This is a genomic window from uncultured Turicimonas sp., from assembly GCF_902477955.1.
Lineage (GTDB): Bacteria > Pseudomonadota > Gammaproteobacteria > Burkholderiales > Burkholderiaceae_F > Turicimonas.
Genome location: NZ_CABSJB010000017.1, coordinates 1 through 57,671, shown reverse-complemented (window position 1 = coordinate 57,671; position 57,671 = coordinate 1). Strand labels below are relative to the sequence as shown.

The following is a 57,671-nucleotide window of genomic DNA, read 5'->3' as shown; positions in this document are numbered from 1 at the left end:
GTCATTAATAACGGTTTGAGGAGAGAAGCCTTTCTCAATGGCTGCCGAGTAAATAAACGGCTTGAAGGAAGAACCAGGCTGTCTCCAAGCTTGAGTGACGTGGTTGAACTTGTTCAGGTTAAAGTCATAGCCGCCGACCAAGGCTTGAATGGCTCCTGTAGTGTAGTTGGTGGCAATAAATGCGGCTTCAGCTTGAGGCAGTTGAGTGATTTCCCACTCATTGTTCTTGCCGGACTGAATGCGAACGACAGAACCTTTCTCAATCTTCAGGTCAGGTTTTGCTTTAGGCTGAAGAGAATTCTTAACGAAATCAAGGTTTTTGCCTTTAATCGTGATTTGCTTGCCGGAAGAGTTCTGTACGACAACTTCTGCCGAAGAGGCTTTTAATACCACGACGGCAGGCATGTCTGCTGCTACTAAAGCCTCCTGCAGAGCATTGTTAATGTTTTGCTGGGCTGTGGCAGGATTAGATAAGTCAACCTTATCTTCCGGTCCGCGGTAGCCGCGGGAACGGTCGTAGGCCTGAACGTGGCTTCTCAAAGATTGATAAGCATAATTCTGATCTTCGGAATTGATCGTCGTATAGACGTTTAAGCCGCGGGTGTAAGTTTCCTGCTGGAACACGTCGAACATCAAGGTTCTGACCAACTCTGCAACATATTCAGCATGCAAAGAAGAATTCATCTTGGTCGGCGTCAAAGAAGATTCGGCAAGTCTGGTCAAGCGCGTTTGAATTGGAGCATCAACTTCATGCTGATATTGATCCGGCGTGATGTAGCCTAAGTCTCTCATGCGCCCGAGAACGTAGTCTCTTCTGACTTTTGCTCTCTTCGGGCTGGCGAACGGATTGTATACGGACGGTGCAGCCGGAAGACCAGCCAAAGTTGCGGCTTCTCCGATAGACAGCTGCTGAATATTTTTGCCGTAATACGTACGGCCGGCGGCTGCAAAGCCGTAAGCACGGTTGCCGAGGAAGATCTGATTCATGTAGATCTGAAGAATCTGATCTTTGGTGAGGTTGGCTTCAATCTTGAAAGCCATGGCAACTTCATAAAGTTTTCTGACGTAGCTTCTTTCGCTGGATAAGAAGAAGTTTCTGGCAACCTGCATGGTAATGGTGGAGGCGCCTTGGCTCTTTTTCCCGGAAGCAAAGTTAGCTAAAGCGGCGCGGACGAACCCTTTCGGTTCAATACCGGCATGGTGATAAAAGCCGTCATCTTCAGCAGAAATCACGGCTTGCTTTACATGAGCCGGAATCTCATCGATGGTGACGAAGTCTCTTCTTTCTTCGCCGAACTCAGCAATGAGCTTCCCATCTGCCGTCCAGACTCTCATCGGGACTTTCGGTTTGTAGTCAACTACCGTATCGATTGGCGGCAGCTGAGAGTACACAAGCGCAAAAACAAACAGGGCCAGTCCGATTCCGGCTAACGCGAGAGCAAGAATCGTAGCGATCGAATACTTAATAAAGGCAAAAAAACTCGAACCCGTCTTTTTGCGGGCGGGAGCTTTTTTCGCAGCAGCTGCTTTGGCAGGAGCTTTCTTTGGCGGAGTCTTTTTAGAAGAGAACACTGCTGAAAATATCTTAAATAGTTAAAGAAAACCAGCAAACATTATAAAATCTAAACCTCCGTATGATTATCAAGACAGCCACAATTACAGGCTTATGCATAACAATTCTGTAAAAGCTTACAAATCTATTTTTCTCATTGGAATGATGGGAGCCGGGAAATCATCATTCGGCAAATACTGCAGCAAAGAGCTTGGCTATCAGTTCGTGGATTTAGATGAAGAGCTTGAGGGCAGAACCGGCGTAAAAATTCCCGAGATTTTTGCAAAAGAAGGAGAAGAGGGTTTCCGCCGGCGCGAAACCGAACTCCTCAGAGAATTTATCGAGAAAGAAGGCTTTGTCGTGGCAACCGGAGGCGGTGTGGTTACGCGGGATGAAAACCGGGAAATCTTAAAAAATGGAAATGCCTGTGTCGTGCATTTGACGGTGTCCCCGAGAATCTGCTTTTTTAGAACACGCAACTCAAGCCGTCCTTTGCTCCAAACGGAAAATCCGATGCAGACCATCGAAAACTTGATGCGGCAAAGAGACCCTCTTTATACCGAGGTCAGAGATTTCTCGCTCGATACGGATAAGCTCAGTTTTAATCAAATGTGCAAAGAGTTGCTGAAGGAATTAGGAAAGGAAAAATAAGGATGATTTCAATCGATGTGAGCGTCAGATCAGCTCCGTACAAGATCTACCTGGGAGAAAATAGTCTTCCTCAGCTTGCCCAAGAGCTAAAAAAAATTCATCCTTCTTCAGCTCTTATTGTGACCAATACAACGGTCGGCCCCCTCTATGGAGAAAAGGTACGCAAAATCTGCAGTGAAGAGGTCCGTACCGAGTACCTCGAATTACCCGATGGAGAAGCCTTTAAAAATTGGGATTCGGTTTTTATGGTGCTGACCAAGTTAGCGGAAATGGGCGCTGACAGAAAATCAGTCGTTATCGCTTTAGGCGGCGGAGTTGTCGGAGATCTGGCCGGTTTTGCCGCTTCCATTTATATGAGAGGAATCAAATTTATTCAGGTTCCGACAACCCTTTTGGCTCAGGTAGATTCTTCCGTAGGCGGTAAAACTGGGATGAACATGGCTGCCGGTAAAAATATGATCGGATCTTTCCATCAGCCCTCTGCCGTAATCGCTGACTCTTCCGTTCTGAAAACACTTCCTGCAAGAGAAGTAAGTGCCGGTATCGGCGAAATTATTAAGCACGGTATGCTTGCGGATGCAGATTACTTTGCCGATCTCGAAGCGAATATGGAATCTTTGATGGCGCTGGACTCGGAGAAAACTGCTGAAATTGTTGCCGGTTCCTGCAAGATTAAATCAGCCGTGGTGGCTGAAGACGAAAAAGAAGCGGGAAGGCGCGCTTGTCTGAATCTCGGACATACATTCGGTCACGCCATAGAAAAACTGACCGGCTACGGAACATGGCTCCACGGCGAGGCTGTCGGCTGCGGTCTTATGCTCGCCGCAAACTTAAGTCAAAAACTCGGCAATCTGACAGAAGAAGATGTCGAGCGCGTAAGAAAATTGCTGGAAAGAGCCAACTTGCCTGTTCGAATCGAAGGCCTGTCTGTCGATGAAGCTATTAAAGCGATGAAAGGCGATAAGAAGAGCACGGGCGGCGTCATCCATTTTGTCTTGCTTAATAAGCTCGGTGAGTCATACGTTTCTGAAGTTCCGGAAGAACTGGTTCGGGAAGTTCTCGTTGAAGGAGGATATGTGGCATGATTCATGAAAATCTAGTTTTAGCTCCGTACGCTTGCCATTCTTCGGAATCTAAGGGGCGCGTTTATGCGGAAAATCCAAGTAAAACGCGCACCGAATTTCAGCGTGATCACGACAGAATCATTCATTCGGCCTCTTTCAGAAGACTGGAGTACAAAACCCAGGTCTTTATCAATCATGAAGGGGATTTATTTAGAACTCGTCTTACGCACTCTATCGAAGTTGCACAGATTGCCCGTACCGCAGCTTCAAGACTTGCTTTGAACTGCGATCTGACGGGAGCTATCGCCTTAGCTCATGATTTAGGGCATACACCCTTCGGACACGCCGGTCAAACTGCATTGAATGAATGCATGCGAATGTTCGGAGGCTTTGAACATAATCTTCAGTCCTTGCGGATCGTCGACAAGCTTGAAGAGCAGTATCCTGCTTTTGACGGTCTGAATTTGACTTGGGAAACTCGCGAAGGCATTTTGAAGCACTGCAATATTCTCAATGCTATGCGCTTGGGCGACTTGGGTAAGAGATTCTTAGAAAAAACTCAGCCGAGCTTGGAGGCTCAGCTCGTTAATATCGCCGATGCGATAGCCTATAGTACGCATGATATGGATGACGGGTTGAGATGCGGACTGTTGACGCACAAAGAACTGTTTGAGAACGTTCCGATTTACAGAAAGTTTTTTGAAGAAGTTGAGAAACAATATCCCGGCCTCCCGATCAGAAGAAGCCAGAAAGAAGTTGTCAGACGAGTGATTGGTTACTTAGTCGATGACTTAGTGACTAACAGCTCCGAAAAGATCCAAGGAGAAACCTTGAAGTCCGTGCAGGACGTCAGAAATCTTCAATACCCTCTAATCGCTTTCTCTGATGAGGGAATTGCTCAGATGAAAGTCTTGAAGAGCTATCTGATGCAAGCCCTGTATAAGCATTATCAGGTTCTTCGAGTAATGAATAAGTCTTCTCGAGTCATTCAAAAACTCTTTGAGCAATTTACCTCTTATCCCGAACTGCTTCCTCCAAACTTTTATGAAAAAGCCATTAACGGGGGCGTCCAAAGGACCGTAGCCGATTACATTGCAGGAATGACCGACCGCTACGCTGTTAAGGAATATGAGAGAGTGTTTAATCCTTCCTACGAAGCATCAAATTAAACAAAAAGAAAAGGCTGATTGAAACGGTCAGCCTGATGAAGTTGGTGCCGGATGAAGATTAATCTCCCGCCTTGTCTTTGCCTAAACGAGTCCGTAAAGATGGAGCATCACGGAGCCGCCGATACCCCAGAAAAGAAAGGCACTTATCTTATTAAGGTAGAAAGAGAATTTCGGTCCCATCCATCTGTCGGATGCCATTGCAGCGCTGTAGCTGTAGCCGATATGAACCAACCAGCAGATACCGACAAAGAGCGCGATAAGAATGGTAATTTGCGGCAGGTACGCTTGCTTCGGATCAATAAACTGAGGCATCAATGAAAGCAGAAAAACAATCAACATAGGATTGGTCATCTGCAAAACCGCGGCGCTGGCAAGGATGTTCCAGTTTCTTGTCTTTTGTTCTGCCGGATCCAATGGTGTCCCGAGACGATCTTTGAGAGCAATGGTTGGAGCCTTCCAGCTCTTCCAGCCAAACCAAGCCATGAGGAGACACCCGGCAGTCTGCAGTCCGTAGAAAAGAACAGGACTGTTATTAATCACTGCGCCCATGCCGCTGGCGGCAATGACGGACATGACGGCTACGCCGATGGCATTGCCTGTCGGTGACATAAAGGCATTTTTTACGCCGTAATTGACGGCATTGTGTAGGGTGTATAAAACGCCCGCACCCGGAGTAACGCAGGTGATGAAAACAACAACTAAAAAAAGACCTAATGTGCTGAGGGACATGATTTTTCTTCTCTCCTTGTACGAAAAAAGTGTAGAAAAGAAAATTGCCGTTTCAAGCTTTCAGTGATTAAACTTTCTAAACACAGTGTTCAAACAGACTGACCGCAACCATGGCACATCATTTCGATCACAAAACTATCCGCCAGCTCCTGCTTTTTGCGGTGGTAGCCGAGAATCAAAGCGTAAGAAAAGCAGCGGCTAAGCTGAACTTATCGGTTCCTTCTTTGCTTAACCAACTCAATGAGTTAGAACAAAATCTGAATTTGAAATTTTTACGGCGTTCGCCGAGAGGAGTTTCGCTGACCGAAGAAGGCAAAGCCGCACTTCCTTCTATTGAGCGTTTTATAACGCAGGCCGAGCAGCTCTACTATTCCTTAAATCAAATGCGGGAAGATTCTTGCGGAATTTTGACGGTTGGTGCTAATGCGGAAGCGATGCTCTTCTGGGTACCGGACTTTAAAAAACAGGTCAAGGCAGACTTTCCGAAGATTGAGATTTTTACAAAAGAAGTCGACTCGCGCGATGTAGAAATTGAGGTTTCCGAAGGTTTAATTAGTTTCGGTATCGGTCTTTTTAAGGACTTGGATGATAAGCGGCTGAGGCTGATTCCATTACGCCGGGAGCGGCCGATTATTCTATTGCCCAAGGGGCATCGGCTAACGGCAAACCGAGAAATCTTCCTGAAAGATTTACGAAATGAGGAGTTTGTTTTTCATCGAAGAGAAGTGGCGTCTAAATATTTTGACGAACTGGTGCGTATATGCGAAAACATAGGCGGCTTTACACCTCGAATCTGCCATGAAGTGCAGTCTAGTTCTCGACAGATGGCCTATGTGAGCTGCGGGCAAGGTATTGCCATGTTAGGAGAATCTTTCAAAGACTGGATACCTAAGAATATTGTCGCTAGACCAATCGTTGATGCTCCGGCGCAAATTCAATTGTCGTTGGTCTGGAATCCCTTGATTCCTTCCTCTATTCGTGATCTGGTTCTAAACAAGTTAACTTCAAATCAGTGAGAAACACGGAGAGCCTTGGCGGATATATAAGCGGCAAAGATAATCCTACGCGGACGAGCTTCGAAAATTTGTGCACTACCGAGGAACAAATGCACTAGAAAAGTGCTTCTTGGTTGAAGAAAGTTAGCGGATATTTTTGTCCGTTCCTCTGGAAGACTCATGCTGGGCGCGCTTGACCAATACTTGGCATGATTTTTGCATACGGTTGAATAAATTCTTATGTCCGTTTTCTATTCCGCGAGGAGAAGTCAGTGATTAAAACCGCCGATGATGTAGAGGATGCATTTAAAGACGGGAAGTTTTCAATTTTCAATGTTCTTTGGTGCAGCTTCTTGAGCCAAGAGCATTGCGTTTCCGTTCCTGGCTCTGTTTTTGATGAAAATAAATGCGAAGACAGCCATGCTTTTGATGGAGCCTTTTTCTGGGCTTGGAAAGCTACTGAGGCCTGCGCCCCGCTTCGGATGCAAGCATCTAAAGAGCAAGAATGGATCCTTCAGCAGTTCACAATTTTTTGACAACGGCGGTCGTTTCTTAGAACCAGCATCGGGCTTATCTGGAAGGCCAACGGCACGATGTTGAAAGAATCATGTTTGTTGTAACGCTAGACGAATTTGGGATGAAGTTCTCCCAGTCAAAGTCTTCTAAACCAAACTTTCCGGCGCAGCTTTTAAAACTTATTTTGTATCCGTAATGCCGGAAGATTGGATTACAACTTATAGAAATGACCTTATTCAAACTGAACTAATAACCTTAAATCTCAATAAATTATGTCTAATACTTTAAAAGGAGTGCTGCTTGCTTCTTTTGCCGGCTGGTGCTGGGGAAGCATGGCAGTTTGTGCTCAATTCTTATTCGATTCCTGTGGATTTGTTTCTTCTGATTTAACTACGTTGCGATTATTTGGCTCTGGAATCTGCCTTTTACTTCTGTATGCGGCAACCACTAGAAAAAGTATCTTCTCGCCTTTCAGTGACTTGCGGAACCTCAGAGACGTAATTATTTACGGCTTAGGTGTCTTGTTGATTCAATGGACTTTTTTTAAGGCTATTTCCGTTAGTAATGCAGGGATAGCCGCTCTCATGGTCGGTTTTGGTCCGTTGTTCATTATCTTTTATTTTGTGCTGATGAAAGGAAGAAAACCATCCTTTAAAGAAATACTCTGTTTATTTTTGGCTTTAATTGGAATCTCTCTTCTGGTGACTAAAGGAAATTTTAGAATTTCCGATTTGTCGTGGGGAGGCTGCCTCTGGGGATTGGCCTCAGCAGCTTGCGGTGCCTTTTGTACCGTTCAACCCAAGAAGGCTATTGAAAGAGCAGGAGTTTCATTTGTTGTCGGCTGGGGAATGCTTATCGGAGGTTTGATTGCAATGTGCTTTACTCCGCTCTTTAATGACAATGTTCAATGGAATATCTCGTCATTCCTAGCTTATGCTCAGATTGTTCTTTTCGGAACGGTTGCCGCTTTCTGGTGTTATCTAAAAAGTACGGAATACGTTCTTCCATCTATTTCAGCAATTCTTGCTTCCTTCGAACCATTCTCGGCGGTTTTGCTTTCCGTTATCTTCTTGAACTCTTCCTTCAATGCTTATGAGTTAATTGGAGGTGCGGCTATTGTCGCGAATATGATTATCCTTTCCTGGCCGAAAAAAACAACAACTTCAAGCCAGACCAATCAATCCGTATCGGCGGAAAAAATATCAACGGCCAATGCACCTGAAAAAGAACTTCTCAGGAAGTCGGAACTATGTTAAGGCAAGCTCTTCTTGGGAGATTCTGTATCAGCTAATGATTCTGTGCCAGCAGCCGTCTCTTCAAGTATCGACTCAAAGCATGGAAAACTCGCTACAATTAAGTACTAAAATTAGTGACAGATTAAAGGAAGTTTCATGGCCCGATTAGCCAGACTCTCTCTCCCAAGCCAAGTTCATTATGTCCGCGTTTACGGTGCAGCGGACATTTCTTTGATGCCGATGCTTGAAGATTTGGATGCGATGCTGAGCTTATTTTCCAAGGTTGTATCTTTGCATCATGTGGATATGACAGGCTATGCCATCCTCCCTTCTCAAATAGACTTTCTAATTACGCCTAGAAATTCTGCAGAGGATGTGTCTAAGTTTACGCAAGCCTTCTGCCGTTTGTATTCGCGTTATTTCAATGATGCTTATCGCCGTTCGGGAGCGCTTTGGCATGGAAGATTCCGCTCTTGCGTGGTTCAAGGCAAGAACCGCTGTTTAAATGCACTGCTTTATATGGAGTGGCTGCCGGAGACAAAAGGTTATCAGGAAGCGGTTTTATACCCTTGGTCAAGCTACAGTCATCATGCCGGCCTGAGGAATGACTACTTTATGGCCCCCGGAAAAGAATATTGGGGTTTGGGCAATACTCCTTTTGAGCGTCAGAAAGCTTATAAAGTTTTATTCCCCGGAGGATATCCCAAGAGAGAAGGGGAAGATTTAGAAAAGCATCTGATCAGAGGATGGCCTTGGGCCGATCGGGAATTTCTATTAGAAAACCACGTTGAACCCAGCAGAATCTGGCCTGAAAGAGGCCGAGGAAGACCTCGAAAATCTGAAATTTCCGATTAATATGTCCCTATTTAAATAAGGTAGTCCTTACGGATTATAAATAAGAGGGACAGTTTAATAAAACTTTTGGCATTTAATGCTCCTAATTGGTTTACATTCGATTACGTTGATAAAAAACTCTCGAACAATTAGGAGCATCCCCATGACAAACATTCAGGAGATCCGTCAAAGGGCTGAGAAATTTGGACTGTATGAGTCTAAATTTGAACATGATGCCTGCGGACTCGGTTTTGTGGCTAGTGTTAAAGGAATACCAAGCCACGAAATTGTCCAACAGGCATTGATGATTCTTCAGAATTTGGATCACCGCGGTGCGGTCGGCGCCGACCCGCTGCTTGGCGACGGCGCAGGCATCTTGATTCAGATTCCTGACCAATTCTTCCGCACCGAAATGGCCAAGCAGAATATTCTGCTTCCTCAGCCCGGCGATTACGGCGTGGGTATGATTTTCCTTCCGCGAGAACATGCTTCCCGCAGAGCCTGTGAACAGGAAATCGAAAGAACCGTTAAAGCCGAAGGTCAAGTCCTTCTCGGATGGAGAGATGTTCCGGTTAACGAAAATATCGAACTCTCCGAAACCGTCCGCAAAGCTGCTCCCGTTATCCGACAAATCTTTATCGGCCGCGGCGCAGATGTCATGGTGCCGAATGCTCTCGAAAGAAAGCTCTACGTTATCCGCAAGCTCGCCGGCCATAAAATCCAAGCCTTAAACTTGAAGCACGGCAAGGAATTTTATGTTCCTTCCATGTCTACCAGAACTATCGTGTACAAAGGGCTGCTCCTTGCTCATCAAGTGGGCCTCTACTACAACGATTTGATGGATGCCAGACTGACCTCCGCGATTGCTTTGGTTCACCAACGCTTCTCCACTAACACCTTCCCGAGCTGGGAGTTGGCTCATCCCTACAGAATGGTAGCCCACAACGGTGAAATCAATACCGTCAAAGGCAATTTCAATTGGCTGCGTGCCCGTGAAAGAACCGTTGCTTCCAATGTATTAGGCGATGACGTCAAGAAACTTCTTCCGATTATTTACGAAGGTCAGAGTGATACGGCATGCTTAGACAACATGCTTGAACTTCTTGTCATGAGCGGTTATCCGCTGGCCCAAGCCGTGATGATGACAATCCCGGAAGCTTGGGAACAAGCTTCCCAAATGAAGCCGGGCCAGAAAGATTTTTATGAATACTATGCCGCCATGCTCGAGCCTTGGGACGGTCCCGCCGCTATCTGTTTTACCGACGGTGTAAGAATCGGTGCCACCTTAGACAGAAACGGTCTGCGTCCTGCAAGATATTTGCTGACCACCGACGATATTGTTATCTTGGCATCTGAGGCCGGAACACTCCCGATCCCGGAAAGCAAGATCAAGAAAAAATGGCGTCTGCAGCCGGGCAAGATGTTCCTTGTCGATACGGAACAAGGCAGAATCGTCGAGGACGAAGAAATTAAACGTCAGTTCGCTTTAGCTAATCCGTACAAAGAATGGACCAAGCGCCTTAACATCCATCTCTCCGACATTGTTGCGCCCGATCCGATCCCGGAACACAATCCGGTTCCTTTGCAGCAAAGACAAAAGGCTTTCGGCTACACGGAAGATGATTTGAAGTTCGTCCTCTTCCCGATGGCAGAAAAAGGCCAGGAACCTCTCGGTTCTATGGGCAACGATACGCCTCTAGCCATGCTCTCTAAGAAGTCTAAGCCGCTTTATCAATATTTCCGTCAACTGTTTGCGCAGGTCACAAATCCGCCGATTGACCCTATTCGCGAACAATTGGTGATGTCCTTGATTTCTTTCGTAGGCCCGAGACCGAATCTTCTCGATATCAACAACGTTAATCCGCCTCTTCGTTTGGAACTTTCTCAGCCGATTCTCGGCTTTAATGAAATTGCCAAGATGCGTCAAATCGAGAAGTACACCAACGGCAAGTTCAAGTCCTATGAGTTGGATATCACTTATCCGGCAGAATGGGGTGCGGAAGGCGTAGAAGCACGATTGGCTTCCATCTGCGCCAGAGCCGTGGATGCCATCCAAAACGGCAACAACATTATTATCGTGACTGACCGCAGAGTCGACAAAGATCGTGTTGCAATCCCGGCTCCTTTAGCCATCAGCGCCTTGCATCAGCATTTGATTAAAAACGGTTTGCGCATGGAGACCGGTATCATCGTTGAAACCGGCAGCGCAGTGCAAACCCATCACATGGCTTTATTAGCCGCTTTCGGTGCCGAGGCCATCCATCCGTACTTGGCTCTGGAGACGCTCAAGAAGCACTACAAGGGCAACACGGAAATCGATCCGGAAGCTGCAATTCAAAACTACATCAAGGCTATCGGGAAAGCCTTTAAGAAGATCATGAGTAAGATGGGTATCTCAACTTATATGAGTTACCGCGGCGCTCAGATTTTTGAGGCATTGGGCTTGGAAAAAGCTTTCGTTGATCGCTACTTCCCCGGAACCAGCTGCAAAGTCGGCGGTTTGGGCATTTTTGATGTGATGCAGGAAGCCGTCAACGATCACGAAAATGCTTTCAAGATCCCGACCAAGGGCAAACTTCTTCCCGAATCCGGCGAATACAACTGGCGCTCCCGCGGAGAGGAACACATGTGGACGCCGGAGGCAATTTATAAGCTTCAGCATGCCGCACGTTCTAACTCTTATCAGACATACAAGGAATACGCCGAAATCATCAATGATCAGAGTCAGCGTCAGATGACTCTCAGAGGATTGATGGAATTTGAAGTGAATCCGGCCAAAGCCATTCCGGTAGATGAAGTGGAACCGGCTTCTGAAATCGTTAAGCGCTTTGCTACCGGCGCAATGTCTTTAGGTTCCATTTCCGCTGAAGCCCACGCTTGCTTGGCTATTGCGATGAACCGCATCGGCGGCAAGAGCAACACCGGTGAAGGCGGCGAAGATCCGAAGCGTTACGCAGCGGAGATGAAAGCCGGCAAGCCCATCATTGAAGACGGCGACAGCTTGAAGAAGATTCTTGGAGAGGATCGCATTGTGGTGGATATTCCGCTTAAGAAAGGCGATTCTCTGCGTTCAAGAATTAAACAGGTCGCCAGCGGCCGTTTCGGTGTCACCGCTCAGTACCTCAACAGTGCCGATCAGATTCAGATCAAGATGAGCCAGGGTGCAAAACCCGGTGAAGGCGGTCAGCTTCCGGGTCATAAAGTTTCTGAATATATTGCTCAGCTGCGCTACTCCGTGCCGGGCGTTGGTTTGATTTCTCCACCGCCGCACCATGATATTTATTCTATCGAAGACTTGGCTCAGCTCATTCGCGATTTGAAGATGGCTAACGATAGAGCCTCCATCAGCGTCAAGCTCGTGAGCGAACAGGGCGTTGGTACCGTGGCTGCCGGTGTAGCAAAAGCTAAAGCAGATCACATTGTTATTGCCGGGCATGACGGCGGAACCGGAGCCTCTCCGCTTTCTTCCATCAAGTTTGCCGGGACTCCGTGGGAGTTGGGTTTGGCAGAAACTCAGCAGACTTTGGTTCTTAATGGTTTGAGAGATCGAGTCCGCGTCCAAGTTGACGGTCAGATCAAGACAGGCCGTGACGTTGTTGTCGGTGCTCTTCTCGGGGCCGATGAGTTTGGTTTTGCAACGGCACCGTTGGTTGTCGAAGGCTGTCTCATGATGAGAAAGTGCCATCTCAATACTTGTCCCGTTGGTATTGCTACACAAGACCCGGTTCTGCGCAAGAGATTCAAAGGCCAGCCTGAGCATGTCATCAACTATTTCTTCTTCGTTGCCGAAGAGGTCAGAGAACTCATGGCCAGCTTGGGAGTAAGAAAGTTCGAAGAGTTAGTCGGCCGCGTAGAACTCTTGAAACAGAAAGAAATGGACCTTGCTAAATGCGGTAAGGTCGATCTTTCCCGCATCCTGTATGTTCCTGAAGAATCCGATCCAAAGAAAAAGCGTCATAGCATCGACATTCCTCACGGGCTTGAAAAAGAATTGGATTTCCAGTTGCTTGATGCCTGCAAGCCGGCTTTAGAAAAGGGTCAGAAAGTCAGCTTCATTTCTCCGGTTAAGAATATCCACCGCTGTGTCGGAACAAAGATTTCTTCCGAAGTTGTCAGACGTTACGGCGATGAAGCTCTCCCGGACGATACGATCCACATCCAGCTTACCGGCACCGCCGGACAGTCCTTGGGCGCTTTCTTAGTCAAAGGCGTTACTTTGGATCTCGTCGGGGAGGGCAATGACTATGTCGGTAAAGGCTTGTCCGGCGGACGAGTTATCGTCAGATGTCCGACGGATTTCCGCGGCAAGGGCGAGGAAAATATCATTGCCGGTAATACCGTTCTCTACGGTGCAACCAGCGGTGAAGCTTTCTTTAACGGCATTACCGGGGAACGTTTTGCGGTCAGATTGTCCGGAGCCTCCGCAGTAGCAGAAGGGGTCGGCAATCACGGATGTGAGTATATGACGGGCGGTACCGTGGTTGTGCTCGGTGAAGTCGGCAGAAACTTCGCAGCCGGTATGTCCGGCGGTGTGGCCTATGTGTATGACAAGGAAGGTACATTTGCTTCTAACTGCAACATGGAAAGCGTTGAGTTGGAATCCGTCATGAGTTCTAAGGAACAGCTTGTTTCCGGCGAACCGTCCACCTGGCATCTGGGCAAAACTGACGAAGAAATTCTTCTCGATCAGATTGAGAAGCACTTCAAGTACACCGGAAGCCAGAGAGCAAGAGAAATTTTGGATGACTGGAACAGTGCCCGTCAGAAATTTATCAAGGTCTTCCCGAAAGAATATAAACAAGCCCTTATCAAGGGACTCGCTCGCCCCGCAGGAGTTTAATCATGGGTAAAACAACAGGATTTTTAGAATTTGAACGCCTCGAACAAGAGCACGAGCCGGCAGTACAGAGAAAAACACATTTCCGTGAATTCATTACGCCGCTCAATCCCAAGGAAGCAAAGCAGCAGGCGGCTCGCTGCATGGATTGCGGAACGCCGTTCTGTACGTTCAGCTGTCCTTTGCACAACATTGCGCCGGATTTTAACGACCTGGTCTATAAGGAAGACTGGGAAGCCGCTTACGAGGTTCTTTCCTCAACGAATAGTTTTCCGGAATTTACCTCTCGTGTCTGTCCTGCTCTTTGCGAAAACGGCTGTGTTCTTAACTACACCAGCAAGCCGATGGGCGTAAAGTCGGTGGAGCGTGCAATTATTACTCACGCTTGGAACCAGGGTTGGGTCAAGCCGCAAATACCTGCTCAGCTTAACGGCAAGTCCGTTGCCGTTATCGGCAGCGGCCCTTCCGGCTTGGCTTGTGCACAGCAGCTTGCCAGAAAAGGCTACTCTGTGACAGTTTTTGAGAAGAACAGCAAAGCCGGTGGATTGCTTCGCTTCGGTATTCCTGACTTCAAGCTGGATAAGACCGTCATTGAGCGCAGAATCAATCAGATGGAAGCCGAAGGTGTGCAATTCAGATACAACACCTATATTGGCACCGGGGCAGCCCCTAAGGGCATCTGGTCTGACGCAGAAAAACATGTGGATCCTGCCGAACTTCTTCGTGATTTTGATGCGGTTGTTCTTGCTATCGGTTCGGAAGAGCCTCGCGATTTGCCGGTAAAAGGCAGAAAAGGTGCAGGAGTTCACTTCGCTATGGAGTATTTGCCTCGTCAGAACAAGATCAATGATGAAGTCTCGGTCAAAGAAGAAATCAACGCTAAGAACAAGAAAGTGCTGATTATCGGCGGCGGGGATACCGGCAGCGACTGTTTGGGAACGGCCGTTCGGCAGGGAGCCGCTGAAATTCTTCAGATCGACTTGGGCCCGCGTCCAAGCGCAGAGTACGACAAGATGAAAGTTTGGCCGCTTTGGCCTCGTATTCTGAGAACCTCCACTTCACATGAAGAAGGCGGCGAAAGAGACTGGGCCATTATGACCAAAGAGTTTATCCGCGATAAAAAGGGTGAACTCAAGGGTATCAAGGCGGTACGTCTGAATTGGTCAACCGATCCGGTTACTAAGAGACCGAAGTTTGAAGAAATTCCGGGTTCTGAGTTTGAAATCGAAGTCGACTTAGCTATCTTGGCTATGGGCTTCCTCCATCCGAATCAAGAGGTTTTGGAAGCCTTCGGCGTTGAGACGGATCCTCGAGGCAATGCCCGCGCACAGTATGAAGGAGTAAACTCGTTCTCTACAAATGTGCCTAAGGTCTTTGCGGCAGGGGACTGCCGAAGAGGGCAGAGCTTAGTGGTTTGGGCACTTGCGGAAGGACGCCGTTGTGCCGAAGCGGTGGACCGTTATTTAAACGCTTAGTGAAAAAGGAACGGAATGAACAGAGTATTTGCCTATCCAATTGTTGTCGGACCGGAGTCTATTGATGTGATGAAGCACACCAACAACAAGGAATATCTCAGATGGATGGAAGAAGCCGCTACCGCACACTCTTCGCTCCTCGGTTGGGACACCGAGAGATATTTCAAAATCGGACAGGCATTTGTGGCCAAGGCGCACTGGATCGAATATCTGCGTCCGACTTTCTTAGGCGACAGACTGACGATGTACACCTGGGTGGAAAACATGCAGGATAAGACGAGCTTACGCCGCTTTTATCTCATGAGGGATAAGAAGGTATGCATGCTTGGGGCCACCCAGTGGGCTTTTATCGATATCGAGACGGGGCGCGGCCAAAGTATTCCGGAAGAGGTTTCTTCTTCTTTCTTTTGTGTTCCCAGCAGCGACAAAGAGCTGAAAGAGCTCGGAATAAAAACGATTTTGTTCAAAGCCGCAATTTAACGCCTTTTTGTAAGAAGGACCTGGTTGCCATTGAGGTTTTCCAGGTCTTTTTTCTGGTCGCTTTTCAAAGTGTTAGCTGTTTTACATAGTCGGAAAAGTGACTTTGTTAATCTTCTCTCATATCTCAAGAACAAGGAGAAGATCAATGAATAAACCCGTCGTAACAGCATTAGCTGCCGCTCTTGCTATCAGTTTGGGAACAATCTCTTATGCAGCTGACCACAAGGTCAACACGGACTTGGTCGTTGTGGGAGCCGGTTCCGCTGGCTTGAGCGCAGCTGTTCAAGGTGCGGAATTAGGCAAGAAGGTTGTTCTTCTTGAAAAGAATCCGTTTGTAGGCGGCAATTCTCAGCATGCCGAAGGCTTGTTTGCTGTCGATTCCGAATGGAACCGTCTTCGCGGTGATCCTTTGACACGCCAGCAGGCTTATGAAGCCTTTATTCAAAAGCAAAACCATATGGTTGATCCATACAAAAATAAAGACTTTGTAGAAGGTTCTGCTGAAAATATTGAATGGCTGGCTTCCCATGGCATCGAGTTTGAAGTCAGACGCGAAACTCCGTTGAAAGATAATACCTGGCATATTATTAAGAACTTCAAAGGCACAGACCATGGTGCCGGCCTGATTAAAGGCTTGAAAGAAGCCGCTGACAAACTTGGCGTAGATACAAAACTTGCTACTCCGGCCGTTGATTTAATTACCAAAGACGGCAAGGTTGTAGGCGTTGTTGCCAAGGATGCTAAAGGCGACACTTACACTATCAACTCTAAGGCAGTGATTCTTGCTTCCGGAAGCTTCGGTGACGATCCTCAGAAAGTAAAAGAGTGGGGACACAGAGATCCTGAAGGCTGGAAGTCTTCCGTTCCCGTCAATAAGACCGGCGACGGCATCGTCATGGCTATGAAAGCCGGTGCTGAAAGAGGTCCTGTCAGCTTCATCGGCCACTTAGGAACCGAAGGCAAAGGCATTAAGTTCTTAAGCAACTTGTACGGTGTTTCTTGGCAGCCGGGAAATTTGTGGGTTAACAGATTGGGTCAGCGCTTTACTGACGAATCTACCTGCAACGCCTTCAGTGAAGCTGCAAACGCAATTTACGTACAACCGGGTCACTACGGCTGGGCTATCTTTGATGAAAACACCGTCGAGTATTTGATGAACAAAGGTGCTGATTCCGGTATCGGCGTATTGGTTCCAATCGGAACGAAGTACACCAATCTGAAGAACGACATCAAAGACGCATTGGCAGCTGACAGCGACGGCTTCAAAGAGGCGGATTCCGTTGCTGCTATGGCTAAGGCTATTAACGTTCCGGCAGAAACTCTCGAAAAGACAGTCGCTGAGTACAACAAGACATGCGAACTCCAGCATGATCCGATGTTCTTGAAGGATCGCCGTTATCTCAGACCGCTTACCGGCAAGAAACTCTATGCGTTGAAGCTTAAATCCTATTTCTTCAGCGCCTATGGCGGCTTGATTACTAACAGAGACCATCAAGTTTTAACAAAAGACAGCAAACCAATTCCGGGTCTTTATGCTGCAGGCTTGGAAGTTTCCAACATGGTTGGCCCAACATATCCGGACTTCTTCTCCGGCCATGCTTTCGGATTTGCTTCTTATTCCGGCCGCCATGCCGCTAAGAATGCTGTTGAAGCCATGAAGTAATTTTTGTTCTCTGATTAGAAACCGCTTCTGAGGGCCTACGTGGATGGTCAGAAGCGGTTTTTTCTTGCGAACAGAAATATTTTTAAGGACGAGTTGGGGTAGTAAGAGAAAAAGTTTGTTAAAGGAGATACCTAGGAAAAGTCTTCAATGAATTACGACAATCTAATAACTTCACTACAATCATGTTGTGGAGAACTACAAAAGATCGTGAACCCATGAATGAATTAAAGCCGCTTCCGTTGGGAAACTCATCGTTTCCAAGAATTCGAGTAACAGACCAGATCTATGTAGATAAAACTCGCTTGATTTTTGATTTAGCCTCAAAGGCGGAGAAGTTTTTTTTAGCACGTCCTAGAAGATTCGGAAAATCTCTTTTGATTTCGACTTTTGAATCTTTGTTCAAATATGGACTGAGAGACTTCCAAGGGTTGGAAATTGAAAAGCTATGGAAAGAAAAAAATACATTCAATGTGGTTAGGATCGATTTCTTGGAAATTAAGAATTACCTTTCTGCGGATGATTTTTCTTCAAAATTAGATTCACTTTTAGTGAGAAGGTTTCAAGAATTTGGATTTGTTTATGCTCCCAATCCTCTTTCTTCCCCAATAGATCAAATTTCTGATTGGTTAAGGAGGCAGCCTGTTAATTCCTTTGTCATTTTGATTGATGAATATGATTCACCACTTACTGCCTGTCTGAATGACAAGAAGTTATTTGAAAAAGTTCGAAGTCGATTGGCTGAGTTCTACTCCGCTCTCAAGTCAAATGATGAACAAATTCGCTTTTTGTTCATTACAGGAATAACAAAGTTTAGTAAAACTAGTATTTTTTCGGAACTTAATAACCTATCTGATATTTCCTTAGATCACAAATATAGTAACCTTTTAGGTTACACCTCAGAGGAGATAAGAAGTTACTTTGGTGGATATTTAAGGAGAGCCGCAGATACAGTACAAATTTCTCCCCAAGAGCTCTTTCTGGAATTGATAAAGCATTATGACGGCTTTTGTTTTGATAGGTTAGTTTCGGAACACGTCTTTGCTCCCTGGTCTGTTTTAAAATTTTTATCCTCTCCGGAGAACGGCTTTATTGACTACTGGTTTGAAAGCGGAGGAAAACCGACGGCGTTAACCCAATACTTCAAATCACATGCTATGGCAGATCCGGCTCAATTTGACAAGGAGAAACTTGTTCCTTTCTCCGAGTTGACTGGTTCATCGGATGCAGAGACATTATCTGACGTTGCTCTTCTAACCCAAGCAGGATACTTAACGTTGAAGAAAATTGTCGGCTCAACTGCTTATGTCGGATATCCGAATGTTGAGGTGAAGAAGGCTATGGCCTTGTTGTACACAGGACAGCTGCTTTCATCTAAAACGGTTGAACAGGTTGGAGCGGACAATATTGCATATCGCTTATCGACTGAAAATCCGGAATCTATTGTTCATCTTCTGAACTGTTTATTCCGCTCCATTGATTATCAAAGATATCCTGTTAAGGATGAATACAGCCTCCGTGCTTTTGTTCAAGTGTTTTTTGCGGGCGCAGGTCTTGAAGCACGAGCGGAAGTTCACAACCACCTAGGGCGCAGTGACCTAGAAGTTAAGGCTGGCAGCAGATATTGGGTTATGGAATTTAAATGTGCGGAAAGAGCGGAGAATGTCTCAAGGAAGCTGGAAGAAGCTGTTTCTCAGCTGAATGAAAAGAATTATGGTCTTCAAAGACGTGACGCAGAAATTATCCGTCTCGCCTTGGTATTCAGTCTCGAGAAAAGAGAATTTGTAAAATGGAAGTCGCTAGAGGATTTTGAAAAAACTGCTGACTAAAAATCTTGTCAGCTTCTCTAATTGGCACGAAACGTTGCAATTGAAAAGAAATCTATTTGTTGTGTTTCATCTAGACGAGAAACTCTTTGTATACATCAGATCAAAATCGACAAATCCGGATGGTAGATTCATTCAGAAACACTTTAGGATTTGAAAAGAAACTTGTTGAATCTATTTCCTATTTAGACTCCTGAACCGTTTTCATTGTGGCATAATCAGCTCAAGACTGAACGTGCATTCAGTCTTTTATTTTTTAGTACTTTACTGGCTTGTTATGAAAAAGGGAGACACTTTATTAGATATTAAGAATATGAGTTTTTCTTATGGAGAACGCATCATTCTTGATGACGTGGACCTCTCTTTTAAGTTGGGTTCCGTCGTGGCAATCATGGGCGGATCCGGCATGGGTAAAACAACCCTGCTAAAACTCATCGGAGGCCTTTTAACTCCTCAGAAGGGGACGGTGACATTTGCCGGTCAGAAGGTCGATACTTCCGATTCAGCAGCTCTCTACAAAATTAGAAGAAGCATGGGAATGCTTTTTCAATTCGGTGCGTTATTTACTGACATGACGGTCTTTGATAACGTGGCTTTCCCTCTTAGAGAGCAAACCAATCTTTCCGAAGAGCTTATTCGCTCGCTGGTTTTGATGAAGCTGGATGCGGTTGGGCTGAGAGGAGCCGCGTCGCTTTATCCCGCAGAAATTTCCGGCGGAATGAGCCGAAGAGTGGCATTGGCAAGAACAATCGCTTTGGATCCACTGCTGATTATGTATGACGAACCGTTTGCAGGCTTGGACCCGATTTCCATGGGCGTCACATCCCAATTGATAAGAAAGCTCAATGATGCATTAGGCTCAACCAGCATTATTGTTACTCATGACGTGGCCGAGACCTTCGAAATTGCTGACTACGTTTACATGATTTCAAGCGGGAAAATTGCAGCCCAAGGTACTCCGGAGGAACTTCGTCATAGCCAAGATCCTTTTGTGGTCCAATTTATCAACGGGCTGCCTGACGGTCCTGTTAAATTCCAATATCCTGCACCGCCATTTGCAAAAGATTTAGGACTCGAAGCATGAACATTTATAACAAAATAGCTAGCCTGGGAGGGTGGAGTCTGGAGAAGATACAAGAACTCGGAAAGTTCGGAGTCTTCAGTTTTCGTCTTTTTAAAAATTTAGGCTCCGCCTTTGTTAATTTTCAGTCCACAGTCCGCCAAATTTTCTTTGTTGGTAATTACTCACTCGTAATTATTCTCGTCAGCGGCTTGTTCGTAGGCTTTGTTCTTGGTCTTCAGGGAGATTATGTTCTTTCTACCTATGGAAGCGAACAGGCTCTTGGTGTCTTAGTTGCACTTTCTTTGCTTAGAGAGCTTGGCCCGGTGGTCACCGCATTGCTGTTTGCAGGACGAGCCGGAACTTCTCTGACGGCAGAAATTGGTTTGATGAATGCGGGCGAACAGCTTTCTGCTATGGAAATGATGGGCGTCGATCCCGTCAAGCAGGTTCTTGAACCTCGTTTCTTGGCTGTTGTAATTTCAATGCCGCTGCTGGCAATTTTGTTTTCTGCCGTGGGCATCATAGGCGGTTGGATTGTTGCTGTTCCAATGATTGGCTTGGACAGCGGAGCATTCTGGTCACAAATGCAAGCCGGTGTCGCTCTGTGGGAAGACATTGGCAACGGAATTCTTAAATCTTTCTTCTTTGGTCTTGCTGTAGGTTTAATTTCTCTGTACGAGGGTTATACGGCTCGTCCTACACCGGAGGGTGTATCTCGAGCGACAACCAAGACTGTCGTTATTTCTTCACTGGTTGTACTGGGGCTGGACTTCATGTTGACCGCTCTCATGTTTACTAGTTCTTAAGGTTGGCTTCTATATGCAAAACAATACTAAAGTTAACTTTTTTGTAGGCCTGTTCGTATTATTCGCTGCAGTAGGTCTGCTTTTTCTAGCCTTGCAGGCATCAAACCTCACATCCTTTACCTCAGGTAAAACTTACGAAGTGACTGCTTATTTCGACAATATCGGAGGATTAAAGGTCAGGGCCCCTGTCAGAAGTGCCGGTGTTACCGTCGGAAGAGTCAAAAGCATTTCTTATGACAACAATAAATTCGAAGCCAAGTTAGTGCTTGGTATAGAAAGTAAGTACCAATTTCCCGAAGATACTTCGGCTAAAATTTTGACTAGTGGGTTAATTGGAGAACAATATATTGGCTTGCAGCCCGGTTCTGAAGAAGAGAATCTGAAGAACGGCTCTCAAATCTTATACACCCAGAGCGCAGTTGTTCTTGAGAATTTGATTAGTCAGTTCCTCTTTAACAAGGCTGAGGAAAACAACGGAGGCAAGTAGGAGATTTTATGAAAAATAATAAATTATTGGCAGCCGCTGTGTTGACAGGCACCATGCTTTTAAGCGGATGTGCTTCTGTTCCGGATGGTGCCGGCTCAAATCCTAAAGACCCATGGGAGGCAATGAACCGTCAAACCTTTGCATTTAACCAAGGATTTGATACGGTGATTTCACGACCTTTGGCAAAAGGTTATCAGTTCATTACACCGAAACCGGTTAGAGAAAGCGTAACACGCGTATTCAAGAATACGATGGAGCCGGCTAACGCAGTCAACAACGTAATGCAAGGCAAAGTCGAAGATGGAATCCTTTCTTTATTCCGTTTAATGATTAACTCTACTGTCGGGGTTGCAGGGATTTTTGACGTAGCCCAGGAAGTTGGAATTGAACGTAAGGAAGAAGATGTTGGTCAGACTCTGGCTGTATGGGGCATTTCCAGCGGTCCTTTCTTAGTTATTCCAATTATCGGACCGTCTACCGTGCGTGACGGTATTGCGCTTGTTCCGGAAGTTTTCTTAGACCCCAATACCTATATCGGTCATCCGGCCACCAAATGGTCTTGGTGGGGAGCAAAATATGTTAGTGCAAGAGAAAGACTTCTTCCTGTGACTGACATGCTTGACAGTGCGGTCGATCCTTACATTGCAATGAGAAACGCTTATTTGCAGTCTCGCCAGTCAGCAATTCAGGACGGAGATGAACCTGCGGTTATTCCAGCTTCTTCCATGCTTGATCCGTTTGCAGAGGATGATGATCCGGATACCAAAGCTGAGCCTAAGAAGGACGGTAAAAAATGAGAAATCTCGGAAAGTTATTAGTTACTTTTGTTTTGACGCTGTGTACAGCAGTTTCTTTCGCATCTGTTAACTTGACCAATCCGCCGGAGCAAGTGATTACTGAAGTTACAGACGAAGTTTTAACACAGATTAGAAACCATCCGGAACTTCAAAAAGAGGATCCTTCCGCAATCAATAATCTAGTGGATAAGCACATTCTTCCCTACTCTGACTTCCCTCGCATGACACGCATGGCAGTGGGTCCTCAATGGAGAAATGCAACTCCGGAGCAAAAGGAAGAGATTCAAACTTTATTTAGAAAGTTGTTGATTGCCGTTTATTCCGGTGCTTTGAAGGAAGCTTCCGATTACTCTATGCAGCTTGGCAGAAACAACATCAATCCGAATGAAAAGGTTGTGTTGGTTAGAACTAAGCTCACAGCTTCACAAAGAGAACCGATTCAGCTCGATTATCGTCTCCTGAAGACAAAAGACAATGAATGGAAGGTTTTTGACGTAAATGTCGGCGGCGTCTGGCTCGTTGAAAACTACCGCAGCCAATTCGCCTCTGTTATTTCAAACGGCGGCATTAACGGGTTGATTACTGAACTTAGAAAGAAAGCTAATAAATAACATGAAGATTAGCCAGCCGCAGATAACCAATGTAAATGCAATGGAGGTTCTGGATGAAGGACTAAATGCTCTTAGACAGGGCGACTTCATCGTGGATTTGTCCGGAGTTGAACGCATTGACAGTTCTGCTATTGCCATTGCTTTGAAATGGAAGCAAGAAGCACAAAAACTAGGAGGCGATCTTAAATTTATTCATGCCTCTGAAAATCTTAAAAAGCTTAGTGATCTTTACAATGTCTCTTCGTTATTAATGTCATCATCCAAGCAATAGACATTCCTCAAGAAATAGAGCTATTTAGAAAAAATGTAAACGATTGGCCAGAACAAAAGTTCTGGCTAACTTGTTTATGGAACAGAGAAAAGGATCCTGACAATCAGGGTTTTCGTGAGGAGCAGGCTTTCCCGTAGAAGCGCCTAGAAGTCTGGAAAGCATCCAACTGAAGATTCATAATGAAATGGAAGTTTCTATTAGTTTGGATGCAAAAAAATGAAAAAGTTTTTCCTTTTATCCGTTGCCTGTCTTTTAGTTACGGCTTTCGCCTCTGAAACATACGCAGCTAGACTTGGAGGAAGAGCGACAATTCGTCCGAGAAGCTCTGCCCCTAGAACCTACACTCCTCCCGCACGAGTTTATCGTCCCAATCCGGCCGTAAGAAGATTGAATCAGAATCAAGCGCAAGGTACTGCTCCCGTACCCATTCCATTGTTTATCCCGCCGATTCTCGGTATGAACAATCTCGAAAAGCTAACTGAGACATCCTACCTTGTCAAAACCGGTATCAGAAGAAAAGACGACGAAGTCAGCTTCTGGATGCTTAACAATAAAGAGAACAAGGACAGCAAGTCCGCAAAGATCCAGTACAAATTAAATTGCACTACGCGACAGTTCACGATTCTTGCAGGGGCAACATACTCTGAGCCAATGGGAAAAGGCAAAGAAATTTCCAAAGGCCGAGTCAACGATCAACCGCATGCAATTCCGACTGGGACTGTTATCGATTACCTCCATGGCAAGCTATGCAAGAAGCCTGCTACAGCCCCGGCTGCTGCTTCTACGGCTAAGTAAGAAAGAAGAAAAATCTGCTCTAGTGAGGCGTAGAGCCACGTGGAGCAGATTTTTCTATCACAGTCTTCTGAAAGAAGCGGGGACGGTGTTTGTGTTTATTCAACCGGGAAGAATAAGTCCCATAACATATCCGGCTCAATAGATGGCGTAAGGATGTCAAAGCAGATAGGTGTACGTGAGGCTATTTTTTCTCGGTGAAACTACGAAGATAAGATTAAAAAGTGAGTAATTTTTACTGAACTTACTCCCGGGAAAGCCCGTAAGTTCGGGCTTTCTAAGCAATAAAATTGTATAAACCCCAATTATCAGGGCATTGCGTAATTTGTAAAATCAGTCCCGAATGCTCAAACCATAATTAATTTGAACAGATTCGCAAGAAGTGGCTGTGGGTTTTTCCTTTCTGACCTTTTAGATAAATGTAGTGCGTTGGAACACTTTGCGTCTGTCTTAAAGCTGAGGGAAGTTGATGAAAAACACAAAAAAAATAACTTTGGGTATTTTCTTGTTTGCGGTATCCATGACGACGAGCGCAACGGCGCTGCCCTTAGAGGACTTAAAGACCGCTTGTAACGGTCCCGCAACCTCTGCTAATAGCCTTGCCTGTATCAAATTAAGCCGAACCTTGTTGAAAGCCAACCGAGTTTTTCTAGCTTTAAGCTATGCGCATAAGGGAGCTAAGTCCGGCAACCCTGATGCGATGTTTATTGCGGCAAAAATTTATGTCACTCGCTGGAAAGAACTCGGTATCACATACCAAGAAGGACTGAAATATTCTCAAGCTTTAGCCAAGGGCAGCTGTGAAAAAGGAAGCGGAGAGGGATGCAGTCTGTATGCCTACAATCTTCCTGCGGATGACACGAAAAACAAGGTTAAGAATTGGAAACTAGGTTGCGAAAGAAAATCTGCCGTCGGATGTTTTTTTCTGGCCAATTATCAAGATCGAATTGAGAACTTAAGCAAAGCCTGTGAATACAGCGAAAGCGACTCTACGCTTGGCAGTAACTTTTGTTTGGAATATGCAGAAGCCTTAGAAAAAGATCCGAAGAGCATAAAGGCACAGATTCAGGATGCGTTTGATAAGGCTTGTACGCTTGGTTACCGCTATGGTTGTTACAAAGCGGCATCTCTTCGAGAAGAACAAAAAAGTCCTGAAACTGAACTCCTCCTTCAGCAATACGGTAAGGTTTGTATTCCAGTTCCTGGGTTGTGGTCTCAAAAATATTACAACGATGCTTGCAAACGCTTAAGAGAAGTGCAGAAGAAGACTGAGCAGTCAAAACTTCGTATGCCGGATTAGAGCCACATGAAACACTCCTCCGTAGTACAGCAAAAGGCAGATAAACACCCTTTTCCCATTAGCTCTTTCAACTGACTGACTCCAAAGAGACTTTGCTTGAGGATTCAAGGTTTATGCTTCGAGACTAAGCCGCATTAAAGAGAAGGTTAACTACGGACAGAGGTGCAGATCTTCTCTTGGTGAAAATTTTTGGAAGTTCTCCTCGCCTTATTTAGTTTTTTGCCTTAGACCGGTGGGTGTTGTCTAATATAAACGTCATTTATTGACACAATAGGATAAGTCTATTGATTTCATGCTTTATTTTTAGTCCCAAGTTTATGGGGCTCTACTTTCTGACTTAAAAATAGGTGTAATAAAAGAACCTATTAGTCCCAGCGGGTATTTCGCTAATGTAAAAAATCTCAAAATAAACAAATACATCCACATAAAGATTTCTAGGGAAAATACGGGGGGGAGTAAAAATTAGTATAACCTGTTTTTTTGTTGAAAAAAAGAGGTCTTTGGTAGGACAATAGTAAAAAATTAATACAATTTGATAATAACTATTAAATAGAAAAGCTGAGGTAGAAAATGTATAAAAGATCCTTTGTTTGTCAGAACGCTCGCAAGTATCCTGACAGTTTCTTTGCACATACCCCTTTAACAATGGCTGTTTTGCTTGCGAGCGCAGTTATTGGAATGACTTCACAGAATGTTATTGCCGGAGCCCCAACTAATTGGCCGGAAAATCTTGATAAGTTGAATGAAGCTGGAGTTAAGGTATCCGACGGAGAAGTGGGGGGGGGGTAAAGTTTATTACGACAGAGATTTTAGAAATGATCCTGTAGATAATAGCTTTGGGTGGATTTGGGGCCAAGCTGCCAATGGACCTTCTATTTTGAATGTTACGGTCACAAAAACCCAAGGTTGGCAACAAGTTGGCGGTAAATTTCTTGATAAATCTGAAGAAAACAAGGAGACCGGGGTAAGAACTCAAACTACTCTTTGGATTGCCGGAGGAATAACTTCAAGCTTTGGATCACCTTCGCCCTGGGGGCTGGTTAAAGCAGAAGCTCCTTTTTCTTCTACGGCTTCAGGTAACACACTTAACTTCACATTAGATGAAGGACAAACTTTCCTAGCTAAGTTTTTTGGAGGAAGAAACGATCTCGGAGGAGGTGCCGGGGCAACTTTTTTAACAGAAACTGGGGCGGGAAGCGCAGGAAATGCCAACAACAACACTGTAAATATAACTCTCGATAAGAAATCTACCTTATACGCAAAACTGATTTTCGGTGGCAGATCTTCGCAGCTAGACGGAATAAATGGAAGCACTGTAACAGAAGATGGCAAGGCCGTGACGGCAATCCACAAAGGATTTCAGACAAATTACAATAAGATAAAGATTCAGGGAAATATTGATGGACAAGCTAAAGATCTTGTGACTGCATCGATAAACTCAGTAACGGGTAAAGTTACATCCACTGAAAAAAATTATGGGAACTCTTCCCTTCTTATAACGAAAGGAATTTTTGGTGCAGAAGGGTATGAGGCTAACAACAATATGGTTGTTGTCAACAATACTGTTCTCGTCGCGGGAATGCCGGCAGCTCGTAAACTGGGTTTGGTAGGAGGTCGGGGCGACTACTTTCAAAGAATAAATCAGCTGGAGCTTCCAGATGGGAAGGGCGGAACCATAAAAAATAATGCATTGATCTGGGACGGTAACAGCTTAGCCGAGCAATCTGCCTATGCCAACAATAACGTTGTTATTGTCGACAATTCATACATCGGCTTCCGTGTGCCTATTGCCAATAACGATTGGGATTTATGGACAAAAGACGATAATTCTTGGGAGAGTAATAAAAACCTAGAACACGCTTTCTCTATTTATGGTGGTTGGTCTATAGGGGAGGCAAAAGATAATATTGTTTCGCTTAAAAACTCTGTTGTGAACGGGAACGTTATCGGAGGATATGAACTTCTTAATAGAGCAGATGCCTCCAAGGATGATATGCGCGACTTGAACGCCAATCTTGTTTCTATGTTTAATACGAAACTCACAAAGGGAAGTTCTGTGTATGGTACGGCAACGGGTTCAGGAGAAGCAGAGGTTTGGAAAAAAAATCCCAGCGATAGTACGAATGTTGTTCGCTTGTCCGAATCCACACTTAAAGCTGTAAATAGACGCCGAGGTGTTGTATATTTTGCTGGTGAGAATGAGGCCGATTCTGTTTGGGCACGCTATGTACATTTTGGTCAATACGTAGACAATGCTGTCCTTGAAACTAATCCGGACGTAGAAAGAAATATTACTAGAGATTATTACCCTACATCGGAAAACTATCAATCTGTGCTGAATGATCCAAACTATAAAGTGTCCGATTCAGCCGCATTGAAACGAATTACCTCTACTAACACTGAGGCTAATCAATACAAGATGCAACTGGGAGATTTGGTTGCTAAAACATATGTTGTTAACAGGACAGGATTTCACTCCTCCTTAAGTTCTCAAGACCCTATCAACGTCTCTACCGTCACCGACGGATTGCATAATTTCTGGGTAGGAACGTATGTTAACTTCGTCAGTGCAGTGGACGGAGATGGTAGACTTTTCAATAAAGATAACCAAGATCTTTTTGTTGAAGATAAAACTACCTATCAAGTCAACCATTCTTATGGCTCGGGAGCGACTTCTGCAGAACAGAATTTATCTTTGTTAGTACACGATGACGGCATGGTCTATAGCTTTGATCCAAACGCAGCAACTTCGGGAACGGCTAAGGATGAAAATGCAACTCATCGTCCAGCTCTTATGCATCAGTTTAGATATCACTATGACGGGTTGGTCTTATACGTTGGAGTGAATAATGGACTAGATCCTAATGACCCGAATAAGAAGATTAATGCTGTAGAAATTTCTTTTGAAGCCATAAAGGACTTTAGAAAGGACCGAGAGGAGGGAGTAAATGCCTTCGGAAACACCTTTGTCGGTGTGTTCTTAGAAGGAAATCCGCATCCATTTTTCTTAGACTCTACTCCTGAGGGTCTAAATACTGTAAATGCAAACCTAATGACTTTTACTCCAACGAAGGAGAACGGTCGCCCTGGATTTGATATTTATCAAAATGGACAAGTAGTTGCTGAGGCTACGTACGGAATATATAAGTACCTCCACTTTGATGGGAAAGACGGAACGATTAGTGATAAGAATTCTGCAGGGGAAAATTACGCCGCTAAGATTACAGAAGCGGGCAAAAGTGGAGGTATTGGTATCAAGTATTGGCTTAAGTCAGTAAATATCTTGGATAACAAGATGCTGACTTTGAACGGCATTACAAAAGATACAAAACCAAAAGATATCGGAACCACAGTTAGTATTGATCCTCAAGAAAGATACACATTGTCTGCTGAAGTAACCGGTAGTGGTGGTGTACTTATTCCAGAAAATAATATTGTAGTTTTAGGGACTCCTAAAACTATCTACAACATCCAAGTCGAAGACTATGGTGACAAAGATGAAGTCAAATTCAATCCTGCATTGCCGAACTCTTACACTGGAGTGACACTTATTGCGTCAGATGCACTTTTAGCCGCTGGAATTGATGGCGCTTTAGGATCCGACAGTTCTCATACATCTGCGCTCCAATTACATGAAGGAAAAACTGGACAGACCGCTTTTTATTTACAAGGCCATCAGCAGGTAATTGATAGTCTGACTGTAGAAAAGAATGCTCTTCTTTCTTTGACGGAAGATGCAGTTATTACGGTCACCTCTACAGACGGAAAAGCCTACACAGCCAATAGAGGGACAACTGACGGTGAACTTACAATACGAAAAGGCGGTGTAGTCGCTGGAAACATCAAAGGGGAAGCAAAATCAATTATTAATGTTGAGGGATATTCTCTTGACATTTCCTCTGCAAACCCGGACTTCTTGGGAACTGTTTATCTCAAGGATGGTGCAAGCGGGTTATTAAATAATCAAAATGCGCTTGAAGCGGCTGCTGCTAACGTCGGCAAAGATTCATCTTTGTATTTCTTGACATCTCCGGCACCCGCAATCACAAAAGCTATTGGCAATACAACGGCAACCATTCGTGCCATCACAAATAGCGGTCACGTTTACCTTTCTAATGCTGATTTAGAACAAAAACTTGATACTCTGAATGTCGTTAACGTTAAAAATGCCTACGAAGGTAGCTCTGGGTCTGTAATCCATTATCGTGGCTTGGTTCAGGGGCCGAGTAACTCTCAGGTCGACGTCGTTCATTCTCAGACCGCAACGGGAACCTCAGAAATAACATTTGGTGATCACAAAGATCTTCCGCCGGTTGGCGTCTTTGCCCAGTCTCAAGGAGAAAAGACTCTTAAAGAGAATGGTATCCCTGTATTCATTGTCCAAAAACCGACACATGATGCAAACGATCTGACTTTGACAATGCAAGAGTTCGGAGTCAAGGCAAAAGACAATGAAGCTTATAAATGGATGTACGGACTTGGCTATAACGAAAAGGAAGATGGCTCAAGAGAGTGGGTACTGTATAACAGCAATACGCCGGATGATGAACCCACTCCAATCATTCCGCCTTCTCCGTCAGTGGATCCTGATCTGCCGAATGTCCCGGTGTTGAGACCAGAAAGCGGTGCCTATATCGCTAACTCGGAAGCTTGGGCAAAGATGCATATGCGTCTGCATGATCGTTTCGGTCAGGCTTATTACATTGATCCGTTTGACGGCGAAGAAAAGAGGGCTTCCGGATGGGTTCGCCAAGTCGGAACACATTCTCACTTCAAAGCCGGTTCCAGCAAGACACATGCTAGAACAGCAATCACTCAGGTCGGTGCTGATTTGATCAGAAACGAAGCTAATGAGGATTGGAAGTACGTTGGTGGCGTATTTGCCGGTGGCTTGTACAACCGTGCAAATACTCGTTCTTGGGATAGCGCTAAGTCTCGTTCTGACGGCTACTCATTGGGTATCTACGGAACTATCTATACCGGCAACAGCCCGGATGACGGTTTCTATGTAGATTCTTGGTTGCTGTTCGGCCGTTACGACAATAAGGTTTGGGGCGATGAAAACCCAGGCTTTAAGTACAAGTCCCGCGGTTGGGTCTGGTCCGTTGAAAGCGGCTACACGATCTCGCTTTCAGAGTCCGGAACAAAAGACTACAACAAGCTGATTTGGACATTCCAACCGGAAGTTCAGGTGGTTTGGGACGGCGTACGGGCCAGCAGCGTGGTTGACAATACGGGAACCAAGTACTCCCAGCTGGGTAAAGATAACGTTTCTATCAGAGTCGGTGCCAGACTTCATGCCAACTACATGAATAAAGGCTTAGGCTTTATCGAAGGAAACTGGATCCATAACACTAAGAGCCCCGGCGTGCGGATGACCAACGGCGATATCTATCGCAACGGCGGACGCAATGTCGGTGAGTTCCGTATGGGTCTCGAAGGACACTTGAGTCGCAATACGCTTGGTTGGGCAACTGTCGGTGTACAGGCTGGCAAATCCGGCTATCACAACGAAACGGCTCAAATCGGCTTGAGATACATGTTCTGATGAGCAAGAAGAACCGGAGAGTTTCGCCTCTCCGGCTTGCAAAACCTGCATTTGACGGAATTTCTAATCATGAAAACACAAAAAAATATATTGAAATTAGCTGCGGTTGCTGCTCTTGCTCTGACTCTTGGAGCTTGCTCTTCTTACAACCACAAAGACTATCCTAGAGAAAGCTGGTTTAAAACCGGCAGTCAGTTGATTGAGGCTGAACAGTTCCAGAAAGCTGAGAACCCCTTGAAAGTTGTCTTAGTCGTCAACTACACATGGGAAGGCAGACCGATCGTTCAGGAACCGTTTGAAGACAGACCGGCCGATTGGAGAGAACAATATGGTTTATGGGAAGCCACTAAACGTTATCTTCAGCAGACAGGTCAGTTTGTCATCGTCGATGAAGACAACGAAGAAAAGCAAGGTGCTATGACCGTCGATCTTTCTCGGTGGATGGACGAAGAAACGAAAAAAGCTATCGCTGCCAAAGAAGCTGATCCGCAAAGTCATCCTGAAAAAATCGTCTACGAATACGATATGACGATGAAGATGAATCTGAACCTTCTTCAAGGAAAGGCCTTTACGGCTGCTCCGGTAACCGATCATATGTGGATCGGTCATGAAGATTCAGAAAAGAGAAAAGTCGGTCTTGAACCGAAGAGATTTACTTTCTCCTATTTCAACAATATGGACTTCCATACTGAGTTCGTCCGCAGATTCTATAAACAGATGGTTTTTGAGGGCGTAAAGGAAATGGACGATAAAGGTCTTTCAGCTTTTTTCGTCCCGAAGAAAGAGCAGAAGTAATCTGAGTCCGGCACAAGCCGGATTCGGTGAAGCCGCAATAAAACGAAAGGCAGAACAATCGAATGCTCTGCCTTTCGTTTTGGTCGCAAATTTTAGATTTGCCTATGGCGCTTTAGGAGCCGGCACGGCTGCAGCAGCTCCCGGGGCCTGCATTTCTTTCTGCAGTTCTAACTCGGCTTTGCGCTGAGCTATATCGTTCATATCAATTCTAGTTTTGACATTAGAACGTTTGAGCTCAAGATCAAGCTTCTTCATCTCAAGGTCAATCTGTCTCATTTCGTCGTCGTAGGCTTTCTTTTGAGCGGCTTCGGCGGCTTTCTTCTCATTAACCTTGGCTTGGGCGGCTCTGCGTTTTGCAGCTGCGGCTGCGTTTGCCTTGGCTTGTCTTTGAGCAGCTCTGGCTTTTTCCAGAGCAATGGCTTGTTCATTGGCTTGAATCTGTCTTTCTGCCTGCTGAACTGCCATAATTTGCTGATCCGTCGGGCTTACCGGTACAAGCGGATAGGTCTGCTCAACGATTTGTTGGGCATATACGCTTCCGGATAAAGCTGTGGCTAGAGCCATTACAGTAAATTTAAGATTCATGGATCATGCCTCCCAAATTATTTTTGACATCCGTAAGGATTGTTCGGCTGAATTCTTGTGCTTGTCGGACTTGTCGATGTCATGATGGCCGGACCAAGTTTGAACTCGCATAGCTGGCCGACTTGGGCGGAGTTGAAAATTCTGCCGTTCATCTTGAAAGTAATTTGTACGCCGTTAACCAGAGCGTCTTGCGGAGAAGCATAGCTTGCTCCTGCAGCGCCAAGTGCACCGCCGGCAATCGCGCCGACTGTTGTGCCTGTGCCGCTGTCAATGGAATGGCCGATAACACCGCCTAAAATTCCGCCGATTACTGTTCCTAACAGCTGATTGGTGCCTCTGTCAGAAGAATTGTTGACAGCGACTCTTGCCGGCTGAATAGCAATGATCTGAACGGTTTGAACTTGCTGGGCTTGGTTAACCTGTCCTGCAGAGTAAACGTCAGAGCGATAAATGTCGCCGTTTGCTTGACAGCCTGCAAGTAATGCGGCAACGGAAGCAGTAAGAGCAGCGTGTTTAAGTGAAACCATTTCCATTCTCCAAGTTGTTCTCATAAGTAATAAGATCTAATGATATAGCACGGCCGCTTATAGATGAACGGGGTGAGGTTGGCATAGGGCAAAGTGGGCTAAAAACCCGTAACAGTAGTTTTCCGTAATGAGCGCAAGAGTTCCTTAGAAAATTATTTATTTCTTAAAATTACTCTGCCTATAATTTTTCTATACTAAAAATTGATGCCTTTGGAGGACTACTCAATATGCTTTTGACCCAGTTATTCAGAAGTTTTGATCTGAGTCTAAAGACAGATTTGGTTATGTTGAAAAGCCATTGCTGTTCTTCATGGAGCTACGTTTGTAATGCTTTCTTTTTCTTGATCGCATGGGCGGTTTTCCCATTGGAAAATAAACTATATAAAAAAATCTTCCGTAACCGTGCTTTCTATTTTCCCCAGATTAACTTTCACTCTCTGCATCCGCTTGATGCTTTTCGCATACTCATCCAGCTTGGCTTCCTTTGCTTGTTTGTAATCACAAAAGATAAGTTTTCTCAGCGAAAAGCAAAGGGACGGCCCGGAACCTTGTCTCAGTTCGTCAGATACGTTCGAGTCAATATCGGCCGAGAAATCCGTAATCTCTCTGAAACACTTTCCAAATTGCTGCTCTCAGATTCTTCTTCCGCCGCAGAAAAAGGTAAAAATTCTGCCGAAGAACCTCCTCCTCATAAAATGGGTTGGGTTAGAAAAACAGTGATAGGCCTCCTCCTCTCTGTCGGCTTGGTTTTGTATTTCCTTTGTATTACTCAGCCTTTCAGCCTGGAAGAGCAAATCATCTTTTTGTCGATTCTGTGGGTGAGCGCTTTGCTCCTTTTCCAGGCTCAGACAAGATTGACGCTGCTCATGCTGATCGTCATCAGCGTGATTGTCTCAAGCCGCTATATCTGGTGGCGCTACACGGAGACGATTAACCCGAATAGTTTCATGAGCGTGATTTTCTCTTGGATGCTGATCCTTGCCGAAACTTATGCTTTCATCGTGATGTTGTTAGGTTATTTCCAGGTTTGCTGGGCCTTGGATAGAAAACCGACGTCGATGCCTAAAGATCCTTCCTTGTGGCCTCATGTCGATATCTTTATTCCGACTTATAACGAACCCTTGGATGTGGTTAAACCGACCGTCTACGCTTGTTTAACGATGGATTGGCCGAAAGAAAAACTTCATGTCCATGTTCTTGACGACGGCAGCCGTCCTGAGTTTGAAGAATTTTCTAATTCCGTTGGTGCGGGATATATCAAACGTGAAAAACATAACCACGCAAAAGCGGGCAATATCAATCACGCTTTAACTAAAACTTCCGGTGATTTCATTACTATCTTTGACTGTGACCACGTTCCTGTCAGAAGTTTCTTAAAAAAGACCATGGGATGGTTTTTTAAAGATAAGAACATCGCGTTGATTCAGACGCCTCACCATTTTTATTCACAGGACCCTTTCGAAAAGAATCTTCACCTCTCTGAACACGTACCGAATGAAAACTCTCTTTTCCATGACTTTATCCAGAAGGGCAATGACACATGGAATGCCACAATGTTCTGTGGCTCTTGTGCCATCATGCGCAGAAAAGCTCTTGAAGAGGTCGGAGGTATTGCCGTTGAAACCGTGACCGAGGACGCTCATACTTCTTTGAAGCTCAACCGCAAAGGTTGGTCCTCCGCATTTTTAAGTACGCCTCTTTCAGCAGGTCTCAGTACGGAAACATTGGCCGCTCACATCGGCCAGAGAATTCGCTGGGCCCGCGGCATGATTCAGATCTTTCGATTGGATAATCCGTTGTTCGGTAAAGGACTGACTATCCCGCAGCGTCTGTGTTTCTTAAATGCGATGATTCACTTCTTGCACGGCTTGCCCAGAATTATCTTCTTGCTCGCTCCGTTGCCGTTCTTGTTCGCCAACATTTACGTGATCTACGCAAGTGCCATCGCTATCTTCGTGTACCTTGTTCCTCACATGGTTCACTCGACAATGACGACTTATGTGATCCATAAAGGCTATCGCTTTCCGTTCGTCAGCGCGATTTACGAAACGATTCTTTCTTGGTACATCTTTGTGCCGACCTTAGTGGCTATCTTTGCTCCGCATAAAGGTAAATTCAACGTGACGGCTAAGGGCGGAGTTATCGATAAAGCCTACGTAGACTGGTCGGTAGCAAAGCCATATCTATATTTGCTGATTCTGAACTTGGCGGGTCTTTGTTTCGGTTTATATAAGATGATCGGTGCCTCTCAGTATCAGGTACTGATGTTGGCAATTAACATCGGGTGGATTCTTTATAACCTCATCATTCTTTTTGCCTCAATCGCCGTTTGCGTTGAAAGTGTCCAGCAAAGAAAATTTCCGCGTGTTGCTGCCATGCAGAAGGTGACCGTTGAACTTTCTGACGGTCATAAAGTCAAAGCCGTTCTCGCGGCCTTCTCTCAAAAAGATTGCCAGTTGGTATTCAAGATTCCGTCAGCCATACCTAATTTCAAACTCGGTGAAAGTGTCAAGCTGATATTCGGCGAAGGTAAGACCATACACGAATTTAATTGCACGGTTTCTGCTATTTTCTCTGCCGGCGTCATTGATCTTGACGTTCATCAGGAAACATTACAGAAAGAAAAAGAGTACACGGCATGCACATTCGGTGTCCCCGAACTGTGGATTAATAAACAGGCCAAAATTAAAGGATTCGGAATGCTTGACGGCTTCATGGCTCTTTTGAGGATGGCTCGTCAAGGCGTGGAGGCCTTCGTCCACTATACCCCGCCGTCATCCAGCTGGTTGTTCTATATCACCGTTGGATCTTTAAAATGGATCATTAGCTTTATTCCCCGAGTACCAAAGCTTAGGAGTCAGTCTAAACAAACTGTATTCGCCTCTTAATTAGCATGCGTCCTTTGTGCCTAATTTATGAAATTTGGCTCCAGGAAGGCTCTCATTAAATATAATGGTAATCGCTAATAAAACATGAAACATGCTGGCCTTTCTTGCCTATAGGAAGGCCGGAATCTAACCCTCAGAAGTTACGTTTATGTCGATTAATAAAGAAATGATAGGGACTCGAGGCTCCGGGCCTCTGTGCTTTTTTCAGAAAATAGCAACGGCTGCTATTATTTCGGCTCTTTTTTTGACGCCGGCTGTCTCCGCGCCCGCCCCTCAAGAGGCATCGACTTTTATCAAAGATGTTGTTCCGAATTACAGAACAGATGAGATTCCTGTTATCCGTTCGGATGCGGCTTTGTTTGATTTTATTCCTGAAGGTAAGACAGAACAGATAAAGCTCACCGGAATCTATCCGGAAAGAAGTTTCAGGTTTTACAGCCCGAAAGATGAAATCATCTCCAAGGTGACGGTCACGTTAAAGTACACTCCGTCGCCTTCGTTGATTCCTCAGCAAAGCCAGCTCAATATCTTCCTTAACGGTCAGATCCAAAAGAGTCTGCCGATCACTAAAGAACAGCTTGGCAATGCGGTAACGCAGACCGTTGAACTCAATACTAAAAATATCGAAGAAAGCAATCGCATGACGATTGAGTTCGTCGGTGTGTACACCAACAACTGTGGCAATATCGCAAACCCGTCGTTGTGGCTGACTATCGATGACTCAAGCTACATGTCGTTTAATACGCAGAAACTGCGTTTGGCTAACGACCTGAGCCTGATGCCGGCTCCTTTTGCTAACAATTTGAGCCCGAATGCAACGACTCTGCCGGTTGTTTTTAACGAGAATCCTTCCCCGGCCTTAAAGAAAGCCTCAGGTATTTTTGCTTCTTGGATCGGCACTAAGACGGAATGGCGAGGCGCAGAGTTCCCCGTTTACATCAAAGAAGTGCCGCAGGCCCAGAATTTCGTGGTCTTTGCTACCAATGACAGCAGACCGGAATTCCTCAAGAACTTACCGGCTTTTACCGGTCCCTTCGTAACCGTCGTTGACGCTCCTAACAGTCTCTATGCCAAAGTGCTGGTTATCGGCGGTAAAGACGAAGCTGAAGTGCTCACCGCAGCTGAGTGGCTTGCTGTTAATTCTCAGGTTCTTACCGGCAGCTCCGCTGAAGTAAAAGACTTTAAGCCGCTGCCTAACCGTGAAGCTTATGACGCACCGAATTGGATTCCAACCAACGATAAGGTTACTTTTGAAAAAATCGCCAAGTACCGCGGTCAGTTAAGAAGCTCTGGACTTCATCCTGCTCCTATCTCTTTGGAAGTCAGACTTCCGCCTGACCTCTACATGGTCAACAAGAGCAATGTCGATTTAGACCTGCGTTATCGCTACACCAAACCGACAAGCGGTGAAGCTGCTCAAATGCGTTTCTTGCTTAATGAGCAGCTCGTTGAGTCCTTCGAATTGGATCCGAAGAAAAATAGCAGCTCTTTTACTTCTAGATTCTCCCTGCTCAACGGTTTGGCCAATATGTGGAACGATACATCCGTTCCTACTGGTTTGCTTGGAGCAGATAACTTAATGCAGTTTGACTTCCAGTATGGGTTGGCGGTTCCCGGCGGATCCGTTGAAAACTGCAAGTCCGTTGCACTGATTCCGAGCCAAGTTGAAATCGATCCGACTTCCACAATCGATTTCTCCGGTTTTTATCACTTTGCTAAGCTCCCGAACTTAAACTTGTTCACGGTAAGCGGTTTCCCGTTTACAAAGTATGCCGACTTGTCTGAGACCGGTGTCGTCCTGGCAAAGGATGCTCCGGCAGCGGTTTTGACGACTTATCTCAATACGATGGCTCGTCTTGCTGCTCAAACCGGCTATCCTGCAACAAAGCTGACGGTTGTTGAAACCATCGATAAAGGGGCTCTGAAAGATAAAGACATCTTGGTGTTCGGTGAAAACAGCCGGATTTTGAACGGTATCGATAAAGAAGATGCCGGCGTAGCTATCGATAAAATTAAACAGGGAATTGAAAAGTCTCTGACTAAGACGGCATCCGATGACAAGAATATGGAGTCGGTGGTAGCAGAAGATGCAGGCATAGCCGCCATTGTTCAATATCAGTCTCCTTTCAGCGATGACAGATCTGTGGTTGCCGTGCTCGGCGACGGTCAGGACGGAAGTTTTCTCATCAATAAGCGATTGATGATCCCGGGTGACTTGAAGCTGATTGACGGCAGCGTTGCTGTCTTCAAGACAAACGCAACCCCTACAAGCTATAACATCGGACCTACTTACTACACGGGTTCCTTGCCGTGGCACCAGAGAATTTGGTACTCCATGCTCGATCAGCCCGTGCTGCTGGTTCTCTTTACTCTCGTCTGCGCATTGCTGTTTGCCGGTGGTATTTACTACCTGATGCACTCTTTGATCAGATACCGCAGCCGCCGTCATAAATAAGGAGAATTAGATGAAAAAGAAACTGGTTGCCGCTTTGTTGATGAGTTTGGCTGTACACCTTCCGGCACATGCATGGGATCTTTGGGACGAGTTCAAAGCGGTTAACGTTACTCCGGAAGGCCGTGTTGTCGATTACAGCGACGCTAAACTGATTACGACCTCCGAAGGACAGTCATACGGCATGTTCTTCGCCCTCGTGGCTAACGACAGAGAATCTTTCGATAAGATTTTTGCTTGGTCGGAAAAGAATTTGGGGCCCGAACAACCTGCTTGGTGGTGGGGCATTCCTGACGGCAAGAAAGACGGTCAGGGCAAAATCCTTGACACCAACAACGCTACAGACTCGGATATGTGGATTGCTTACTGCCTTTTGGAAGCAGCCCGCATCTGGAATGAGCCGGCCTACGAAACAAAAGCTAAGGCTTATATGGCTAAGCTCAAAGAATTGGTCAGAGACGTTCCGACTGTCGGAAAGGTTCTTCTTCCTGCCCGTGTGGGCTTTGAAGAAAAGGGCGTAGTAACTATCAACCCGAGCTACTATCCCCCGTTTATCCTCAGACGTTTTGCCGAGTACGATCCGTCTTGGCTGCCTATCCTTGAGGGACTGATTAACGCCATGATCCGCTGCTCTCCGGGCGGGGCGGCTCCCGACTGGGCAAAATTCGACTCAACCGGAAAATTGCTTGAGCCCGAGAAGATGGTCGGCAGCTATAACGCTATCCGCACTTATTTGTGGGCAGCTATTACTTCTCCGAAAGATCCGCTGTACGCCAAGTTGGCGCGCCACTATGCACCGATGATCAATGCCGTTAAGACCTTAAATGTACCTCCGGAAGAGGTTAATTTAGGCAGTATGAGCTTCGGTCCGAGAGAAGTGAATGCGTTCGGGGCTTGCTTTTTACCCTATGTCTCTAACGATAAGAGCGGCGCGGTTATTCGAACCTTGCTGACAAATACTAAAATGCAGGGAGACAACTATTATCGGAATGTATTGACGATATTTGGCTTGGGCTTCGATTACAAAAACTACGCTTTTGATGCGAAGGGCCGCTTGTATATCCCGAAAGATAATATGACGGTCAGAGTAAATCAGCCTCAAAATAAACCATAAGAAAAAGGAAAAAACACTACATGAGAGTTAGCGGTGCTCGAACAGCAAGCTGGAGCGGGCTGGGGCTTTGGAACGTTTTCTTTGTCGGAGAGTTTTTACTGGCGGGCTTCGGCTATTTGCACCTTAATCTTGTGCAGAACTGCCTGCTTGCGGCTTTCGTAATTTTTCCAATTCAAAATCGTTCCCTTCGCGTCGTCAGAACGCTGCTGGCTATTGCTGCAGCAGCAGCAATGGTCTATGCGGAAAGCTGGCTTCCTGGACTCGAAAGCATCAAAGGAAATTTCCATAATTTAGAAGCAATGGGCACAAGCTACCTGCTTGAGTCTGCCTATAACTTCCTGAATTTTGAAATGATCGGCGTTGGTATTCTGCTGATCATCGCCTATTACGGCTTGAAGGACTACGTTCGCATCTCCACATTTACCTTGCTGTATCTGTTCCTTCTTATCTGCGCTCCGATTTGGCAGCCGTGGTTTGAAGAGCCTGCCGAACAGGTTGTGGTGGCTCAAACCGAAGTCACTAAACCAGGAGAAAAAACGGAAGAGGTCCGCTCCGATCTGCTTCCGCAGAAGGATCGACCGACCAATGAAAATCTGGATAAGTGGCTTTACGACTTCCACAGCAAGGAAAAAGCCCGCAGAGCCGTATTCCCTGAGCGTTTAGGCAAAGACGATACCCCGTTCGATATTCTGCTCATCAATATCTGCTCTTTATCCAACGATGACTTGCAGACAGCTGGCTTGACCAACCACGAAGTTCTCAAAGAGTTTAACGTCGTTTTCGATAACTTTAACTCCGCGACTTCCTACTCAGGCCCTGCCGCATTGCGTCTGCTCAAGTCCGTCTGCGGTCAGCCCTCCCATGAAGATTTGTATGAAGGCAGAAATCCGGATTGCGAATTGATGAATCGTTTGGGCCATCTCGGCTATAACCAGCATGTATTCATGGACCATAGCGGTAAATACGACAACTTCTATCAGAGCTTGAGGCATTTAGCAGGTCTTAGCCCGCAGCTCGGTGCAATGAACTATCCGAAACGCTACGATTCTTTCGATGAAGAACCGATTGGAGATGCCCGTGCCGTCTTTAAAGAGTGGGAAAAAATTCTTGCTTCCAACAAAGATAAGCGCAGTGCGACTTTCTTTAACTTGATTGCTCTTCATGACGGCAACAGATATGCCAATAAGAGAAGATTGGCGCCGTTTAAGCCGAGAGCTAAGGCTATGCTCGACGATCTTCAGTCATTGATCAAAGATATTGAAGCATCGGGCAAGAAAGTCATGCTGATAGTGGTTCCGGAACACGGTGCTGCGGAACGCGGAGATAAGGTTCAGGTAGCCCACTTGCGCGATATCCCGAGCCCGTCAATTACCAAGGTTCCGGCCATGGTTAAATTCATCGGCATCGGTGACGGAGACGAGCAAGTTCAAGTCAAGGAACCGACCAGCTATCTGGCAATCAGCAGCTTGATCGGCAGAGTTCTGCAAAGCAACTATTTCAGCGCAGAGCATGGTACCGTCCCGCTTAACGACCTAGTTAAAGACCTTCCGCAGACGGAAGCCGTTTCAGAAAACGCGAATGCGAAGGTGATTCACTATCAGAACAAAGATTATGTGAAGATGGATAAGGGTGAATGGCGTGAATACGCAAAATAAATTCGCCTTGAAAAATAATCTTCAAATCAATGTATTAAACGAAAACAAGATATAAACTCAAGTGTTGGGGCCCGAAAGACCCCAACTCCTTCTTTTTTATTGGAGCATGTAGTGCAAAAGTTAGTCATTAAAGGTGGTGTCCCTCTGCATGGAGAAATCTCAGTCTCCGGCGCTAAGAATGCGGCGCTTCCTTTATTAGCATCTGCCTTGTTGACGGACGAACCGGTATTTTTTGAAAACGTACCGGAATTGGCTGACGTCAATACGATGATTCGTCTTCTCGAGGATTTGGGATGCAAGATTGAGAGAAATGACCATCGTGTGAAAATCGATGCTTCTCAAGTTCGCTCCACCGTGGCTAATTATGACTTAGTCAAGACAATGCGGGCCTCCATCCTGGTGCTTGGTCCCTTGCTTGCCCGTTTCGGCAAAGCAACCGTCTCATTGCCCGGAGGATGTTCTATCGGGGCGCGCCCCGTCGATCAGCATATTAAGGGCATGAAGGCCCTAGGTGCTGAAATCAATTTGGAACACGGATACGTCAACGCCTCTGCTGACAAACTTGTCGGTGCCCGTGTTCTGACCGATATGGTAACCGTGACCGGAACCGAAAATCTCCTGATGGCCGCTGTGCTGGCCGAGGGTGAAACAGTTCTTGAAAACGCAGCCCGCGAGCCGGAAGTCGTTGATTTGGCACGCTGCCTGAAGTCCATGGGTGCGGATATTACCGGCGAAGGTACCGTCAGAATTGTTGTAAAGGGCGTAAAGAAACTTCACGGAACCAATTACAAAGTCATGGCAGACCGTATTGAAGCGGGAAGCTTCTTGGTGGCCGGCGTAGCAACCGGTGGTGACGTCACCGTTACTGACTGCCAGCCCGAGTATCTCGGCGCCGTTATCGAAAAATTATTAGAAGCCGGTGCTGAGGTTATTACCGGAGACACTTGGGTTCGTGCCAAATCTAAAGGCCGCACCAAAGCCGTTGATATTAGAACCGTTCCGTATCCTGGTTTTCCAACCGATATGCAGGCACAGTTTATGGCTTTGGATACGATTTCCGACGGTGCTTCTCATATTACGGAAACGATTTTTGAAAACCGTTTCATGCACGTTCCGGAGCTGCAAAGACTCGGCGCTGACATCAACATTGACGGCCATACTGCGACCGTCAGAGGTGTAGAAAAACTTTCCGGCGCTCCCTTGATGGCTACGGATTTAAGAGCCAGTGCAGCTCTTGTTATTGCTGCTTTGGTTGCGGATGGAGAGTCCACCATAGACCGCATCTACCACTTAGATCGCGGATACGAAAGAATGGAAGAAAAATTAAAGACCTTGGGTGCTCAGATAGAAAGGGTTAAAGCATGATTACTATCGCACTTTCAAAGGGCCGCATTTTTACCGAAACACTGCCGTTCTTGGCAGCGGCCGGTGTGGTCCCGCTAGAAGATCCTGAGACTTCAAGAAAACTGCTCATCGGCACGAACCACCCGGATATCCGAATTGTGGTGGTGCGTGCCAGCGACGTTCCGACTTATGTCCAATACGGTGCAGCAGACATGGGAGTAGCGGGGAAAGACTCACTGTACGAACACGGCGGGGCCGGACTTTATGTTCCTTTGGATTTGAACATTGCTAAATGCAGAATGTGCGTTGCATGTCCTCGTGATTTTGACTACCACGCCAAAGTCAGAAGAGGAGCACGCCTGAGAATCGCAACCAAGTTCATGAAGTACTCTCGCAACTATTTCGCCAAGATTGGCGTCCACGTGGATCTGATTAAGCTCTACGGCTCAATGGAGCTTGCTCCGATTGCAGGTTTGTCCGATGCCATCGTGGACTTAGTCAGTTCCGGCGCCACTTTGAGGGCAAACAATTTGGTTGAAGTCGAGCAGATCGATACCATTTCTTCACGCCTGATTGTGGGACAGGCAGCCATGAAGCTCAAAACCAGTGAACTTCTTCCGATAATTGATACTTTTGAAAAGACTGTTAAATATGACGATTAGATTTTTAAATACGAAGGATAAAGACTTCGAAAAGAATTTCTCCGCATTAGTAGCTGTTGACAGTTCCGTTGATCCGGAAATTACAAAACGAGCTGAAGCAATCGTCGAAGACGTTCATAAACGCGGAGACGAAGCTGTTTTGGAATATACCAACCGTTTCGACCGCATGAACGCCAAGAGCATGGAAGAATTCCGCATCACTCAGGAACAGTTGAAAAACGCCCTGGAGACTTTGCCGGAAGACCAAAAGCATGCTTTAATAGTAGCTGCCGAACGAATTCGTTCTTTCCACGAACATGAACTCGGACAAAGCTGGTCTATCACTGAAAAAGACGGTACAAAGCTTGGCATTCGCTATACCGCCTTGGACTCCGTCGGTCTTTATGTTCCCGGTGGAAAAGCCGCTTACCCGTCTTCCGTTCTGATGAATGCGATGCCTGCCCACGTTGCCGGTGTTAAAAATATCGTTATGGTTGTTCCGACTCCGGGCGGCACTCCTAACCAGCTCGTGCTGGCTGCCGCTTGCTTAGCCGGCGTATCCACTTGCTTTACTATCGGCGGAGCTCAGGCGGTAGCCGCTTTGGCTTACGGAACAAAGACAATCCCAGCAGTCGATAAAATCGTCGGTCCCGGAAATGCTTATGTTGCCGCGGCTAAGAGATATGTGTTCGGTACCGTGGGTATCGATATGATTGCCGGGCCGTCCGAAATTCTCGTTATCTGCGACGGCAAGACAAATCCTGACTGGATTGCGATGGACTTATTCAGCCAAGCTGAGCATGACGAGTTGGCACAGGCTATTTTGCTGACTCCTGATGCAGAATTTGCAGAAGCCGTTAAAGCTTCTATCGAAAAACAGCTGCCCGAAATGCCTCGCAAAGACATCATTGCAGCCAGCTTGAAGAACCGCGGTGCAATTATCGTTACGGAATCAGTAGAAGAAGCTTGCCGCATTGCCGACAAGATCGCTCCGGAACACTTGGAATTGTCCGTTGAAGATCCGGAAAAATATGTTGATTTAATTCATCACGCCGGGGCTATGTTCTTAGGCGCTTATACCTGCGAAGCCTTGGGTGACTACTGCGCAGGCCCTAACCACGTACTGCCGACTTCCAGAACAGCCCGTTACTCTTCTCCATTGGGCGTTTGGGATTTCCAAAAGCGTACCAGCATTCTCAAGGTTTCTAAACAAGGTGCTTATGAGCTTGGCAAGATTGCCGATGTACTGGCACGCGGCGAGTTCTTGTACGCTCACTCCGGCAGTGCAATGTACCGTGTTAAGGACTTAGACAGCAAGGATAAATAATGAGCAGGCAGGCTGAGATTCGCAGAGAAACCAAAGAGACCAAAATCTTCGTGAAGGTCGATTTGGACGGAACGGGTAAGGCATCTATCTCGACGGGAATTGGATTCTTCGACCATATGCTTGATCAAATCGCTCGTCACGGTCTGATTGATTTGACCGTGCAGTGCGAAGGAGATTTAGAAGTCGACGGCCACCACTCGGTCGAGGATGTTGGTATAGCTTTGGGGCAGGCCATTGGTCAAGCTCTTGGCGATAAGAAAGGCATCGTACGCTATGGTTTCAGCTATGTGCCGTTGGACGAAGCTCTTTCCAGAACCGTTATCGACTTTTCCGGCCGTCCTTATCTGTCTTGGAGTGTTGATTTCACTGCTCCGATGATCGGTGCCTTGGACTCTCAGCTGCCGCGGGAATTCTTCTTAGCACTGAGCACGAATGCCAAGATGACCTTGCATATTGATAATTTGAAGGGCATCAACGCTCACCATCAGTGTGAATCCGTTTTTAAATCTTTCGGAAGAGCGCTCCGCATGGCAGCAGCCATCGATGAACGCTCCAAAAATGTCATTCCTTCCACCAAAGGGACTTTATGAAAATTGCAGTAGTTGACTACGGCTCAGGAAATCTGCGTTCCGTTTATCAGGCAATAAGGAAAGTTGCTCCTTTGAACTCAGATGTTTGGGTAACTGAAGATCCGAATAAAGTTAAAGAAGCCGACAGAGTCATTTTCCCGGGCCAGGGCGCAATGCCTGACTGCATGGCAAATCTGCGCAAAGCCGGACTGGAAGAGGCGGTAAGAGACTCTCTCAAGAAAAAGCCTTTTTTTGCGGTTTGCGTCGGCGAACAAATGCTGTTTGACTTCAGCGATGAAGGCGATGTGCCTGCCCTCGGTATATTTCCGGGACGAGTTGTCCGCTTTCCGGCCAACCAGTACGGTGAGGATGGCTCTCGTTTGAAAGTTCCGCAAATGGGTTGGAACAGGGTGCGTAAAACGATGGACCATTACATCTGGGAAGGAATTCCGGATAATTCTTGGTTCTATTTTGTCCATAGTTACTACGTTGTGCCTGCTGATTTGAATTTGATTGCAGGAACAACTGACTACGGTAGAAAAGTTACCGTGGCAGTGGCCAAAGACTACATTTTTGCCACCCAATTCCATCCTGAAAAAAGTGCTGATATGGGCTTGAAGCTCTACAGCAATTTCCTAACTTGGAAACCTTGATCTTAAGTTTTTATAAAAAGAAGTACTACCATGCTTTTAATTCCCGCTATTGACATTAAGGACGGCAAGTGTGTCCGTCTGCGCCAAGGTGATTTGACATCCAATATCTCCGTTTTTAACGAAGATCCTGTAGCACAGGCCAGACAATGGGTTGAGATGGGAGCAGAAAGAATTCATATTGTTGATTTGGACGGTGCCAGAACCGGCAAGCCGGTAAACCTCCCAATCATTCGTAAAATTTCCGAAGAGTTCGGGGAAGACGTCGAAATCGAAGTCGGCGGCGGCATGAGAACTCTTGAAAGAGTCGAAAAAACTCTGGATGCCGGTGTTGATTTTGTGGTGATCGGAACTGCTGCCGTCAAAGCCCCCGGTTTCCTGCATGATGTGTGCAGCCAATACGGCGGCAGCGTGATTGTCGGCTTGGACGCTAAAGACGGTATCGTCATGACTGATGGTTGGACTAAGTCTTCCGGCCGTACTGCAATCGATTTAGCTAAGAAATTCCAAGATTACGGCGTTGACGCCATTCTTTATACCGATATTTCCCGTGACGGCATGCTTACCGGCTGTAACGTTGAAGCTACAGCTGACTTAGCTAGAGCCATCGATATTCCGGTCATTGCTTCCGGCGGTATCCGCGACTTAGACGATATCCGCAAGCTGCTCGATGTCGAATACGACGGCGTCACCATGGCTGTCCTCGGACGTTCTTTGTATGAGCACACCTTGGACTTCAAAGAAGCTTTGGAATTAGTTAAAAATCACAAACCCAACTGGAGTTTCTAATGCTCGCCAAAAGAATTATTCCTTGCTTAGACGTCACTGACGGTAAAGTAGTTAAAGGCGTTAACTTCGTAGAACTCCGTGAAGCCGGTGATCCCGTTGAAGTTGCTCGCCGTTACGATGAACAAGGTGCCGACGAAATTACGTTCTTGGATATTACCGCCACGTCTGACAACAGAGGCTTAATTCTTAAGGTAATTGAAGATGTAGCCGCACAGGTATTTATTCCGCTCACTGTCGGAGGCGGTGTCAGAGAAGTCGGAGATATTCGCCGTCTGTTGAATTCCGGAGCCGATAAGGTTTCCATCAACTCTGCCGGCGTTAAAAATCCGGATCTCATTGGAAATTCCGCAGCTATCTACGGTTCTCAGTGCATCGTCGTGGCTATCGATGCTAAGAGAGCAGGCGAAAATAAGTGGGAAGTCTATACTCACGGCGGACGTGTCAATACCGGCATTGATGCCGTGGAATGGGCCAAGAAAGTTCAGTCTCTCGGGGCCGGCGAGATTTTGCTTACCAGTATGGACGGCGACGGGACTAAAAAAGGATTTGACCTTGAACTGACGGCCGCCGTCAGCAACGCCGTGGATATTCCGATTATTGCTTCCGGCGGCGTCGGTAACCTTCAGCATTTGGTCGACGGCATTAAGATCGGGCAGGCTGACGCTGTGCTTGCGGCTTCTATCTTCCACTTCGGAGAATATACCGTCGGGCAAGCTAAGCAATACATGCGGGATCACGGTATTCCGGTGAGGTTGGACTAAGATGTTTATTGACGAAATTCACTTTGACTCTAAAGGTCTCGTCCCGGTGATAGCGCAAGACGCCAAGGACGGCACGATTTTGATGTTGGCTTGGGCCAATAAGGAAGCACTCGAAGAAACGGTTAAAACCGGTCGCGGAACATACTTTTCCCGTTCTCGTTCGAAGTTGTGGAGAAAGGGCGAAGAGAGCGGCAATATTCAAAAAGTCTCCGAAATTCTTCTCGATTGCGACGGCGATGCTGTCATTTATAAGGTTGAGCAAATCGGAGGTATTGCATGTCATACCGGGCATAGAAGCTGTTTCTATAAAACCTTGAAAGGCAATGCTTGGAAAGAGAATTCAGATGTACTTAAGTCTCCGGACGTAATGTACGCAAACCATAAATAAGAGGAACAAATGGAAAGAATTCCTGTAATCAGTGAGATCGCCGATGTTATCGATAGCCGCAAAGGAGCTGATCCTCACACTTCTTATGTAGCAAAACTGTTCTCAAAAGGACCGGATGCTGCATTAAAGAAAGTCGGCGAAGAGGCAACCGAAGTTGTCATGGCCGGAAAGGATAACGACCCTGATCACCTCATCTATGAAGTTGCCGACCTTTGGTTTCATTCAATGGTGGTATTATCACAGGCCGGTCTGAGACCCGAACAAGTCCTAATGGAACTGCAGAGAAGAGAAGGGACTTCAGGCCTGGTAGAGAAAGCCTCCCGCAAGGATTAGAAATAAATAAAAACTTCAATAAATGTAAATCTTAGGGTAATTCATATTGAGTACTGAGAGCATTTATTGAAAAATATTAAATGTTAGATTGGAGAAGATTATGCAAAAGGACGATTGCCTGTTCTGTAAGATTGCAAAAGGAGAGATTCCTTCTAAGAAAGTCTACGAGGACGAAGAAGTTATTGCTTTCAAAGATATCAATCCTGCAGCACCCGTCCATTTGTTGATTATTCCAAAACAGCACTACGATTCCCTGGCTGTAATGGGAAAGAACGAAGAGCCGCTTTTAGGTAAAATGCTGGCTTTAGCTCCTGTCCTTGCCAAAGAAGCAGGTGCAAATAATGGTTTCCGTGTGGTCATCAACACCGGTCACGACGGCGGCCAAGAAGTTAATCATATTCATATTCATGTCTTAGGCGGTCCCCGTCCTTGGACAAAACTCTAGGAGTAAATAATGGGTTCATTTTCTATTTGGCATTGGCTTGTCGTACTTGTTATCGTTGTCTTGATTTTCGGTACCAGCAAACTCAAGAACATGGGTAAAGATCTCGGCGGCGCCGTTAAAGGTTTCAAAGAAGGCATGAAAGAAGCTGAGGCCGAAGCTAAAGCTGAAACAAAGCCTGCCCCTCAGGTTGCTGAAAAGAAAGCTGAAGACGTTGTTGACGTTAAAGCAACTGAAAAGAAAGAAGCTTAATTTAGAAGTATTGTCCTATGCTAGATTTCAGCATGGGAGAGATCGGCCTTATCGCTGCAGTTGCTCTTGTGGTGCTAGGGCCTGACAAACTCCCTCAGGTTGCTAAGACTGCGGGTTCTTTAATGGGGAAAGCGCAGCGTTTTGTTACTCAGGTCAAGACTGATATTGACAAAGAAATTCAGTTATCCGAACTGAAGAAGATTCAAGAAGACGCTAAGAAAATGGCTAGCGATCTTCAGGATAACTTGCGCAACACACAAAATCAGATTGAGAAAGAAGTATCCGATCTGAATTCCGCAGTCAATTCCATTGGCAAAAGTATGGAAGACCAAGCCAAGGACACTGCGGCTCAAATCAACGAAGTAAAAAACGAAGTCAAGAATCAATGGCTTTCTGATACGGCTCCTAAGGCTGCAGCACAATCCGAAGCTTCTATCGAAAACATGGTGGAAACTCCGGCTGCTGAGAAGCAAACTGCTTGGGAAATCACTCCGGATAAAGTCGATACCTCTAACTTAGAGGGGGCATTTGCTTGGAACGATACAGAGTCCGGTCAGACCTCTATTCCGGTTCCTGTTCCTCCGGCATTGACCGAAGAAGATTCCTTAATCGGTACTTCCAGCGGAGTGGACTTTAATTCAATTACAGAATCGGAAAAAATTGCTGCATTGAGTAAAGAAGTTGAAGAGCTGAAGGCGATGATTCAGTCCAATACTTCGGGCTCTAAAAAACAGAGCCGTTCTGTTAGACGCGGTCACGTAAACAAATTGGCTGTTGCAGCTAAACTCAATAGAATTCACAAGACTAGAAGTAGATATTCATAATCTCATGAGCGATAAAGACTTAGAGTTAGAAGGGCCGGAAGATGACAAGGAACAGACCCTTGTCGCTCACCTAGTTGAGCTTCGCTCCAGAATCGTTCGCATGGCTGCGGCGATTTTGTTGGTATTCGCCTGCCTCTCCCCGTTTATGAAGCAGATCTTCGACTACCTCAGCCAACCACTGATGGTCGCTCTGCCTCAAGGCGCAAAGCTGCTGGCAACAGGCGTTATCGCACCATTCATGGTGCCTTTGAAGGTAACGCTTTTCGTGGCCTTTATTATTGCTCTGCCATACGTACTTTGGCAGATGTGGGGATTTATTGCCCCCGGTTTATATAGAAAAGAGAAGAGGCTCGCATTACCAATCATCATCTCTTCTTTGGTTATGTTTTTCCTTGGAATGGCTTATTGCTATTTCATTGTATTTAGGATGGTGTTTCAGTTCATTGCTGGGTTCTCACCGGATTCCGTTAACTTTGCACCGGATATCGATTCCTATTTCGGCTTCGTCTTGGCCCTCTTTATTGCGTTCGGTGTGACGTTCGAAGTTCCTATCGTTGTGGTAGTTCTCAACAGACTCGGCATTACAACCGTAGAAAAACTAAAAAAAGCACGCCCTTACATGGTCGTAGGCGCCTTCGTGATTGCTGCGATCTTTACTCCCCCTGACGTCCTCTCTCAACTTCTCCTGGCTTTGCCTTTGGTAATTCTCTACCAAGTTGGAATTTGGCTTTGTTCCATTTTCGGAACGGCTAAAAATTTGGATGAAGATGAGGAAGAATAACATTGGAATTTCAAAAACCTTTTGATCGAATTTATCTTCTGAGTCACCAGCACGATTATGTTCGTCTCAGAAGATCGTCGCAGTGGCATCCGGAAGTTGGAACGCTCACTTTTGGCAACAAGAAGTGGACCGTAAAGGACTATTCTGATTGTAATTGGTTCGTCAGAAATTCTTATGCCAAGATTCTTCTCAAGCGCGAACTTAACGCGATTTCAATGCTTAACGGTATTGAGGGCGTCCCTCAGAATCCTTTCTTTGTTGACTCTTGTTGTCTGGCATTTGAATATGTTGAAGGGGACTCCTTGCGAGACTATCCTGCAGACAAAATTACTCCGGAATTCTTAACCGAGTGCGAGAGAATTCTTCGAGACATCCACAAGAAAGGATTGGTCCATCTTGATACCGGTGCGATGGGAAATTGGATTGTTAAACCGGACAATCGCCCGGCGCTCATCGATTTTCAGACAGCGATGAAAACACGCGGCCTTCCTTCTAGGTTGGTCGGTTTCTTAAAGGCGATGGATCTGCGTGGCGTATATAAAAAGTGGATTGCTTTCCGTCCCAACGAAATGGGTGAAAAGAGGAAAAAAGCAGCGGAACGCTTTGAAAAAATACGTAAAATTTGGTTATTCCATCCAAAGAAGAAATAACAATTCGAACGTCGAACCAATAAAATTCAATTACATTACTCCCGCATAGAAATTGCGGGCATTTTTTTAAAGGATATGGTATGGCTCAATTCGTTTATACGATGAACCGAGTTGGAAAAATCGTTCCACCAAAAAGACAAATTCTGAAGGACATTTCTTTGTCTTTCTTTCCCGGTGCAAAAATTGGTGTTTTAGGTTTGAATGGCGCAGGCAAATCCTCCCTCCTGAAAATCATGGCAGGTATCGATAAAGAGATTGAAGGCGAAGCCATTCCAATGCCGGGCTTAAACATCGGTTATTTACCGCAGGAGCCTGTCCTTGATCCTGAAAAAACAGTTAAAGAAACCGTCGCTGAAGGTCTTGGTGAAGTTTTTTCAGCCCAGGATAAGCTGAACAAGATTTACGAAGCCTACGCTGATCCGGACGCAGATTTTGATGCATTGGCAGCCGAGCAAGCTAGATTGGAAGCCATTATCGCGACCAGCGGTACCAATGCCGAGACTCAAATGGAAATTGCGGCTGATGCATTGCGTCTTCCTCCATGGGATGCACGCATCGGCAATCTTTCCGGCGGAGAAAAACGCCGTGTGGCTCTTTGCCGTCTGCTGCTTTCCAGACCGGATATGCTTCTTCTTGACGAACCGACCAACCACTTGGATGCGGAAAGCGTTGACTGGCTTGAACAATTCCTCCAGAGATTCCCAGGAACCGTTGTTGCCGTAACTCACGACAGATACTTCTTGGACAATGCTGCTGAATGGATTTTGGAATTGGACCGCGGTCACGGTATTCCTTGGAAAGGAAACTATTCTTCCTGGCTCGATCAGAAAGAACAGCGTCTGTTGATGGAACAGAAGAAAGAAGACGCTCGAATCAAAGCCATGAAGCACGAACTTGAATGGGTCCGTCAGAATGCAAAAGGCAGACAAGCTAAGAGCAAGGCACGTTTGCAGCGTTTCGAAGAGATGAGTTCTTACGAATACCAGAAACGTAACGAAACCAACGAAATCTTTATTCCTGTCGCTGACCGTCTCGGTGATAAAGTCATTGAGTTCAAGAATGTCTCTAAGGCCTTCGGCGATAAGCTTTTGTTCGATAACCTGAGCTTTACGATTCCGCCCGGAGCAATTGTCGGTGTTATCGGCCCGAACGGTGCAGGTAAGTCCACATTATTCAAGTTGATTACTGGTGACCAGAAGCCTGATTCCGGTGAGATTGATATTGGTTCTACAGTTAAGATTAGTTCTGTTACTCAGACAAGAGAGTCTCTCCCGAACGATAAGACTGTTTGGGAAGCTGTTTCCAACGGTCTTGATATTCTCAAGGTCGGCAAGTTCGAAATGCCGAGCCGTGCGTATATCGGCAGATTCAACTTCAAGGGCGGAGATCAGCAGAAGATCGTCGGTAATTTGTCCGGCGGTGAACGCGGACGTCTTCATATGGCCAAGACCCTCTTGAACGGCGGCAATGTTCTTCTTCTTGACGAACCTTCCAATGACTTGGACGTTGAAACTCTTCGTGCTTTGGAAGAAGCTCTGTTGGAGTTTGCCGGCTGCGCCATGGTTATTTCCCATGATCGTTGGTTCTTGGACAGAATCGCAACCCATATCCTTTCTTTTGAAGGCGATTCCAAGGTTGAATTCTTTGCAGGCAACTACACCGAGTATGAAGCAGATAAGAAGCGTCGTCTTGGTGAAGGTGCCACACCGCATCGCCTGAGATTCAAACCTCTCAAAGATTAATGTCAGAGAAGGAGGAAATTCGTCCTGCTCAAATCACTGATCAGGACGGGCACCCTTACAGTGCAGAGTTCGGAGATATTTATGCCTCCCGTCAAGGAGCAGTCGGCCAAGCTCTGCATGTTTTTATTAAGGGGAATAATCTGCCTCAGGCCTGGCAGGGCCGTCCGAGTTTTGTCATTCTGGAAAATGGTTTCGGGCTCGGGACGAATTTTCTAACGACTTTAAAAACATGGAGAGAAGATCCGAATCGCTCGGATTCTCTCCATTTCGTTTCTATTGAAAAGTTCCCCGCATCTAAAGAAGATTTGCTTTGCTTTGCCGATCCGGAGGTTGCAGAGGAAGCTGCCGAACTGGCTGAACAATGGCCTAACTGTGTTCCCGGGGTGCATCGCCTTTACTTCAATGACGGCCGTGTCGTTTTGACTTTATATTTCATGGATGTTGCGTTTGCGTCGAAGAAGCTGGCTTTGAAATACAACGCTCTTTATCTTGACGGCTTTTCTCCGGCCAAGAACGATGCTATGTGGAAACGAAGCGTTCTGAATTCTCTTTCGAAGTTCGCAAAACCTGAAGCTACCGTAGCAACTTGGTGCGTATCTTCGCACGTTCGTGAGGATCTCCATAACGCGGGTTTTGAAGTTCAAAAAGTTCAAGGCTTTGGCAAGAAATCGCAGATGACAGTGGGCGTCTATCGTCCGAAGTTTTCTCACAGACGCTCTCAAGAAGTTCCTTATACTGAAAAGTTTCCGGATTCCACGCTTCTAGTCATTGGTGCCGGAATGGCCGGGACGGCCTGTGCTTGTGAATTCGCACGAAGAGGCTGGAAAGTAACGGTTATTGACGAAGGAAGGGTAGCCGCATCTGCCGCATCGGCAATTCGTTATGCCATCGCACATTTCCAACCGGCCGGCGACGAAAATCTTCTTTATAGACTTTCTCGAGTCGGTTTTGACGTGCTCAGAGAAATCAGCCGTGACTTCCCTGAATATTTTCACCTTAATGGATTGCCGCAGATCGCCAGAGATGAGACGGAATATAGGAAGTGGGAGAAGTGGTTTCAAAATAACAAGCCCTTCCGGTTCCCGGACAATTTTTTGAGATTGTTAAGCAGGGAAGAAGTCTCAGCCTTAATCGGCTATGAAGCCTCGAATGGCGCTTTGCTTCATCCTACGGCTGGGTTAGTTGAAGCCGGTCGTTTTGTAAGAGATAGACTTTTTGCCTCCGGAGCATCGTGCTTATTCAATTCTCGAGTGTCCGGTTTAACACGAGAAGAAGGAAAGTGGGTCGCTTATGGAGCTGCCGGGGAGGAGCTTGCAAGAGCATCCGTTTGCATTCTGTGCCCCGGAAGCTCTCTTTTGAAAATAGCCTCGGACAATATCCCGGTTACTAACTGGCATGGAAGATTAAGCCTTTTAAGCGGAGAAGAGCTGCCGAAATTAAAAGGAGCTGTGACCGGTCCGGGTTATATCATCAATGATGGGGACAATTGGGTTGGCGTAGGTGCAACTTACGAGCGAGAGGGCTCACCCATGGACGAAAGAGAGGCTCATAAGCAAAATGCCGAAAAGCTTTATAAGATGCTTCCCAATGTAGGATTCGGCACTGCTATAGGCTTTTACGAAGGTATTCGCTCTGCTCCCTCTGATAGGCTTCCTCTGATTGGAAATGTTCCTCTCGGATTTTTAACGGAAGGCTTTGTATCAGAAAAAGACTCCGTCAATGACACTTTATTCCTAAATACGGGTATGGGATCTCGGGGCCTAATTTTCAGCGATTTGGGAGCACGTATAATTGCGGCCCAAGTAACAGGTGAGCCCAATCCGGTAGAAAAAGATCTGCTGGATGCGGTAAATCCTGCAAGATTTTTAGGTAGAACTTAGATGCTTATTTTTTCCAGAAACCGCGGGCCTTGGGTGGTCGCGGCATTTGTTGTTGTGGTTGCCGCCGGATCTTTTATCAAATTTCAGGCTGACGCAGAAAAAGAGGCCGCGGCCATTGAAAAAGACAAACAAAGTTTTGTGGCCTTTAATCAAAGCGTACAAAAAGAACTTGGCGAAGCTCACAAACTTATTAATTCTGAATTGCTTTTTGAGTTCTACCGATGCGGTATTCTCTCTAACCGCGAAAAATCTTATTGCAATGCTAAGACAGATGAGGTGTTCAACCAGCTCAGTTCTGATCAGCAGAAAGCTTTAGTGCCAGTATTTAAAAAATTCTTTATGCCGGAATAAAAACAGACATGGATTGGATTCTTTATTTAAAAGCCGTAATTTTAGGAATTGTCGAAGGACTGACGGAATTTTTACCGGTTTCTTCTACCGGCCATTTAATTGTTTTCGGAAGCTTGTTGGACTACACGGGCCAAGAAGCTGACACGTTTTACATCGCTATTCAGGCCGGTGCAATTGTCGCGGTCTGCTGGTATTACCGCGAGCGTATTCTCAAAATTTGCAAAGGACTCTTTACTGAACCGACTCAGCAGAAACTCGCTTGGAATACGATTATTGCCTTTCTTCCGGCTGCGGTTATTGGTGTTATGGTTGCCAAGTATATTAAAGAGTGGTTATTTAACCCGGTATCTGTGGCTGCGGCTTTGGTTATCGGCGGTATCATCATTCTCATTGTTGAGAGATATCAAGACAAGAAGAGCTATACACCGAGAGTCGCCACCATGGACGATATGTCTTGGAAAGACGCGTTGAAGGTCGGTTTCCTTCAATGTCTCGCAATGATTCCCGGAACCAGCCGTTCCGGAGCAACTATCATCGGCGGTCTCGTTATCGGTTTATCAAGAACGGCAGCAACCGAGTTTTCTTTCTTTCTGGCTATTCCAACTATTTTCGGTGCGACGGTCTATGAACTCTGGCAGTCAAGAGATATTCTGTCAGCCGATAGTCTTCCGGTTATCAGTATCGGTTTTGTAGTTTCTTTCTTTTCTGCTTTGGTCGTAGTACGTTGGCTTTTACATTACGTTGCCAGACACGATTTCTCTGCTTTCGGCTGGTATCGAATTTTCTTCGGCGGCGTTATTTTGGTCACCTGGATGACAGGCCTTGTGAAGTGGTAGGCTTGGTTTGAAGCGAATCCGGATTCACAAAAATCAGGCTCCCGTTGGGAGCCTTCTTCATATCCAAAAGTCTTGACGGTTACTTCTTCAAGAAAATCAAATCCCAGCATCCATGTCCGAGACGATTTCCTCGTTCATTGAATTTAGTGACCGGACGCTTAGTGATTGGATTTTCTGCAACCGGAGAGAATCCTTCGTACTTATTTTTCAGCAATGGTGCGGCAGAAAGCACTTCCATCATTTGTTCCGCATAGTTTTCCCAGTCTGTTGCGCAGTGCAGATAAGCACCTGTCTTGAGTTTGGGAGAGAGGAGATCAACAAAGAAGGGAGAGATTAGGCGTCTCTTGTGATGTCTTGCTTTTCTCCACGGGTCGGGGAAGTAAATGTGCACTCCGTCTAAAGAACCGTCAGCAATCATGTCTCTAACGACTTCAACAGCATCGTGTTTAAAGAGACGAACGTTTTTTAATTGCTTTTCTTCTAAGAGAAGAGACAGCGCACCCACTCCGGAAGGGAAGATTTCGCAGCCGATGAAATTAACCTCGGGATGAGCCTCTGCAATTGCAGCGGTGGTTTCTCCCATACCACAGCCGATTTCAAGAACAACAGGATTATCGTTGCCGAAGAGTTCTTTGGCGTTAACTTTGTTCTCTTTGTCGTATTTGAGTTCGTATTTTGGGAAAAGCTCGGTTAAAGCTCTTTCTTGAGCATGGCTGATTCTGCCTTTACGAGTACTAAAACTGCGTATATGGCTATGTTTGAGTTCTTCAAGTTTTTCCGGAGTCAGTTCTTGTGACATTTTTCAATGCAAGTAAATAATTTGCAGAAATTCTAAATTATTTAACGGCAATGAACCGGAAGGATTTTGTATCCTTGTTCGAATAAAACTTGAGGAAGTGAGGAAAGAAAAGGTTGGAGCGGGTGAAGGGAATCGAACCCTCGTCGTAAGCTTGGGAAGCTTCTGCTCTACCATTGAGCTACACCCGCAGAAGAAAGAATTCTACATCAAATCTGAATCCTTCTTCCAAATTTTTTATTTGTGGGAAGCCCGGCGAACTGCCCAGTCTCCAAAGCTTTGAAGGCTTTGAACGAAAATGATAAGGATAACCACAACAGCTGCCATGACATCAGGCATGAAGCGTTGATAACCGTAACGAATGCCCATGTCGCCCAGACCGCCGCCACCGACGGCACCGGCCATGGCAGAACTGCCGACAAGAGCCACGAAAGCAATGGTTAATCCGGCAAGAATGCCCGGCATGGCTTCCGGAAGCAAAACTTTCATGATGATCTGCTGATTTGAGGCACCCATGGATTGTGCAGCCTCAATGAGACCTTTGTCCACTTCGCGAAGACTGGTTTCAACTAAACGGGCAATCAAAGGGGCCGCTGCGATAGTTAAAGGAACGATAGCTGCAACGGTACCGATGGAAGAGCCCACAATCAAACGGGTAAATGGAATGATGGCAACCAAAAGAATAATGAACGGGGTGGAACGAACGGCGTTCACAAGAGTGCCGATAATTCTGTTGGCTAAAGGTTTCGGCATGATTCCTTTAGGAGAGGTGATGAAAAGAAATACACCCAAAGGAATGCCGATAGCGGCTCCGAGACCTCCGGAAATACCGACCATCAATATGGTCTCAAGAAAGGAGTCCCATAGCAGTTGAATAATATTAGATGACATCGCTTAACTCCTCGACTTTGACGTTATTGGCTTTGATGAATTCAACGGCGGCTTGGTAATCGGCTTTTTCTCCCATCATTACTAGGGTGAGCGTACCGTAGCTTTCGCCTTGAACTTCGTCGACTTGGCCGAGAAGAATGTTGAAGTCAAGATCGTATTTGTGGCAAGCAGCGGAAAGAACCGGTTCCGTCGTATTGGATCCGACGAAGGTTAAGCGCAGCAGGTGCATTGGTCTGCCTTTAGAGTCCGTGCCTTGCATGAGCTTCTGAATCTTCTCTTTCATAGAAGCAGGGATGGTTCGTGCTGCTAAGGCGGTACCGAGCATAGCTTGCGTGACTTCATGCTGAGGATCGCGGAAAACGTCCAAAACGCTCCCTTCTTCAACTACTTGGCCTTTATTCATCACGACGACTCGATGACAAATTTGCTTAACGACATCCATTTCATGAGTAATCATGACGATAGTTAGGCCCAGTTCCTGATTAATCTTTTTGAGGAGCTGCAAAGTAGCCTGAGTGGTTTCCGGGTCGAGCGCGGAGGTCGCTTCATCGCTGAGAAGAATCTTCGGGTCAGAGGAAAGGGCACGGGCAATACCGACTCTTTGCTTCTGACCGCCGGAGAGCTGCGAAGGATATTTGTTCGCATGTTCGGTTAAACCGACAAGCTCCAGCAAAGGTTCAACTTTCTTGCGGATATCTGCTTTACTGACG

At 46.0% G+C, this 57,671-nt stretch carries 51 protein-coding genes and 1 tRNA gene (1 of these 52 running past the window's edge); 44 read left to right on the top strand and 8 right to left on the bottom strand.

Annotated features, from left to right (window positions below; translation table 11 throughout):
* A protein-coding gene (locus RDK53_RS06585) for a PBP1A family penicillin-binding protein (protein WP_308513835.1) crosses the window boundary here: on the bottom strand, positions 1-1,572 show its 5' portion. 849 nt of this gene lie to the left of the window's left edge; only the first 1,572 of its 2,421 coding nucleotides appear in the window; its start codon is at positions 1,570-1,572; the stop codon falls past the left edge of the window.
* 94 nt (positions 1,573-1,666) lie between these two features.
* Between RDK53_RS06585 and RDK53_RS06580 the strand changes: the two genes are divergently transcribed.
* From RDK53_RS06580 to RDK53_RS06570, 3 genes are read left to right on the top strand one after another with little or no spacing between them, the layout of a single operon-like run.
* Positions 1,667-2,203, top strand: coding sequence for a shikimate kinase (locus RDK53_RS06580; protein ID WP_308513834.1), 537 nt, complete (start codon positions 1,667-1,669; stop codon positions 2,201-2,203).
* 2 nt (positions 2,204-2,205) lie between these two features.
* Positions 2,206-3,288, top strand: coding sequence for a 3-dehydroquinate synthase (gene aroB / locus RDK53_RS06575; RefSeq protein WP_308513833.1), 1,083 nt, complete (start codon positions 2,206-2,208; stop codon positions 3,286-3,288).
* A complete protein-coding gene (locus tag RDK53_RS06570) occupies positions 3,285-4,436 on the top strand; it encodes a deoxyguanosinetriphosphate triphosphohydrolase (RefSeq protein ID WP_308513832.1) in 1,152 nt (383 codons plus the stop codon). The genes aroB and RDK53_RS06570 overlap by 4 nt, the downstream gene beginning before the upstream one ends.
* 81 nt (positions 4,437-4,517) lie before the next feature.
* On the opposite strand, the gene RDK53_RS06565 is transcribed toward RDK53_RS06570, so the two are convergent.
* Positions 4,518-5,165 (bottom strand): LysE family translocator, encoded by a 648-nt coding sequence (locus RDK53_RS06565; protein ID WP_308513831.1) that lies wholly within the window; start codon positions 5,163-5,165, stop codon positions 4,518-4,520.
* A 110-nt stretch (positions 5,166-5,275) separates the two neighbouring features.
* Here RDK53_RS06565 and RDK53_RS06560 point away from each other — a divergent pair, with 110 nt between their 5' ends.
* The 19 genes from RDK53_RS06560 (at position 5,276) to RDK53_RS06470 (ending at position 31,493) form a co-directional block, all read left to right on the top strand.
* Positions 5,276-6,181 (top strand): LysR family transcriptional regulator, encoded by a 906-nt coding sequence (locus RDK53_RS06560; protein ID WP_308513830.1) that lies wholly within the window; start codon positions 5,276-5,278, stop codon positions 6,179-6,181.
* A 251-nt stretch (positions 6,182-6,432) separates the two neighbouring features.
* Positions 6,433-6,696: a hypothetical protein gene (locus RDK53_RS06555; RefSeq protein ID WP_308513829.1), complete on the top strand. Its 264-nt coding sequence runs from the start codon at positions 6,433-6,435 to the stop codon at positions 6,694-6,696.
* A gap of 252 nt (positions 6,697-6,948) precedes the next feature.
* Positions 6,949-7,932, top strand: coding sequence for a DMT family transporter (locus tag RDK53_RS06550; RefSeq protein ID WP_308513828.1), 984 nt, complete (start codon positions 6,949-6,951; stop codon positions 7,930-7,932).
* A gap of 135 nt (positions 7,933-8,067) precedes the next feature.
* Entirely contained in the window at positions 8,068-8,766 is a 699-nt protein-coding gene (locus tag RDK53_RS06545) for a transposase (protein WP_308513827.1), read from the top strand.
* A gap of 142 nt (positions 8,767-8,908) precedes the next feature.
* Complete coding sequence (locus RDK53_RS06540) at positions 8,909-13,585, top strand: glutamate synthase-related protein (RefSeq protein ID WP_308513826.1); 4,677 nt, start codon at positions 8,909-8,911, stop codon at positions 13,583-13,585.
* Positions 13,586-13,587: 2 nt separating this feature from the next.
* Positions 13,588-15,057 carry a glutamate synthase subunit beta gene (locus RDK53_RS06535; RefSeq protein ID WP_308513825.1) on the top strand — a complete coding sequence of 490 codons (1,470 nt, stop codon included), beginning with the start codon at positions 13,588-13,590 and terminating at the stop codon, positions 15,055-15,057.
* 15 nt (positions 15,058-15,072) lie between these two features.
* The gene (locus tag RDK53_RS06530; protein ID WP_308513824.1) at positions 15,073-15,537 is read left to right on the top strand and encodes a thioesterase family protein; all 465 of its coding nucleotides are present in this window, start codon (positions 15,073-15,075) and stop codon (positions 15,535-15,537) included.
* A gap of 145 nt (positions 15,538-15,682) precedes the next feature.
* On the top strand, positions 15,683-17,200 hold the full coding sequence (locus tag RDK53_RS06525; RefSeq protein WP_308513823.1) for an FAD-dependent oxidoreductase: 1,518 nt from the start codon (positions 15,683-15,685) through the stop codon (positions 17,198-17,200).
* Positions 17,201-17,415: 215 nt separating this feature from the next.
* Entirely contained in the window at positions 17,416-19,026 is a 1,611-nt protein-coding gene (locus tag RDK53_RS06520; protein WP_308513822.1) for an AAA family ATPase, read from the top strand.
* 310 nt (positions 19,027-19,336) lie between these two features.
* Complete coding sequence (locus tag RDK53_RS06515; RefSeq protein WP_277040554.1) at positions 19,337-20,107, top strand: ABC transporter ATP-binding protein; 771 nt, start codon at positions 19,337-19,339, stop codon at positions 20,105-20,107.
* A complete protein-coding gene (gene mlaE, locus RDK53_RS06510) occupies positions 20,104-20,892 on the top strand; it encodes a lipid asymmetry maintenance ABC transporter permease subunit MlaE (protein WP_308513821.1) in 789 nt (262 codons plus the stop codon). Before RDK53_RS06515 ends, mlaE begins: the two co-directional genes overlap by 4 nt.
* Before the next feature lie 13 nt (positions 20,893-20,905).
* A complete protein-coding gene (mlaD, locus tag RDK53_RS06505; protein WP_066595395.1) occupies positions 20,906-21,379 on the top strand; it encodes an outer membrane lipid asymmetry maintenance protein MlaD in 474 nt (157 codons plus the stop codon).
* An 8-nt stretch (positions 21,380-21,387) separates the two neighbouring features.
* Positions 21,388-22,176, top strand: coding sequence for a VacJ family lipoprotein (locus RDK53_RS06500; protein ID WP_308513820.1), 789 nt, complete (start codon positions 21,388-21,390; stop codon positions 22,174-22,176).
* Positions 22,173-22,787, top strand: coding sequence for an ABC transporter substrate-binding protein (locus RDK53_RS06495; protein WP_308513819.1), 615 nt, complete (start codon positions 22,173-22,175; stop codon positions 22,785-22,787). The genes RDK53_RS06500 and RDK53_RS06495 overlap by 4 nt, the downstream gene beginning before the upstream one ends.
* A 1-nt stretch (position 22,788) precedes the next feature.
* Positions 22,789-23,058 carry an STAS domain-containing protein gene (locus RDK53_RS06490; RefSeq protein ID WP_308513818.1) on the top strand — a complete coding sequence of 90 codons (270 nt, stop codon included), beginning with the start codon at positions 22,789-22,791 and terminating at the stop codon, positions 23,056-23,058.
* A 216-nt stretch (positions 23,059-23,274) separates the two neighbouring features.
* Positions 23,275-23,853, top strand: a complete 579-nt coding sequence (locus RDK53_RS06485; RefSeq protein ID WP_308513817.1) for a surface-adhesin E family protein — start codon at positions 23,275-23,277, stop codon at positions 23,851-23,853.
* Between the two features lie 466 nt (positions 23,854-24,319).
* Entirely contained in the window at positions 24,320-25,150 is an 831-nt protein-coding gene (locus tag RDK53_RS06480) for a hypothetical protein (protein ID WP_308513816.1), read from the top strand.
* 742 nt (positions 25,151-25,892) lie between these two features.
* A complete protein-coding gene (locus RDK53_RS06475) occupies positions 25,893-30,698 on the top strand; it encodes an autotransporter outer membrane beta-barrel domain-containing protein (RefSeq protein ID WP_308513815.1) in 4,806 nt (1,601 codons plus the stop codon).
* Between the two features lie 69 nt (positions 30,699-30,767).
* On the top strand, positions 30,768-31,493 hold the full coding sequence (locus RDK53_RS06470) for a hypothetical protein (protein WP_308513814.1): 726 nt from the start codon (positions 30,768-30,770) through the stop codon (positions 31,491-31,493).
* A gap of 102 nt (positions 31,494-31,595) precedes the next feature.
* On the opposite strand, the gene RDK53_RS06465 is transcribed toward RDK53_RS06470, so the two are convergent.
* A complete protein-coding gene (locus RDK53_RS06465) occupies positions 31,596-32,078 on the bottom strand; it encodes a hypothetical protein (RefSeq protein ID WP_308513813.1) in 483 nt (160 codons plus the stop codon).
* 17 nt (positions 32,079-32,095) lie between these two features.
* Entirely contained in the window at positions 32,096-32,605 is a 510-nt protein-coding gene (locus tag RDK53_RS06460; protein ID WP_308513812.1) for a glycine zipper 2TM domain-containing protein, read from the bottom strand.
* 284 nt (positions 32,606-32,889) lie between these two features.
* Here RDK53_RS06460 and bcsA point away from each other — a divergent pair, with 284 nt between their 5' ends.
* The 22 genes from bcsA (at position 32,890) to RDK53_RS06350 (ending at position 55,274) form a co-directional block, all read left to right on the top strand.
* Positions 32,890-35,493, top strand: a complete 2,604-nt coding sequence (bcsA, locus tag RDK53_RS06455; protein ID WP_374041572.1) for a UDP-forming cellulose synthase catalytic subunit — start codon at positions 32,890-32,892, stop codon at positions 35,491-35,493.
* Between the two features lie 148 nt (positions 35,494-35,641).
* Positions 35,642-37,948 carry a cellulose biosynthesis cyclic di-GMP-binding regulatory protein BcsB gene (gene bcsB, locus RDK53_RS06450; protein WP_308513810.1) on the top strand — a complete coding sequence of 769 codons (2,307 nt, stop codon included), beginning with the start codon at positions 35,642-35,644 and terminating at the stop codon, positions 37,946-37,948.
* A 10-nt stretch (positions 37,949-37,958) separates the two neighbouring features.
* The gene (gene bcsZ / locus RDK53_RS06445) at positions 37,959-39,059 is read left to right on the top strand and encodes a cellulose synthase complex periplasmic endoglucanase BcsZ (RefSeq protein WP_308513809.1); all 1,101 of its coding nucleotides are present in this window, start codon (positions 37,959-37,961) and stop codon (positions 39,057-39,059) included.
* Between the two features lie 20 nt (positions 39,060-39,079).
* Positions 39,080-40,714, top strand: coding sequence for a cellulose biosynthesis protein BcsG (bcsG, locus tag RDK53_RS06440; RefSeq protein WP_308513808.1), 1,635 nt, complete (start codon positions 39,080-39,082; stop codon positions 40,712-40,714).
* Positions 40,715-40,825: 111 nt separating this feature from the next.
* A complete protein-coding gene (gene murA, locus RDK53_RS06435; protein ID WP_308513807.1) occupies positions 40,826-42,079 on the top strand; it encodes a UDP-N-acetylglucosamine 1-carboxyvinyltransferase in 1,254 nt (417 codons plus the stop codon).
* Complete coding sequence (gene hisG / locus RDK53_RS06430) at positions 42,076-42,720, top strand: ATP phosphoribosyltransferase (RefSeq protein WP_066595367.1); 645 nt, start codon at positions 42,076-42,078, stop codon at positions 42,718-42,720. The genes murA and hisG overlap by 4 nt, the downstream gene beginning before the upstream one ends.
* Positions 42,710-44,026 carry a histidinol dehydrogenase gene (gene hisD / locus RDK53_RS06425; RefSeq protein ID WP_308513806.1) on the top strand — a complete coding sequence of 439 codons (1,317 nt, stop codon included), beginning with the start codon at positions 42,710-42,712 and terminating at the stop codon, positions 44,024-44,026. Before hisG ends, hisD begins: the two co-directional genes overlap by 11 nt.
* Entirely contained in the window at positions 44,026-44,616 is a 591-nt protein-coding gene (gene hisB / locus RDK53_RS06420) for an imidazoleglycerol-phosphate dehydratase HisB (RefSeq protein ID WP_308513805.1), read from the top strand. The genes hisD and hisB overlap by 1 nt, the downstream gene beginning before the upstream one ends.
* Positions 44,613-45,248, top strand: coding sequence for an imidazole glycerol phosphate synthase subunit HisH (gene hisH / locus RDK53_RS06415; protein WP_308513804.1), 636 nt, complete (start codon positions 44,613-44,615; stop codon positions 45,246-45,248). The genes hisB and hisH overlap by 4 nt, the downstream gene beginning before the upstream one ends.
* 30 nt (positions 45,249-45,278) lie before the next feature.
* Positions 45,279-46,034 (top strand): 1-(5-phosphoribosyl)-5-[(5-phosphoribosylamino)methylideneamino]imidazole-4-carboxamide isomerase, encoded by a 756-nt coding sequence (gene hisA / locus RDK53_RS06410; RefSeq protein WP_308513803.1) that lies wholly within the window; start codon positions 45,279-45,281, stop codon positions 46,032-46,034.
* The gene (gene hisF, locus RDK53_RS06405; protein ID WP_308513802.1) at positions 46,034-46,795 is read left to right on the top strand and encodes an imidazole glycerol phosphate synthase subunit HisF; all 762 of its coding nucleotides are present in this window, start codon (positions 46,034-46,036) and stop codon (positions 46,793-46,795) included. The genes hisA and hisF overlap by 1 nt, the downstream gene beginning before the upstream one ends.
* A 1-nt stretch (position 46,796) precedes the next feature.
* On the top strand, positions 46,797-47,183 hold the full coding sequence (gene hisI / locus RDK53_RS06400) for a phosphoribosyl-AMP cyclohydrolase (RefSeq protein ID WP_308513801.1): 387 nt from the start codon (positions 46,797-46,799) through the stop codon (positions 47,181-47,183).
* A gap of 9 nt (positions 47,184-47,192) precedes the next feature.
* Entirely contained in the window at positions 47,193-47,516 is a 324-nt protein-coding gene (locus RDK53_RS06395; protein WP_308513800.1) for a phosphoribosyl-ATP diphosphatase, read from the top strand.
* A 100-nt stretch (positions 47,517-47,616) separates the two neighbouring features.
* Complete coding sequence (locus RDK53_RS06390) at positions 47,617-47,961, top strand: histidine triad nucleotide-binding protein (protein WP_308513799.1); 345 nt, start codon at positions 47,617-47,619, stop codon at positions 47,959-47,961.
* Between the two features lie 9 nt (positions 47,962-47,970).
* A complete protein-coding gene (gene tatA / locus RDK53_RS06385) occupies positions 47,971-48,210 on the top strand; it encodes a Sec-independent protein translocase subunit TatA (RefSeq protein ID WP_308513798.1) in 240 nt (79 codons plus the stop codon).
* A gap of 17 nt (positions 48,211-48,227) precedes the next feature.
* Positions 48,228-49,034: a twin-arginine translocase TatA/TatE family subunit gene (locus tag RDK53_RS06380; protein WP_308513797.1), complete on the top strand. Its 807-nt coding sequence runs from the start codon at positions 48,228-48,230 to the stop codon at positions 49,032-49,034.
* Between the two features lie 4 nt (positions 49,035-49,038).
* Entirely contained in the window at positions 49,039-49,815 is a 777-nt protein-coding gene (tatC, locus tag RDK53_RS06375) for a twin-arginine translocase subunit TatC (RefSeq protein ID WP_308513796.1), read from the top strand.
* 2 nt (positions 49,816-49,817) lie between these two features.
* Positions 49,818-50,465: a hypothetical protein gene (locus tag RDK53_RS06370; protein WP_308513795.1), complete on the top strand. Its 648-nt coding sequence runs from the start codon at positions 49,818-49,820 to the stop codon at positions 50,463-50,465.
* 80 nt (positions 50,466-50,545) lie between these two features.
* On the top strand, positions 50,546-52,207 hold the full coding sequence (gene ettA / locus RDK53_RS06365; protein ID WP_308513794.1) for an energy-dependent translational throttle protein EttA: 1,662 nt from the start codon (positions 50,546-50,548) through the stop codon (positions 52,205-52,207).
* Positions 52,207-54,087, top strand: coding sequence for an FAD-dependent 5-carboxymethylaminomethyl-2-thiouridine(34) oxidoreductase MnmC (gene mnmC, locus RDK53_RS06360; protein WP_308513793.1), 1,881 nt, complete (start codon positions 52,207-52,209; stop codon positions 54,085-54,087). The genes ettA and mnmC overlap by 1 nt, the downstream gene beginning before the upstream one ends.
* Positions 54,088-54,438 carry a hypothetical protein gene (locus RDK53_RS06355; protein ID WP_308513792.1) on the top strand — a complete coding sequence of 117 codons (351 nt, stop codon included), beginning with the start codon at positions 54,088-54,090 and terminating at the stop codon, positions 54,436-54,438.
* A gap of 8 nt (positions 54,439-54,446) precedes the next feature.
* Entirely contained in the window at positions 54,447-55,274 is an 828-nt protein-coding gene (locus tag RDK53_RS06350) for an undecaprenyl-diphosphate phosphatase (RefSeq protein WP_308513791.1), read from the top strand.
* A gap of 79 nt (positions 55,275-55,353) precedes the next feature.
* Here the strand turns inward: RDK53_RS06350 and trmB are convergent, their stop codons facing one another.
* The 4 genes from trmB to RDK53_RS06330 all read right to left on the bottom strand — a co-directional run.
* Complete coding sequence (gene trmB, locus RDK53_RS06345) at positions 55,354-56,073, bottom strand: tRNA (guanosine(46)-N7)-methyltransferase TrmB (RefSeq protein ID WP_308513790.1); 720 nt, start codon at positions 56,071-56,073, stop codon at positions 55,354-55,356.
* Positions 56,074-56,187: 114 nt separating this feature from the next.
* Positions 56,188-56,261 (bottom strand) — tRNA-Gly (locus RDK53_RS06340).
* A gap of 46 nt (positions 56,262-56,307) precedes the next feature.
* A complete protein-coding gene (locus tag RDK53_RS06335; RefSeq protein WP_308513789.1) occupies positions 56,308-56,961 on the bottom strand; it encodes a methionine ABC transporter permease in 654 nt (217 codons plus the stop codon).
* Positions 56,951-57,671, bottom strand: a 721-nt coding sequence (locus RDK53_RS06330) for an NIL domain-containing protein (RefSeq protein ID WP_308513788.1), incomplete at its 5' end; no start/stop codon positions are given. The genes RDK53_RS06335 and RDK53_RS06330, both read right to left, overlap by 11 nt.

Coding starts and splice junctions, on each gene's coding strand:
- RDK53_RS06580 (WP_308513834.1), top strand. CDS start 1,667: ATGCATAACAATTCTGTAAAAGCTTACAAATCTATTTTTCTCATTGGA.
- aroB (WP_308513833.1), top strand. CDS start 2,206: ATGATTTCAATCGATGTGAGCGTCAGATCAGCTCCGTACAAGATCTAC.
- RDK53_RS06570 (WP_308513832.1), top strand. CDS start 3,285: ATGATTCATGAAAATCTAGTTTTAGCTCCGTACGCTTGCCATTCTTCG.
- RDK53_RS06565 (WP_308513831.1), bottom strand. CDS start 5,165: ATGTCCCTCAGCACATTAGGTCTTTTTTTAGTTGTTGTTTTCATCACC.
- RDK53_RS06560 (WP_308513830.1), top strand. CDS start 5,276: ATGGCACATCATTTCGATCACAAAACTATCCGCCAGCTCCTGCTTTTT.
- RDK53_RS06550 (WP_308513828.1), top strand. CDS start 6,949: ATGTCTAATACTTTAAAAGGAGTGCTGCTTGCTTCTTTTGCCGGCTGG.
- RDK53_RS06545 (WP_308513827.1), top strand. CDS start 8,068: ATGGCCCGATTAGCCAGACTCTCTCTCCCAAGCCAAGTTCATTATGTC.
- RDK53_RS06540 (WP_308513826.1), top strand. CDS start 8,909: ATGACAAACATTCAGGAGATCCGTCAAAGGGCTGAGAAATTTGGACTG.
- RDK53_RS06535 (WP_308513825.1), top strand. CDS start 13,588: ATGGGTAAAACAACAGGATTTTTAGAATTTGAACGCCTCGAACAAGAG.
- RDK53_RS06530 (WP_308513824.1), top strand. CDS start 15,073: ATGAACAGAGTATTTGCCTATCCAATTGTTGTCGGACCGGAGTCTATT.
- RDK53_RS06525 (WP_308513823.1), top strand. CDS start 15,683: ATGAATAAACCCGTCGTAACAGCATTAGCTGCCGCTCTTGCTATCAGT.
- RDK53_RS06520 (WP_308513822.1), top strand. CDS start 17,416: ATGAATGAATTAAAGCCGCTTCCGTTGGGAAACTCATCGTTTCCAAGA.
- RDK53_RS06515 (WP_277040554.1), top strand. CDS start 19,337: ATGAGTTTTTCTTATGGAGAACGCATCATTCTTGATGACGTGGACCTC.
- mlaE (WP_308513821.1), top strand. CDS start 20,104: ATGAACATTTATAACAAAATAGCTAGCCTGGGAGGGTGGAGTCTGGAG.
- mlaD (WP_066595395.1), top strand. CDS start 20,906: ATGCAAAACAATACTAAAGTTAACTTTTTTGTAGGCCTGTTCGTATTA.
- RDK53_RS06500 (WP_308513820.1), top strand. CDS start 21,388: ATGAAAAATAATAAATTATTGGCAGCCGCTGTGTTGACAGGCACCATG.
- RDK53_RS06495 (WP_308513819.1), top strand. CDS start 22,173: ATGAGAAATCTCGGAAAGTTATTAGTTACTTTTGTTTTGACGCTGTGT.
- RDK53_RS06490 (WP_308513818.1), top strand. CDS start 22,789: ATGAAGATTAGCCAGCCGCAGATAACCAATGTAAATGCAATGGAGGTT.
- RDK53_RS06485 (WP_308513817.1), top strand. CDS start 23,275: ATGAAAAAGTTTTTCCTTTTATCCGTTGCCTGTCTTTTAGTTACGGCT.
- RDK53_RS06480 (WP_308513816.1), top strand. CDS start 24,320: ATGAAAAACACAAAAAAAATAACTTTGGGTATTTTCTTGTTTGCGGTA.
- RDK53_RS06475 (WP_308513815.1), top strand. CDS start 25,893: ATGAAGCTGGAGTTAAGGTATCCGACGGAGAAGTGGGGGGGGGGTAAA.
- RDK53_RS06470 (WP_308513814.1), top strand. CDS start 30,768: ATGAAAACACAAAAAAATATATTGAAATTAGCTGCGGTTGCTGCTCTT.
- RDK53_RS06465 (WP_308513813.1), bottom strand. CDS start 32,078: ATGAATCTTAAATTTACTGTAATGGCTCTAGCCACAGCTTTATCCGGA.
- RDK53_RS06460 (WP_308513812.1), bottom strand. CDS start 32,605: ATGGTTTCACTTAAACACGCTGCTCTTACTGCTTCCGTTGCCGCATTA.
- bcsA (WP_374041572.1), top strand. CDS start 32,890: ATGTTGAAAAGCCATTGCTGTTCTTCATGGAGCTACGTTTGTAATGCT.
- bcsB (WP_308513810.1), top strand. CDS start 35,642: ATGTCGATTAATAAAGAAATGATAGGGACTCGAGGCTCCGGGCCTCTG.
- bcsZ (WP_308513809.1), top strand. CDS start 37,959: ATGAAAAAGAAACTGGTTGCCGCTTTGTTGATGAGTTTGGCTGTACAC.
- bcsG (WP_308513808.1), top strand. CDS start 39,080: ATGAGAGTTAGCGGTGCTCGAACAGCAAGCTGGAGCGGGCTGGGGCTT.
- hisG (WP_066595367.1), top strand. CDS start 42,076: ATGATTACTATCGCACTTTCAAAGGGCCGCATTTTTACCGAAACACTG.
- hisD (WP_308513806.1), top strand. CDS start 42,710: ATGACGATTAGATTTTTAAATACGAAGGATAAAGACTTCGAAAAGAAT.
- hisB (WP_308513805.1), top strand. CDS start 44,026: ATGAGCAGGCAGGCTGAGATTCGCAGAGAAACCAAAGAGACCAAAATC.
- hisH (WP_308513804.1), top strand. CDS start 44,613: ATGAAAATTGCAGTAGTTGACTACGGCTCAGGAAATCTGCGTTCCGTT.
- hisA (WP_308513803.1), top strand. CDS start 45,279: ATGCTTTTAATTCCCGCTATTGACATTAAGGACGGCAAGTGTGTCCGT.
- hisF (WP_308513802.1), top strand. CDS start 46,034: ATGCTCGCCAAAAGAATTATTCCTTGCTTAGACGTCACTGACGGTAAA.
- hisI (WP_308513801.1), top strand. CDS start 46,797: ATGTTTATTGACGAAATTCACTTTGACTCTAAAGGTCTCGTCCCGGTG.
- RDK53_RS06395 (WP_308513800.1), top strand. CDS start 47,193: ATGGAAAGAATTCCTGTAATCAGTGAGATCGCCGATGTTATCGATAGC.
- RDK53_RS06390 (WP_308513799.1), top strand. CDS start 47,617: ATGCAAAAGGACGATTGCCTGTTCTGTAAGATTGCAAAAGGAGAGATT.
- tatA (WP_308513798.1), top strand. CDS start 47,971: ATGGGTTCATTTTCTATTTGGCATTGGCTTGTCGTACTTGTTATCGTT.
- RDK53_RS06380 (WP_308513797.1), top strand. CDS start 48,228: ATGCTAGATTTCAGCATGGGAGAGATCGGCCTTATCGCTGCAGTTGCT.
- tatC (WP_308513796.1), top strand. CDS start 49,039: ATGAGCGATAAAGACTTAGAGTTAGAAGGGCCGGAAGATGACAAGGAA.
- ettA (WP_308513794.1), top strand. CDS start 50,546: ATGGCTCAATTCGTTTATACGATGAACCGAGTTGGAAAAATCGTTCCA.
- mnmC (WP_308513793.1), top strand. CDS start 52,207: ATGTCAGAGAAGGAGGAAATTCGTCCTGCTCAAATCACTGATCAGGAC.
- RDK53_RS06355 (WP_308513792.1), top strand. CDS start 54,088: ATGCTTATTTTTTCCAGAAACCGCGGGCCTTGGGTGGTCGCGGCATTT.
- RDK53_RS06350 (WP_308513791.1), top strand. CDS start 54,447: ATGGATTGGATTCTTTATTTAAAAGCCGTAATTTTAGGAATTGTCGAA.
- trmB (WP_308513790.1), bottom strand. CDS start 56,073: ATGTCACAAGAACTGACTCCGGAAAAACTTGAAGAACTCAAACATAGC.
- RDK53_RS06335 (WP_308513789.1), bottom strand. CDS start 56,961: ATGTCATCTAATATTATTCAACTGCTATGGGACTCCTTTCTTGAGACC.